The sequence below is a fragment of the Nostoc sp. DedQUE12b genome (genome assembly GCF_034530835.1).
Lineage (GTDB): Bacteria > Cyanobacteriota > Cyanobacteriia > Cyanobacteriales > Nostocaceae > Nostoc.
Genome location: NZ_JAVRCI010000041.1, coordinates 1 through 57,039 on the forward strand (window position 1 = coordinate 1; position 57,039 = coordinate 57,039).

Annotated in this window: 58 protein-coding genes, 1 tRNA gene, 2 pseudogenes and 1 riboswitch (1 of these 62 only partly in view); of the genes and pseudogenes, 29 read left to right on the forward strand and 32 right to left on the reverse strand. The window is 42.3% G+C overall.

The window, feature by feature from the left end:
* Positions 1-131 precede the first annotated feature (131 nt).
* Positions 132-440: a cupin domain-containing protein gene (locus RMY16_RS19595; protein WP_322737813.1), complete on the reverse strand. Its 309-nt coding sequence runs from the start codon at positions 438-440 to the stop codon at positions 132-134.
* Positions 441-851: 411 nt separating this feature from the next.
* Positions 852-1,082: pseudogene (locus RMY16_RS19600) on the reverse strand (protein kinase domain-containing protein); the annotation flags it as partial.
* Between the two features lie 83 nt (positions 1,083-1,165).
* On the opposite strand from RMY16_RS19600, the gene RMY16_RS19605 reads away from it, so the two are divergent.
* Complete coding sequence (locus RMY16_RS19605) at positions 1,166-2,350, forward strand: AbrB family transcriptional regulator (protein WP_322737815.1); 1,185 nt, start codon at positions 1,166-1,168, stop codon at positions 2,348-2,350.
* Positions 2,351-2,516: 166 nt separating this feature from the next.
* Here the strand turns inward: RMY16_RS19605 and RMY16_RS19610 are convergent, their stop codons facing one another.
* Both RMY16_RS19610 and RMY16_RS19615 read right to left on the reverse strand, forming a co-directional pair.
* Positions 2,517-3,011 (reverse strand): DUF3598 family protein, encoded by a 495-nt coding sequence (locus tag RMY16_RS19610; protein WP_322737816.1) that lies wholly within the window; start codon positions 3,009-3,011, stop codon positions 2,517-2,519.
* 43 nt (positions 3,012-3,054) lie between these two features.
* Positions 3,055-4,125, reverse strand: a complete 1,071-nt coding sequence (locus RMY16_RS19615) for an FAD-dependent monooxygenase (protein ID WP_322737817.1) — start codon at positions 4,123-4,125, stop codon at positions 3,055-3,057.
* Between the two features lie 232 nt (positions 4,126-4,357).
* Between RMY16_RS19615 and RMY16_RS19620 the strand changes: the two genes are divergently transcribed.
* Positions 4,358-5,167 (forward strand): nucleotidyltransferase domain-containing protein, encoded by an 810-nt coding sequence (locus tag RMY16_RS19620; protein WP_322737818.1) that lies wholly within the window; start codon positions 4,358-4,360, stop codon positions 5,165-5,167.
* A gap of 449 nt (positions 5,168-5,616) precedes the next feature.
* Here RMY16_RS19620 and glsA read toward each other — a convergent pair whose 3' ends face one another.
* Positions 5,617-6,600: a glutaminase A gene (gene glsA, locus RMY16_RS19625; RefSeq protein ID WP_322737819.1), complete on the reverse strand. Its 984-nt coding sequence runs from the start codon at positions 6,598-6,600 to the stop codon at positions 5,617-5,619.
* An 899-nt stretch (positions 6,601-7,499) separates the two neighbouring features.
* Between glsA and RMY16_RS19630 the strand changes: the two genes are divergently transcribed.
* The 6 genes from RMY16_RS19630 to RMY16_RS19655 all read left to right on the forward strand — a co-directional run bounded on the left by RMY16_RS19630 (position 7,500) and on the right by RMY16_RS19655 (position 14,523).
* A complete protein-coding gene (locus RMY16_RS19630) occupies positions 7,500-8,603 on the forward strand; it encodes a septal ring lytic transglycosylase RlpA family protein (protein ID WP_322737820.1) in 1,104 nt (367 codons plus the stop codon).
* A gap of 178 nt (positions 8,604-8,781) precedes the next feature.
* Entirely contained in the window at positions 8,782-10,389 is a 1,608-nt protein-coding gene (locus tag RMY16_RS19635) for a bifunctional pantoate--beta-alanine ligase/(d)CMP kinase (RefSeq protein ID WP_322737821.1), read from the forward strand.
* A gap of 512 nt (positions 10,390-10,901) precedes the next feature.
* Positions 10,902-11,504: a superoxide dismutase gene (locus tag RMY16_RS19640; RefSeq protein WP_094350617.1), complete on the forward strand. Its 603-nt coding sequence runs from the start codon at positions 10,902-10,904 to the stop codon at positions 11,502-11,504.
* Positions 11,505-11,930: 426 nt separating this feature from the next.
* Positions 11,931-12,137, forward strand: a complete 207-nt coding sequence (locus RMY16_RS19645; RefSeq protein ID WP_099099470.1) for a hypothetical protein — start codon at positions 11,931-11,933, stop codon at positions 12,135-12,137.
* Positions 12,138-12,223: 86 nt separating this feature from the next.
* Positions 12,224-13,360: an AIR synthase related protein gene (locus RMY16_RS19650; RefSeq protein WP_322662131.1), complete on the forward strand. Its 1,137-nt coding sequence runs from the start codon at positions 12,224-12,226 to the stop codon at positions 13,358-13,360.
* A 476-nt stretch (positions 13,361-13,836) separates the two neighbouring features.
* The gene (locus RMY16_RS19655; RefSeq protein ID WP_322662133.1) at positions 13,837-14,523 is read left to right on the forward strand and encodes a PHP domain-containing protein; all 687 of its coding nucleotides are present in this window, start codon (positions 13,837-13,839) and stop codon (positions 14,521-14,523) included.
* A gap of 71 nt (positions 14,524-14,594) precedes the next feature.
* Here RMY16_RS19655 and arsH read toward each other — a convergent pair whose 3' ends face one another.
* The 11 genes from arsH to RMY16_RS19710 all read right to left on the reverse strand — a co-directional run bounded on the left by arsH (position 14,595) and on the right by RMY16_RS19710 (position 25,963).
* Complete coding sequence (arsH, locus tag RMY16_RS19660) at positions 14,595-15,260, reverse strand: arsenical resistance protein ArsH (RefSeq protein ID WP_322737822.1); 666 nt, start codon at positions 15,258-15,260, stop codon at positions 14,595-14,597.
* Between the two features lie 125 nt (positions 15,261-15,385).
* On the reverse strand, positions 15,386-15,799 hold the full coding sequence (arsC, locus tag RMY16_RS19665) for an arsenate reductase, glutathione/glutaredoxin type (protein WP_322662136.1): 414 nt from the start codon (positions 15,797-15,799) through the stop codon (positions 15,386-15,388).
* Positions 15,800-15,830: 31 nt separating this feature from the next.
* On the reverse strand, positions 15,831-16,895 hold the full coding sequence (arsB, locus tag RMY16_RS19670) for an ACR3 family arsenite efflux transporter (protein ID WP_322737823.1): 1,065 nt from the start codon (positions 16,893-16,895) through the stop codon (positions 15,831-15,833).
* Between the two features lie 195 nt (positions 16,896-17,090).
* Entirely contained in the window at positions 17,091-17,417 is a 327-nt protein-coding gene (locus tag RMY16_RS19675) for a metalloregulator ArsR/SmtB family transcription factor (RefSeq protein ID WP_322737824.1), read from the reverse strand.
* Between the two features lie 273 nt (positions 17,418-17,690).
* On the reverse strand, positions 17,691-18,395 hold the full coding sequence (locus tag RMY16_RS19680) for a precorrin-2 C(20)-methyltransferase (protein WP_322737825.1): 705 nt from the start codon (positions 18,393-18,395) through the stop codon (positions 17,691-17,693).
* Between the two features lie 2 nt (positions 18,396-18,397).
* On the reverse strand, positions 18,398-19,024 hold the full coding sequence (locus tag RMY16_RS19685; protein WP_322737826.1) for a precorrin-8X methylmutase: 627 nt from the start codon (positions 19,022-19,024) through the stop codon (positions 18,398-18,400).
* Between the two features lie 48 nt (positions 19,025-19,072).
* The gene (gene cobG / locus RMY16_RS19690; protein ID WP_322737827.1) at positions 19,073-20,848 is read right to left on the reverse strand and encodes a precorrin-3B synthase; all 1,776 of its coding nucleotides are present in this window, start codon (positions 20,846-20,848) and stop codon (positions 19,073-19,075) included.
* Positions 20,807-20,916: riboswitch (cobalamin riboswitch) on the reverse strand. (Overlaps the previous gene by 42 nt.)
* 199 nt (positions 20,917-21,115) lie before the next feature.
* The gene (locus tag RMY16_RS19695; protein WP_322737828.1) at positions 21,116-22,483 is read right to left on the reverse strand and encodes an LLM class flavin-dependent oxidoreductase; all 1,368 of its coding nucleotides are present in this window, start codon (positions 22,481-22,483) and stop codon (positions 21,116-21,118) included.
* A 189-nt stretch (positions 22,484-22,672) separates the two neighbouring features.
* Positions 22,673-23,809: an FMNH2-dependent alkanesulfonate monooxygenase gene (gene ssuD / locus RMY16_RS19700; RefSeq protein WP_322737829.1), complete on the reverse strand. Its 1,137-nt coding sequence runs from the start codon at positions 23,807-23,809 to the stop codon at positions 22,673-22,675.
* Positions 23,810-23,826: 17 nt separating this feature from the next.
* Complete coding sequence (locus tag RMY16_RS19705; RefSeq protein WP_322737830.1) at positions 23,827-24,873, reverse strand: sulfonate ABC transporter substrate-binding protein; 1,047 nt, start codon at positions 24,871-24,873, stop codon at positions 23,827-23,829.
* Positions 24,874-25,207: 334 nt separating this feature from the next.
* Complete coding sequence (locus RMY16_RS19710; protein ID WP_322662152.1) at positions 25,208-25,963, reverse strand: dienelactone hydrolase family protein; 756 nt, start codon at positions 25,961-25,963, stop codon at positions 25,208-25,210.
* Positions 25,964-26,112: 149 nt separating this feature from the next.
* Between RMY16_RS19710 and RMY16_RS19715 the strand changes: the two genes are divergently transcribed.
* Both RMY16_RS19715 and RMY16_RS19720 read left to right on the forward strand, forming a co-directional pair.
* Complete coding sequence (locus RMY16_RS19715) at positions 26,113-26,541, forward strand: GNAT family acetyltransferase (protein ID WP_322662154.1); 429 nt, start codon at positions 26,113-26,115, stop codon at positions 26,539-26,541.
* Between the two features lie 71 nt (positions 26,542-26,612).
* On the forward strand, positions 26,613-27,053 hold the full coding sequence (locus RMY16_RS19720) for a VOC family protein (RefSeq protein ID WP_322662156.1): 441 nt from the start codon (positions 26,613-26,615) through the stop codon (positions 27,051-27,053).
* Here RMY16_RS19720 and RMY16_RS33080 read toward each other — a convergent pair.
* Positions 27,040-27,210: a transposase DNA-binding-containing protein gene (locus tag RMY16_RS33080; protein WP_416211686.1), complete on the reverse strand. Its 171-nt coding sequence runs from the start codon at positions 27,208-27,210 to the stop codon at positions 27,040-27,042. The two genes, RMY16_RS19720 and RMY16_RS33080, sit on opposite strands and share 14 nt — an antisense overlap.
* 956 nt (positions 27,211-28,166) lie before the next feature.
* Here RMY16_RS33080 and RMY16_RS19725 point away from each other — a divergent pair.
* Complete coding sequence (locus RMY16_RS19725) at positions 28,167-28,472, forward strand: hypothetical protein (RefSeq protein ID WP_322737831.1); 306 nt, start codon at positions 28,167-28,169, stop codon at positions 28,470-28,472.
* Positions 28,473-28,525: 53 nt separating this feature from the next.
* Here RMY16_RS19725 and RMY16_RS19730 read toward each other — a convergent pair whose 3' ends face one another.
* Positions 28,526-29,113, reverse strand: coding sequence for a Uma2 family endonuclease (locus tag RMY16_RS19730; protein ID WP_322737832.1), 588 nt, complete (start codon positions 29,111-29,113; stop codon positions 28,526-28,528).
* A gap of 152 nt (positions 29,114-29,265) precedes the next feature.
* On the opposite strand from RMY16_RS19730, the gene fni reads away from it, so the two are divergent.
* The 6 genes from fni to RMY16_RS19760 all read left to right on the forward strand — a co-directional run bounded on the left by fni (position 29,266) and on the right by RMY16_RS19760 (position 34,753).
* Complete coding sequence (gene fni / locus RMY16_RS19735; RefSeq protein ID WP_322737833.1) at positions 29,266-30,315, forward strand: type 2 isopentenyl-diphosphate Delta-isomerase; 1,050 nt, start codon at positions 29,266-29,268, stop codon at positions 30,313-30,315.
* A gap of 173 nt (positions 30,316-30,488) precedes the next feature.
* Positions 30,489-32,324, forward strand: coding sequence for a signal peptide peptidase SppA (sppA, locus tag RMY16_RS19740; RefSeq protein ID WP_322737834.1), 1,836 nt, complete (start codon positions 30,489-30,491; stop codon positions 32,322-32,324).
* 538 nt (positions 32,325-32,862) lie between these two features.
* The gene (locus RMY16_RS19745) at positions 32,863-33,102 is read left to right on the forward strand and encodes a hypothetical protein (RefSeq protein ID WP_190940497.1); all 240 of its coding nucleotides are present in this window, start codon (positions 32,863-32,865) and stop codon (positions 33,100-33,102) included.
* Between the two features lie 483 nt (positions 33,103-33,585).
* Positions 33,586-33,813 (forward strand): hypothetical protein, encoded by a 228-nt coding sequence (locus RMY16_RS19750; RefSeq protein ID WP_322669137.1) that lies wholly within the window; start codon positions 33,586-33,588, stop codon positions 33,811-33,813.
* 50 nt (positions 33,814-33,863) lie between these two features.
* Positions 33,864-34,010, forward strand: a complete 147-nt coding sequence (locus RMY16_RS19755) for a hypothetical protein (protein ID WP_322669138.1) — start codon at positions 33,864-33,866, stop codon at positions 34,008-34,010.
* 545 nt (positions 34,011-34,555) lie between these two features.
* A complete protein-coding gene (locus RMY16_RS19760; protein ID WP_100898318.1) occupies positions 34,556-34,753 on the forward strand; it encodes a hypothetical protein in 198 nt (65 codons plus the stop codon).
* Between the two features lie 260 nt (positions 34,754-35,013).
* Here the strand turns inward: RMY16_RS19760 and RMY16_RS19765 are convergent, their stop codons facing one another.
* The 3 genes and pseudogenes from RMY16_RS19765 to RMY16_RS19775 form a co-directional block, all read right to left on the reverse strand.
* Positions 35,014-35,559 carry a universal stress protein gene (locus RMY16_RS19765; RefSeq protein ID WP_322737835.1) on the reverse strand — a complete coding sequence of 182 codons (546 nt, stop codon included), beginning with the start codon at positions 35,557-35,559 and terminating at the stop codon, positions 35,014-35,016.
* Positions 35,560-35,617: 58 nt separating this feature from the next.
* The gene (locus tag RMY16_RS19770) at positions 35,618-35,770 is read right to left on the reverse strand and encodes a hypothetical protein (RefSeq protein WP_322737836.1); all 153 of its coding nucleotides are present in this window, start codon (positions 35,768-35,770) and stop codon (positions 35,618-35,620) included.
* A gap of 120 nt (positions 35,771-35,890) precedes the next feature.
* Positions 35,891-36,246, reverse strand: a pseudogene (locus tag RMY16_RS19775) (IS701 family transposase); the annotation flags it as partial.
* Positions 36,247-36,437: 191 nt separating this feature from the next.
* Here RMY16_RS19775 and RMY16_RS19780 point away from each other — a divergent pair.
* Positions 36,438-37,883, forward strand: coding sequence for an MFS transporter (locus tag RMY16_RS19780; protein WP_322669142.1), 1,446 nt, complete (start codon positions 36,438-36,440; stop codon positions 37,881-37,883).
* A 234-nt stretch (positions 37,884-38,117) separates the two neighbouring features.
* A complete protein-coding gene (locus RMY16_RS19785) occupies positions 38,118-39,716 on the forward strand; it encodes an Hsp70 family protein (protein WP_322737837.1) in 1,599 nt (532 codons plus the stop codon).
* Here the strand turns inward: RMY16_RS19785 and RMY16_RS19790 are convergent, their stop codons facing one another.
* From RMY16_RS19790 to RMY16_RS19820, 7 genes are all read right to left on the reverse strand, one after another.
* Positions 39,717-40,112 carry a type II toxin-antitoxin system VapC family toxin gene (locus tag RMY16_RS19790; RefSeq protein ID WP_322737838.1) on the reverse strand — a complete coding sequence of 132 codons (396 nt, stop codon included), beginning with the start codon at positions 40,110-40,112 and terminating at the stop codon, positions 39,717-39,719.
* On the reverse strand, positions 40,096-40,386 hold the full coding sequence (locus RMY16_RS19795) for a type II toxin-antitoxin system prevent-host-death family antitoxin (protein WP_322737839.1): 291 nt from the start codon (positions 40,384-40,386) through the stop codon (positions 40,096-40,098). The genes RMY16_RS19790 and RMY16_RS19795 overlap by 17 nt, the downstream gene beginning before the upstream one ends.
* A gap of 120 nt (positions 40,387-40,506) precedes the next feature.
* Positions 40,507-41,070, reverse strand: coding sequence for a Uma2 family endonuclease (locus tag RMY16_RS19800; protein ID WP_322737840.1), 564 nt, complete (start codon positions 41,068-41,070; stop codon positions 40,507-40,509).
* A gap of 81 nt (positions 41,071-41,151) precedes the next feature.
* Positions 41,152-41,718: a Uma2 family endonuclease gene (locus RMY16_RS19805; RefSeq protein ID WP_322737841.1), complete on the reverse strand. Its 567-nt coding sequence runs from the start codon at positions 41,716-41,718 to the stop codon at positions 41,152-41,154.
* A gap of 184 nt (positions 41,719-41,902) precedes the next feature.
* On the reverse strand, positions 41,903-42,442 hold the full coding sequence (locus tag RMY16_RS19810; RefSeq protein WP_322737842.1) for a L,D-transpeptidase: 540 nt from the start codon (positions 42,440-42,442) through the stop codon (positions 41,903-41,905).
* 510 nt (positions 42,443-42,952) lie between these two features.
* A complete protein-coding gene (locus RMY16_RS19815; RefSeq protein ID WP_322667733.1) occupies positions 42,953-43,468 on the reverse strand; it encodes a L,D-transpeptidase in 516 nt (171 codons plus the stop codon).
* Positions 43,469-43,580: 112 nt separating this feature from the next.
* The gene (locus RMY16_RS19820) at positions 43,581-44,213 is read right to left on the reverse strand and encodes a bifunctional 4-hydroxy-2-oxoglutarate aldolase/2-dehydro-3-deoxy-phosphogluconate aldolase (RefSeq protein ID WP_322737843.1); all 633 of its coding nucleotides are present in this window, start codon (positions 44,211-44,213) and stop codon (positions 43,581-43,583) included.
* A 266-nt stretch (positions 44,214-44,479) separates the two neighbouring features.
* On the opposite strand from RMY16_RS19820, the gene RMY16_RS19825 reads away from it, so the two are divergent.
* Both RMY16_RS19825 and RMY16_RS19830 read left to right on the forward strand, forming a co-directional pair.
* Positions 44,480-44,749 (forward strand): hypothetical protein, encoded by a 270-nt coding sequence (locus RMY16_RS19825; RefSeq protein WP_322737844.1) that lies wholly within the window; start codon positions 44,480-44,482, stop codon positions 44,747-44,749.
* Between the two features lie 472 nt (positions 44,750-45,221).
* The gene (locus tag RMY16_RS19830) at positions 45,222-45,494 is read left to right on the forward strand and encodes a GlsB/YeaQ/YmgE family stress response membrane protein (protein WP_185584679.1); all 273 of its coding nucleotides are present in this window, start codon (positions 45,222-45,224) and stop codon (positions 45,492-45,494) included.
* A gap of 322 nt (positions 45,495-45,816) precedes the next feature.
* Here RMY16_RS19830 and RMY16_RS19835 read toward each other — a convergent pair whose 3' ends face one another.
* The gene (locus RMY16_RS19835) at positions 45,817-46,962 is read right to left on the reverse strand and encodes an AAA family ATPase (protein ID WP_322737846.1); all 1,146 of its coding nucleotides are present in this window, start codon (positions 46,960-46,962) and stop codon (positions 45,817-45,819) included.
* 304 nt (positions 46,963-47,266) lie between these two features.
* Between RMY16_RS19835 and RMY16_RS19840 the strand changes: the two genes are divergently transcribed.
* The 3 genes from RMY16_RS19840 to RMY16_RS19850 all read left to right on the forward strand — a co-directional run bounded on the left by RMY16_RS19840 (position 47,267) and on the right by RMY16_RS19850 (position 49,565).
* Complete coding sequence (locus RMY16_RS19840; protein ID WP_322737847.1) at positions 47,267-48,094, forward strand: metallophosphoesterase; 828 nt, start codon at positions 47,267-47,269, stop codon at positions 48,092-48,094.
* A gap of 218 nt (positions 48,095-48,312) precedes the next feature.
* On the forward strand, positions 48,313-49,146 hold the full coding sequence (locus RMY16_RS19845; protein WP_322737848.1) for a metallophosphoesterase: 834 nt from the start codon (positions 48,313-48,315) through the stop codon (positions 49,144-49,146).
* Positions 49,147-49,322: 176 nt separating this feature from the next.
* Positions 49,323-49,565 carry a hypothetical protein gene (locus RMY16_RS19850; protein ID WP_322737849.1) on the forward strand — a complete coding sequence of 81 codons (243 nt, stop codon included), beginning with the start codon at positions 49,323-49,325 and terminating at the stop codon, positions 49,563-49,565.
* A 186-nt stretch (positions 49,566-49,751) separates the two neighbouring features.
* Here RMY16_RS19850 and RMY16_RS19855 read toward each other — a convergent pair whose 3' ends face one another.
* The 3 genes from RMY16_RS19855 to RMY16_RS19865 all read right to left on the reverse strand — a co-directional run bounded on the left by RMY16_RS19855 (position 49,752) and on the right by RMY16_RS19865 (position 53,057).
* Entirely contained in the window at positions 49,752-50,501 is a 750-nt protein-coding gene (locus RMY16_RS19855; protein ID WP_322667739.1) for a hypothetical protein, read from the reverse strand.
* A gap of 311 nt (positions 50,502-50,812) precedes the next feature.
* Entirely contained in the window at positions 50,813-52,342 is a 1,530-nt protein-coding gene (locus tag RMY16_RS19860) for a DnaJ domain-containing protein (RefSeq protein WP_322737850.1), read from the reverse strand.
* Between the two features lie 103 nt (positions 52,343-52,445).
* Positions 52,446-53,057: a J domain-containing protein gene (locus RMY16_RS19865; RefSeq protein ID WP_322737851.1), complete on the reverse strand. Its 612-nt coding sequence runs from the start codon at positions 53,055-53,057 to the stop codon at positions 52,446-52,448.
* A 29-nt stretch (positions 53,058-53,086) separates the two neighbouring features.
* Here RMY16_RS19865 and RMY16_RS19870 point away from each other — a divergent pair, with 29 nt between their 5' ends.
* The 5 genes from RMY16_RS19870 to trxA all read left to right on the forward strand — a co-directional run.
* On the forward strand, positions 53,087-54,184 hold the full coding sequence (locus RMY16_RS19870; RefSeq protein ID WP_322737852.1) for a tocopherol cyclase family protein: 1,098 nt from the start codon (positions 53,087-53,089) through the stop codon (positions 54,182-54,184).
* Between the two features lie 33 nt (positions 54,185-54,217).
* A tRNA-Arg gene (locus RMY16_RS19875) sits at positions 54,218-54,291 on the forward strand.
* A gap of 409 nt (positions 54,292-54,700) precedes the next feature.
* The gene (locus RMY16_RS19880) at positions 54,701-55,231 is read left to right on the forward strand and encodes a YdcF family protein (RefSeq protein WP_099101842.1); all 531 of its coding nucleotides are present in this window, start codon (positions 54,701-54,703) and stop codon (positions 55,229-55,231) included.
* 149 nt (positions 55,232-55,380) lie between these two features.
* A complete protein-coding gene (locus RMY16_RS19885) occupies positions 55,381-56,544 on the forward strand; it encodes a GuaB3 family IMP dehydrogenase-related protein (protein WP_322667742.1) in 1,164 nt (387 codons plus the stop codon).
* A gap of 312 nt (positions 56,545-56,856) precedes the next feature.
* Positions 56,857-57,039 carry the 5' portion of a thioredoxin gene (gene trxA / locus RMY16_RS19890; RefSeq protein WP_104909616.1) on the forward strand. Its footprint extends 141 nt past the window's final position, so the window shows 183 of its 324 coding nt (coding positions 1-183); it begins with the start codon at positions 56,857-56,859; its stop codon lies beyond the right edge, outside the window.

The following is a 57,039-nucleotide window of genomic DNA, read 5'->3' on the forward strand; positions in this document are numbered from 1 at the left end:
CTCCGTTAATGAGGCTTTGAACTCCATTAATGAGTCTTTGAACTCCGTTAATGAGGCTTTGAACTCCATTAATGAGTCTTTGAACTCCGTTAATGAGTCTTTGAACTCCGCTCCTCTGCTCCCCTGCCTCTCTACTGCTCTTGATTAGTAAATCGATGAAGCTGACCTTTGGGCGAATGGAGGAAGGTTCCAGCTGTTGCAACAAGGGTGCGATCGTCAAGCTGGAATTCAATTTCTCCATCTTGAACATAAAATGATTCATTTTCTCTAGTGTGCCGATGGGGAGGCGTACCACCACCAGGTGCAACGATTACCTCACAAAGCGCATAGGCTTCTCCTATCTCTTCACCAATTGCTTTGAAAGTATAAAGGTCTTGACCAAAGTAATAAGAACGACCTTGATTTGGTTGAACAAAAAGTCCGTTTTGATGAATTGTCATTGCAACTACTCTCCTTTTTTAGTTAGGTTTCATGCCTTAAGCAATCTACACAAGCCTTACATTTAATTCTATTTACCTACTTCCCGCAAAAAATAGTCACGTCAACTTTGGAGTAAGGTTTCAAGTTGAGCAGCGCAGTAAAGTAACCTTCGCTTTCACTCGCGGATCGAATGCAGCCAGATGCAGCGCATCTTGATTAATGCGAGCAATATGTACTTTACCGGATATATCTTGCAGAAATTGGGGCTAGTTCCAGAATATCCCTTGTTTTAAACGGCAGGTGTCCGGTTAGAAGTTCGTACGTCACACCTAGTAGTCTGCCAACCCAAAAATGCTAAGTGAGGACTGGGGAAAGGGAAAAGGGTAAGGGATTTAAACCCTTTACCCATTCCCCCTTCCCCTTTACCCCGCCAAGTCACGAAAGCGAACTACTAGCGAGTAGAAATCGGTGCGGTAATCGAGCAAACGGTTCATTCGTCCTGTTTGCTCTGGAGATAAATATGCGAGTGTCCCTTCTAAAACATGAGGACTTTTGAAGGTTGGATTCGTGCGGTTAAATTCACTAGCAATCCCAAAATCAATAATTTTGACAACGCCAGTATCCAGATTAAGGACTATGTTTCCAGGGTTGATATCTTTTTGCTTGTTGCTGGTAATGTGCGATCGCATCACCGGAGATCCACTTTTGCACCTATAGCTTAGACTTAAAAAAAAGCTTAGTATCGATGAATCAAAGTCTAAGTGCTACTCCCAGCCTGGAAGAACACACTCATCAAAATCCTGTTGCTACCAAACAGCAGCTATTTAGGAAGCAACTAATTGTCCTTGTCTTGGAGATGCTTCTGGCATTACCTCTGGGTTTACTGCTCACAAAGTTCCAAATTGGCAGGATTGCCTGGATATTTGGCGGGATTGCCGCAGGTACAGTGATTCTCCAAGGGTGTCGAATTTTTTATCAATATTCCCCGCCACCTAATCGCACTGCTAGAAAAGTGGGAATGGCACTTGTCGGCTTAACTGTCGGCGCTTCCAATGCCCACGCTAATCTAGCTAGTGTTGCTTCCGGTATTCCCATATTTATTTTTCTTACCTTATTTCTGCTACTAAGTGGAACCTGTATCGGTTACATTTACTCCCGCGTCAGCAAAACCAACCTATTTACAGCAATGCTGGCTACAGTTCCTGGTGGTGTAGGAATTATGGCAGCGATCGCTGCCGATTACAATAAAAATGTTAGCTTGGTTGCCTTAGTTCAGGCGATTCGCGTCACCTGTGTAGTTGTTCTAATTCCCCTCGTCGCGAAAACATCAACTGGTAATTACTATCCGCAAACACTTCCAATCAACGCTGCTTGGCTCAATCTCGATCCATCTCAATTAGAATTACTCTTGTTAGTACTCCTAATCACTGGATTAGTAGTTTATCCAGCTATATTATTTAAAATACCTGCTGGCGATTTCTTTGGTGCATTGCTGATTGGTATTGGGTTTAATCCTTTGCTACATTGGCTGCCTTTTATGGGTGATATTAGCTTTAGTCCGCCGCCTTTAATTAACTTATTGGGCCAAATGCTGTTGGGAATTACGATTGGTGAATATTGGGGAGACAAACCCAACTTTAGAAAGCGGACTGTCGCCTATGCCTTGATGTCTGTAGGAATGACTCTTATAGCTGGAGCGATCGCTGCTGTACTTGCGATGCAATTAACCTCTTGGGACTGGTTAACCTGTCTTTTAGTCACAGCGCCAGGAGGATCAGCAGAAATGATCCTGGTTTCCCTGGCATTGAATCATAACGTTGAAATTGTCACAACTGGTCATTTAGTACGACTAATTGCGATTAATAGTTCTCTACCGCTTTGGCTGTTTTTGTTTCGCCGTCTGGATAAGCAACTTTCTGAACCAGTTTAATTTTCTTAAAAATAAAGGTCATAACCGAGCGATCGCACGGAGTTTGATCCAGATCGCGCGCCAGGGTTCGGAGGGTTCCACCACCTATCACATAGAGCCAAACAAGATCGCACAATTTCGCTCGATGCCAAACTTCCTTGCTCAAATTTAGGACTATTTAATCTATTTAGGAAAGACGAATTTCTTCAATAAAAGAGATACTATCAAAAATACCATCTTTCAAAGCTTGCGCACTACGAACTCGGCGGTTTTCATCAAGTAAAGTCACTGTTTCTATAAATGTAATCAGCGTGTTATCTTGAGCTTTCGTCATCCGAAAGTGAATTGTGTCTTGGCCTGCATCCAAAGCGATCCCAGAAAAATGAGAATAATTGCTAGAAAACAATTTTAGATTCCTATCTTCAAAGTATCCTTCAAAATTAAGCTGGAGATGAGAGCCATCTGGGTATTCATAATTGTTAACCTGTCGGTACTGACTCCCTTCAATCAAGATGGTAATAGTAGCGAAAAAGCTGCCAGAAAAATGTCCGCGTTTATCAGTTTTGATAAACTCACCTTTCCAAGTGCCAATATGACGTGCAAAAACTTCTGGAACTTTCTCCAGATCAACAGATATCGCCGAGGTGATGGTATTTTGGCTAATTACAGGATCGTTACTCATTAATTTTAGATAAAAACTAATTTTACTTTAAGTTTCGCGTTCGCTAACGGCGACCAATTTTCTGGCTCATTTCCCGACTCGTGCGTTGATATTCGTGAACAATGGGTAATCTTTCTGTCTGATAATTTTCGAGAGCTTCAGAAATACTACCACTAGACGCGAGATGTTGCCTTAAAGCCAAACCATCTTCCCAACCCGAAGTCATACCTCTAGCGCGAGTCGGACTTTTTGCGTGAGCCGCATCACCAATTAAAATAACGCGACCATTATACAGTTGAGGCAGGGGATCGATGTCATAGGAATAACGACAGATAATATTTTCCGCAGGAGTTGACTCAATTACATTTCGTGCATCCTCTGGGAGTTTGGCTAATTCTTCGGGAGGAATAGATATATCAGTTGGTTGTAGTGCGCCTATTTCAGAATCCGTCTGCTCTTTTTCTATAAAGAAACCCCAATGAGTCAGATTCCCACCAATATGAAAGAAATTTGCATAAATTCCCCGACCGCGTACATAAACAAAAAAGTTTCCTTCTGGACAGAAGCTATTATCTGTCACAATGCCTCGCCAAACTAGATCGCCTAAATAGCATAGTTTTACATTCGGAACTACAAACTGCCGAACCTTAGAAAGAATGCCATCAGCACCCACTATCAGATCCCCTTCCCAGTGACTTCCATCTTTAAAGTGTGCGATCGCACTATTCTCAGTCTGCGTTATCGAAGCTAATTGAGCATTAAAATGAATACTATTAGGAGGTAAAGTATCGAGGATTGCTTCTAAAATCGCCTTACGGTGTACAAGCATTCCTGGTAGTTCATCTTCAGCATAGGTGACGGTTTCTGAGTTGATGAATCCACCTTTAAGGTTGCGAAACTCGAATAATTTTACAGGATCGCCTGAGTTAATAATTTTTTGGCTGATTTGAGGGTTTCCTTGATGAAGTGCTTCCATACCTGATTGGACAATAAGAATGCCACATCCATCGGTACGGACTACAGGTGCTTTTTCAAACAAGTCAACTTGAAACCCTTCTTGAATAAGTAAAGTTGCAAGATAAGCCCCTGATGTCCCTGCGCCGATAATACCTATCTTGCTGTTGGAAGAAACCATCTGTGACTCTCTTGATTTAATCTTGTTTAGACGATACTTGATTGAGATATTATCTTAAATTGTAAGATTAAGCCAAAAAGTTTTTTATCAAGGGCGATGCCTCTGGCGGATATAGCTCCTAATTGAGGTTGCATACGGTTGGACGGACACGCGAAAAGGGATAATTTAAAATTTGGCAACTATATATAGTGTTATTTGGTATTTTGCGATCGCTGCTGTAATTTGAGATAGTATGCCTGTTCCTGAACCACAACAAGAGCTTTTAGAACAAATTCTGGCAAAGTTGAAGACGGATGACCGTTTACTGGGTGTAGCGGTCGGTGGTTCCTATTTGAGTGGAGAAATGGATGAGTATTCTGACCTCGACTTGATTATTGTTGTGGATGATGTTCACTATGAGCAAGTTTTAAACGAGCGTCAGCTTCTAGCCAGCAAACTAGGGAAACTGCTAGCAGCTTTTACCGGTGAACACGTCGGTGAACCTAGATTGTTAATCTGTCTCTATGACAGTCCTCTTGTACACGTCGATTTGAAGTTTTTGCTTTTACAAAATTTTCAAACAGACCGCGTAGAAAATCCGATTATTCTATGGGAGCGAGAAAATCTACTAACTTTAGCTGTCTCAGAGAACCCACAGAACTATCCACCCTTTGACCCGCAGTGGATTGAAGACCGCTTCTGGGTTTGGGTACATTATGGTGCAACTAAATTAGGAAGAGGTGAACTTTTTGAAGTCATTGATTTTCTTTCTTTTCTGCGTGGGCAAGTTTTGGCTCCATTAGCCAAAGTGCAGGCTGGACTACTTCCACGCGGCGTGAGAAATTTGGAAAGGGAAATTCCGTCTTATTTGAGCGATTTTCGCCAGACTATTCCCGCTAAACACGATCAAGAAGAAATTGCGCGATCGCTTCAACATACCATTCACTTGTACCGCCAACTTCGCTCTAAATTAACAATGCCAGAGTTAATTATCCGTTCTCAAACAGAAACTGCCTCCACAAAGTATTTGGAAAAAGTAATAGATGGTTTTAAACAGAGCTAATAGACCTCTTGCAAAACTAGTTTTGCAAGAGGAGGAAAGGGTAAAGGTTAAAGGGAAAGGATAATTCTATCGCTGCTTTCCCCTTTGCCCCTTACCCCTTACCCCACTTCTGCAAGAAGTCTAATAAATAGGAGTCAGAATTCAGAATACTCTACCCATGAAAGGTTTTTCTCTCTCTTCCTTGGTGTCCTTATCTGCGAGACGCTGCGCGATGACACTAGCCTACGGCAGACGCTTTGCGCCTACGTCAAAAAATTTAGGTATGCTGCTGGCGGGAAGGGAGTAATTTTTTCTGACTTCTGACTTCTGAATTCTTATTTAGGGCTTGCATATTTGCGGGATGATTTTACTATTTTTGTGGGATGGGCATCTTGCCCGTCCCTTGTATTTCCGGGCGGGCAGGATGCCCACCCCACAATAATCATCCCTTAATTGAGCAACGCCCTTATTTATTGAAATTTCGCTTCTTCGCCTGAACAATCAAATAGATGTAAACCTAACCGTTGGGAAAGTTCTTCACACACCTTTACCCCCCGCACACTATTACCACGCACATCCAACAACGGCGAAAAAACTCCAATGCCTATTTTATTGGGTACAACGGCAATAATCCCACCACAAATCCCACTTTTCGCCGGAATCCCAATTTTATAAGCCCATTCACCTGCAAAGTTGTACATCCCACAGGTATACATAACACTCAGAATATCTTTGATGTAACGCTTATCTATCGCCCGTTCTTTGGTGATGGGGTTAATACCTCTGTTCGCAAGAGTAGCCGCCATCACCGCCAAGTCTTGACAATTCACCATCACGGCACACTGCTGGAAATAAAGATCCAGCGCCTCTTCAATGTTCCGGTCAATCATGCCAAAGTTGAGCATCAAATGCGCCATTGCGCGGTTACGATGCCCTGTACTGCGTTCTGAAGTAAAAACTGAAATGTCAACGAATACGTCGCGCCCAATATATCGCCGAAACATATCCAGCATTCGGTTCAGGCGTTCGGTAGGGCCGGAACCTTTAATTAAGCTAGTGGTGGCGATCGCTCCAGCGTTTACCATTGGATTATAAGGTCGTTTCGATTGCTCATCCAAAACAATCGCGTTGAATGCATCTCCTGTGGGTTCCACGCCAACTCTAGTTAAAACATAATCCAGTCCATGATCTTCTAAGGCAAGTCCATAAGCAAACACCTTAGAAATTGACTGAATGGTAAAAAGTTGCTCGTAGTCCCCAACTTTGTAAATCTGACCATCTACTGTCACAATGCAAATGCTGAACCAATCCGGGTTTGCCTTTGCTAGTTCGGGAATGTATTTCGCTACAGTACCCTCCCGCAGTGACTTGTACTGGGAATGTAACTCGTAGAGAAAAGCTTTTAATGGCGATGGTTCTATTTCTAAATCTCCTGGATGCACTTGGTTTGTCATTAGGCTGATGGCATTTTCCAAAATACCTACTATATATAGAAGAGGTACAGCTGTACATCCCTACTGTTACAAAGATTTTGTCAAAAATAGCTTGCTCTAAAAAATCATACTTGAGCAATTACTGAAATTAGACGAAATAAGATGTATTTTTTATTACAAGCTATATCTGTTATTTAAGCGATCGCAAAGTTTTCTTAATTTTTAAGTCATTAATCCTGAAAAATATTAGTTTGAGTATTGTCCTTTTTTTTATACTCAGCAATACGGTGAGGCAAAGTTTTATTTGTTACTAATATCAGTCTAGTTGTGGAGACTAAAAGTAATGATTGATGTAAGTAGAAAAAACTTTCAAAAAAGATATTAAACTCAAACTAATTTGCATAATTATTTAAGATGTAACTCATATCACCACTTATTCATAGTTAAATCTAAAGATTTCATTAAATAAATGATTTTAAGCATTTATGCCGTTGCTATTTAATTAAAGTTATATTACCTTCTTAGAGGAAATAGCCAAAAAGTATGTGATCTAGAATACACGGGTAGTTGCGAGCCTTTAGAAGTGATGTGAATAAGGTATCGCTACTTTAGTGTGAAATAAGCGTAAAGTTTTTTTAAGAATTTTTTGACTTACGGAAAAAAGTGTTACATAGCCAAAGTCCGCTTTTGAGAAAGGTTTCGACCTTCAAATTGGAATGGGAATTTGAGAAAGTGGACGAGAGTTACGCTAAAACCCTGATCCCCAAGCCAAAAGGTTCGTGTTAGTCTGTTGCAGTTATAAAGAACAAAGTGAAAACGGAACGAGTTCGAGTTTTTCAAAAGGGAAATCACTTTCATTAGTGATAAATCCCGCAAGTTATAAAACTTTAAGTTCTACAGTCGCTTTCAAAAACGGACGCATGAATCAAAGACATTTGTGGACTATTGTTGCCCTGTTTATGGCTGTTTTGGGAATACCCTCAGTCGGTTGCACTCAAACCACCAAAGGAAATGCGCTAGCATCCCAAAAATCACCCACCCCTGATGTGGTTAAGGTGGGAGAGTACCAATCAACAGCAGGGAAACAAACCTTGGATGCTGTGATTACAGAAATTCATCCTCACGAAATTAGAGGACGTAAGGCGGCAACCCTTTTTATCAAAAATATACCTGTTCTCACCTTTTTGAGTTCTGTATCAAATACAAATCTTGAGACTAAAAAAGTTGGTGCAATTGGCAATACTGGGGGCGTACAAGGGTACGCCCTTATTGCTAGCAATTCATCAAATGCATTGAATACTGGGAACCTAACAGATGCGAGTAACCAGATTAGCTCCGCTGAGAATGACCCGGTTCAGATAGCTGGTGTAATAGCAGCTAAGATCAACCAGTTGAATCGAGAAAACGTGGACGGGAGTAAAATTACCGTCAGTTGGAAAGCGGGCGAAAAGTCTACTGCCAATCAAGCGCAAAACAAAAGCGTCCCTGCGCAACAAGATGGCGATCGCTATGTAATCAAAATTAATGGCGAAGAACTGGTCGAAATCAACGAAGGTACGCGACTAGCAGATAGTACTAACAATTTGGCGCAAGATGCATTGCAAGCAACTAATCGCTTGCGGAGACTACTAGGCAATGCATCTCCTATAAAAGAAATTGCGAATTTACCAGTCCGTCAACAAATATCAATACCAAAGCTGCCTCAACAGGTTGCCGTTGGAGTAGTGCGATCCACTTTGAGAGGTGTAGCTTCTTTTTATGGCTATGACTTTGCTGGTAATCGCACTGCTAGCGGCCAGAGATTCAACCCTGAAGGCATGACTGCTGCTCATCGCAGCTTACCCTTTGGTACAAAAGTTCGTGTAACCAACACCCGCAATGGTCGTTCCGTAGTGCTGCGGATTAATGACCGAGGCCCATTCATTCGAGGTCGAGTCATTGACGTATCTACCGGCGCGGCTCGGGTTTTGGGAATGATGGGCAGTGGCATAGCACCAGTACAGATTGAAGTCTTAGGGAAATAATCCAGTAGGTTACAGGTTACAGGGGAAAGATTATTTCCTATCACCTGTCACCTATAACCTTTACCCTAAGCCCAATCCCAGTTCCGTATCACTTAATTCCCCTAGTTCAATCATCTCTTCCCTCTATTTCAGATATAAACTAACGGGGGAGGGATCGATAAGAACTAGGGGTATTTTTGTGCGCCTGCTGACAACAGTCGCAGCTTTACGCTGCTATTTAACTAAACGCTGCTCAGAAAACAAGCTAATTGCGGTCGCTGAGGATCTCAGACTAGATGAAATGACTGGCTGGTATCAGACGGCAGTCGGTCTGGTGCCAACGATGGGAAATTTGCATCAAGGTCATTTAAGCTTGATCCAACGGGCGCGGCACGAAAATTCTACGGTGATTGTGAGTATTTTCGTCAATCCCCTGCAATTTGCTCCTAACGAGGATTATCAACGCTATCCTCGCACTTTAGAGCAAGACCAACAACTTTGCGAACAAGCTGGCGTAGATGCCATTTTTGCACCGACTCCGGAAGAAATGGCAGTTCCCCAGAAGAGTATACAAGAATCAAAGGTTACACAAGTTATCCCTCCATCTGCTATGATGACAGGCTTGTGTGGTCGTACTCGGCAAGGTCACTTTCAGGGTGTCGCTACGATTGTTACCAAACTTTTCAATTTGGTACAGCCTGACCGTGCCTACTTTGGTCAAAAGGATGGTCAGCAACTAGCAATTATTAAACGCTTAGTGGCTGACTTGAATTTGCCAGTAGAAATTGTTGCTTGTCCAACAGTACGGGAAGCGTCGGGTCTGGCGTTCAGTTCTCGCAATCAATATTTGACTGCAACGGCAAAAGAGCAAGCAGCAGTCTTATATCGTGGCTTGCAACGAGCGGAAGCTGCATTCATTGCAGGCGATCGCAATAGCAACAAGTTGATAGCAGTGGTACAGCAAGAAGTGGCAATGGTCAGCACGGTCTCAGTGGAATATATTGAATTGGTTGAACCGACTACGTTGATGTCTTTAGAAAAAGTTGAGGAGGAAGGAATGTTGGCGATCGCAGCTCGTTTTGGTACTACACGTTTGATTGACAATACGATATTGCGCGATCGTCAACCTATTATCGCCATTGATGGCCCAGCTGGTGCTGGAAAATCTACAGTGGCGCGGCAAGTGGCAGCAAACCTGAATTTAGTGTATTTAGATACAGGAGCAATGTACCGTGCTGTCACTTGGTTAGTACTGCAAAAGGGAATTGCTATTGACGATGAGTGTGCGATCGCGGAATTAACTAATCAGTGCAAAATTGAACTGACTCCCACCCAGGATTTACAATCGTCCGTGCAGGTTTGGATTGATGGTACTGATGTTACCCAGGTAATTCGCACCATTGAAGTAACATCTCTTGTATCTGCGATCGCTGCACAAGGCGCTGTCCGTCAAGCACTAGTTAAACAACAGCAAAGCTGGGGTAAAAGAGGTGGTTTAGTTGCTGAAGGTCGGGATATTGGTACTCACGTATTTCCCGATGCCGAAGTTAAAATCTTCTTAACCGCTTCTGTCAGTGAACGTGCCCGTCGCCGCCAGCAAGACTTTAACACCCAAGGTCAACCCGAAGTGAGTTTAGAGCAGCTGGAACACGACATCGCCGAACGTGACTGGAAAGATAGTACACGCAAGGTTTCTCCTTTGCAGAAAGCAGCAGATGCAATCGAACTTCAAACTGATGGTTTGGAAGTGTCTGAAGTCACTGCACAAATCGTTAACTATTACCAACAGCGTTTATCTCAGTATTAATTGCTGCTATTTGCTATTAGTTTTTTAGTTTCAAAGGGTGGTGGGTGAGTGATTATTCACTTACCATCCCCAAAACTGTATTTAAAAATCAAATAGATAATTTGAATATTGGCTATCTTCTTGAAAAATTAACACTTACTAAGTGTTAATAAATATTACTATTTATTTAAAATTAAATCATCTGGCTTTCGACTGATTTTTTAGCTCGTAATTAATCTTACTAAAGATAGAAGTATGAAAGCTTTAATTGCTAAATGCTAATTAGTTATTGACCCTTCGCTATGAAATATTAGTCATTTTTATTTATAGTCAAGAATAGCTGGTGATTTGACTTATCACCGAAGTACTTTGTTTCCGTCTTCACTTTATCTTCACTTTGGTAGTAGAATGACGATGTTAAGTTTTATGTTCCATGATTAAAGACATAAAACCCCTACAAATAAAAGCTATTAATTTCCCCAACTTTTGCAATAGCTTAAAACTGGAAACCGGTAAAGAGAGGATTTGACACAATGGCATTTGTACAGCCCCCACTACCCTTTGAAAAAGATGCTCTAGAGCCTTTTGGCATGAAAGCTGAAACTTTTGAGTATCACTACGGCAAGCATCACAAAGCTTATGTAGACAACCTCAACAAGCTCACTGAAGGTACAGAACTTGCTGATAAGTCCCTAGAAGAAGTGATCAAAATTTCCTTCCAAGACTCCTCTAAGGTGGGAATCTTCAACAATGCTGCCCAAGTTTGGAACCACACTTTCTTCTGGAATTCTTTGAAACCACAAGGTGGTGGCACACCCACAGGTGAACTCGCAGCCAAAATCGATAAAGATTTTGGTAGCTTTGACAAATTCAAGGAAGAGTTCTCTAACGCGGCTGCAACTCAATTCGGCAGCGGGTGGTCTTGGCTGATCGATGATGGTGGTACGTTAAAGGTGATCAAAACACCAAATGCAGAAAATCCCCTAGCTCATGGTAAGAAGGCACTCCTAACCTTGGATGTTTGGGAACATGCCTACTACATTGACTATAAAAACGCTCGTCCAGCGTTCATCAAGAATTTCTTAGAAAACTTGGTCAACTGGGACTTTGCTGCTGAAAACTTGGCTAAAGCTTAATTACTTGGCAGTTTTGAACTGGCTGCGATGTCTTTTAGCCAGCTACTTTGCAGCTATGTAGCTTGTGCCAGATATGTAAAGTAGAAATAATTCATTTAACACCCTTATCAGCAGTCACGACAGTAGTCAGTTAAGTTTAAATTGATGGGTAAGCGAGTTCGTAGTAAGGACTTTAGTCCTTATTGTCTAAGCACTAAAGTGCTTACTACAAACCCTGAAAACTAGCTTAGACATTGTACTAGTAGTCTGCCAACCCAAAAATGCTGGGTGGGGGCTGGGGAAAGGGGAAAGGGGAAAAGGTAACGGATTTAAAACCTTTCCCCCTTCCCCCTTACCCTTTACCCCGCCAAGTGAACTTGGCGACCTACTAGTATCGTGACTGTTTTTGGTTAGGCCTTGAGGGGGATGGTGTGTAAATCAAAATATATGGATAGCAAAGAACTAGCGCAATACATCGAAGCAACGAATAGCATATCCAAACCTTGGGTATTGGTACAACTGCGCCTCAAAAAATTGCAAGAGCGTCGAGCCACCCTGACAAACGATGTTTATACCAAAGAATTAGAAGATATTTACCAAGACTTGATGAAATTGGGTGAATGGTGGCGTGGTATTGAAGATGAGGTATTTTGAGGTATTTTAAAGTGAGGAGTTATGAGTTATGAGTTTTGCTAACTTTTAACTCCTAACTCCTAACTTCTAACTTAAAACGCAACCTGATGGCTCAAGCTCTCGATCAAGTCGATTACGATACTCTCGATGCAGCAAAACGACGTTTCATCGATGCTGCAAAACGCACACTTGGCTTTGCAAGCGCTTATGGCATCGTCCCCGCGTCAGGTCTGGGAGCAAGTGCTAACGCTTTCAGCTTCAACCTCGCTCCGTTTCTAGAGGCGGGGGCTAGAGAACTTTCGATGACACTTGTCCCCGAAGGACTGGGCACCGCAGACGATACCCGCCCTGATGACCTTTCTGAAGAAGAACTTCGACGATTCTGGTGGAATATTGGTATCAAGATCATCTCCTGTCTGACTAACGATGCTGCAACTTCAGGTATGCAGACTATACTTCTGGGTCTTTATCTGCCGTCGAGTACTCCTGAAACAATCTTTACCCCTGCTTTCCTTGATGGGTTTCTTGATGGAGTAGTTGAGGGGTGCAAACGAGTCGGGTGTGTCTATCTCTCAGGGGAAACTCCTCAACTAAAAACTAAGATGATTCCAGGGCGGCTCGATATCGCCGGCTCGGTTTTTGGGGTTATGCCGGCTGGTGTCGCTCCCATTGATAGCTCGCGTCTGGATGCCGGAAATACTATTGTTCTGGTCGAAAGTTCGGGCCCCCATGAGAACGGTTTTACCCCACTGCGAAAGCTTGCTGAGTCGCTTCCTGATGGCTACAGAACAAAACTTCCGAGTGGGCAGGAGTTCTGGGAAGCGATGAATGCTGCGTCGTATCTCTACACGCCCCTTGTACAGGCGGTGCTTGGCGAAGGAATTCGTCCCACAGCGATGGAGAATATCACTGGTCATGGCTGGCAAAAGCTGATGCGGTCGGTGAAGCCGCTTCGGTACGTTATCAAAACAATGCTCCCAGTACCAGAAATATTTACATTTGTTGAGAGTCATCTTGAGGGCGGAGCCGAGACGATGCTTTCGGTGTTCAATTACGGTGCAGGATTCGCATTTTATACAGAGTCGGAACAGGATGCAGAAAGAATTGTCCTGCTTGCAAGAGAACATCAACTTTCGGCTGTGATTGCTGGAAGAGTTGAAACGTCTGTTTCCCGCGAGGTAGTGATAGAACCCTTGGGAGTCACCTTGAAAGGAGATTCTTTTGGAATTGCGCGAGGAGTATAATGCAACCCAAGCGTAGGCATAGCCCGCACTTCGGCTGCGCTCAGTGACCATCGTAGACATCGCTAGTTTTCTCGAAGCTATTTTAGACTCACTTATGCGGTCGCTAAAGTCATTATTGGTTAGAAAAAAGCTGTAATTACTGATAAAAATAATCTTTTTTACACACAAAATCAATTTGCATTCCAGGCTTATTAGAGATAATTATTCTACTAAACCTTTATTTTTTAAGCCATTTAACACAGATGTTATAGGCGCATTTATGAAAGTTTAGATGTAATATTTACTACTACTTGATAATAAGGTGGTGCAAATTACCCATGACTACTGAGATTAAGATTTGCTAACGTAGTCTTAACATATTGAAAAATTTGCTGAGAAAGTAGCAGCTGATACTAATTTTTAGTATTGGTTCTTTCTCATCCAGAGATGTGGCATTTTAGTGTGTTAAGGATAGATATTTTTCTTCAGAGGGGGTTATGGCTGTAAATTTGGCCCGTACTACAACTTCGGCAGAACTTTTAAAGCAAGTATTCCGTAACATTGATGCACATAGTTGTCCAAGGTTATTCAACTTTCACATGCACACTGTCTACTCAGATGGTAGATTGCAGCCTAGTGCATTGATGGAGCAGGCGATCGCTATTGGGTTAAAAGGGTTAGCCATCACCGATCATCATGGTATTGTCGGCTATCAAGCGGCGCTTGCTTGGTTAGAAGATTGGAAGTGGAATAATCCTCATGCAATAACTCCTCACCTGTGGAGTGGCGTAGAAATCAATGCCAACCTTTTGAATATAGAAGTTCACATTTTGGCTTATGCTTTTGCGACAGAACACCCTAGTATGAAACCCTATCTGCAAAGAAGGGCGACTACAGGGCAAGAATATCAGGCAAGTAACGTGATTGCCGCTATTCATGAAGCTGGGGGATTGGCAGTTTTGGCTCATCCAGCTCGTTACAAGCGATCGCTTTTTGACTTAATTCCAGCTGCGTCCGAAAAGGGCATCGATGGTGTGGAAACTTTCTACGCCTACAATAACCCTAACCCTTGGAAACCCAGCGTATTGGAATCAGAACAAGTGCAAAAGTTGGCTGATGAATACTTTCTTTTCAATACCTGTGGTACTGATAGCCACGGTTTGAGCCTGCTACAACGCTTGTAAACATGAATCAATTTTTTTCAATCTCCTGGTTCAATCTGCCAGGAGGTTATCTTTTTTTGGATACTCAATAGTCAATTTGTTTTAGAGTTAACTTCAAGAGATTGAGAGGCTATCTTGATTGTCTCTTTGGCAGCTTTTTCTTTACGTTCACTATAGCGGTCTGTGAGATAATCAACTTTGTCACGCAATAGCAAGGTAAATTTGTAAAGTTCTTCCATCACATCGACCACGCGATCGCGGTAGAGCGAATCCTTCATAGTCCCGTCTTCGTTAAACTCCTGATATGCTTTAGCCACTGAAGATTGATTCGGGATCGTAAACATCCGCATCCAGCGTCCAAGAATTCTTAATGTGTTGACAGCGTTAAAAGACTGAGATCCGCCACTCACTTGCATTACAGCCAAAGTTCTCCCTTGAGTCGGGCGAACGGCTCCAATACTAAGCGGAATCCAGTCAATTTGGTTTTTCATAATGCCAGAAATCTGACCGTGCAACTCTGGGCTAGACCAAACCTGCCCTTCTGACCACAAGCTTAATTGACGCAACTCCTGCACCTTTGGGTGGCTGTCAAGTACGCTGCCGTAAATCGGCAGTTCGCGGGGATCGAAAAACTTTACCTCTGCCCCAAATTCTTCAATGATGCGTGCGGCTTCTTCTGCCAAGAGGCGGCTATAGGAACGCTCACGCAGGGAGCCATACAAAAATAAAATTCTGGGGGGATGGTCAAATGTCGTCATGGTAATTGCTTATTCTTTTCCAACTCTTGCAAAAATCACCCACCAGAGGTTCTCTGAAATTGGTTGAATTGTTTCTTGCTCCATTGGTTTGAGCCTTAGTTTAATTCCAGTACTACAAGTAATATTTATCGAGCAGTTGTAAATTCTTTATTCACAGACTCAATTAATTGAGTCACCCGTTCTTTGATTTCATCGCGGACTCTCGGAAAAATTTCTGGTTGTTCTGCTGGATCATCTAACTGCCAGTCTTCAAATACTTCCCGCACAACCCATTCAGGTGGCAAATTCACCCCACAGCCACACAAAGAAATCACTACATCAAAGTCTTGTGCTTGGAAATCACTCAGGGGTTTGGAGTGTTGATCGGTAATGTCGATACCAATTTCTTTCATGGTTGCGATCGCTTCTGGTCTAACCTGACTTGCTTCTAATCCAGAGCTAATCACTGCAATCTTTCCCTTACCAAGAGTTTTAGCAAAACCTTCCGCCATTTGGGAACGGGCAGAATTCTTTTTGCAGACAAACATCACACGTTTCATGGTTCAAATCCTCTGAATAATTTGACTAAATTTAAAAGGTTTTCGATTCAGATGGCAAAAAATAACGTTTCTCAAACCAGAAAGCAACGTTCACAAGACCAATTAATACAGGCACTTCCACCAAAGGCCCGACGACGGCGGCAAAAGCAACACCCGAATTAATGCCAAATACTGCGATCGCCACTGCGATCGCTAATTCAAAATTATTTCCTGCCGATGTAAACGCTACACTTGCGGCTCTAGAATAGTCTGTTTTAACCCGCCAAGCCATGTAAAAGCTGACCAGAAACATGATGATGAAGTAGACGAGCAACGGAATTGCAATCTTCACCACATCGAAGGGGATCTGAACAATCAAATTCCCTTTCAAGCTGAACATAACGACGATTGTAAATAATAAAGCAATCAGTGTAATGGGGCTGATTTTAGGCACAAATTCCTCGTGATACCACAGCTTGCTTTTCACCTTTACTAAGAAGTAACGAGTGAAAAATCCAGCCAAAAAGGGAATACCGAGATAGATAAACACACTTTCAGCAATCTCAGCAATGCTGACATTAACAACACTGCCTTGTAACCCGAATAGTGGCGGCAGTACAGTGATGAAAAACCAGGCATAAGGGCTATAAAAGATGACTTGAAAGATACTATTAAAAGCAACCAATCCAGCCGTATATTCTGTATTGCCTCGTGCCAAGTCGCTCCACACAACTACCATTGCAATACACCGGGCTAATCCAATCAAAATCAATCCCGTCATGTATTCTGGGTAATTATGTAAGAAGATAGCTGCCAGAGCAAACATCAAAATTGGCCCAATGATCCAATTTTGAATTAGTGAAACACCAAGAATTTTTCCGTTGCGAAATACATCTCCTAATTCTTCGTATCGCACCTTGGCTAGGGGCGGGTACATCATCAGAATTAACCCAATGGCAATCGGTATATTCGTTGTTCCTACTTGGAACTGATTGATAAACGCTTCTACTCCAGGAAAGAAATAGCCTAGACCAACACCGATCGCCATTGCTAAAAAAATCCATAAAGTTAGGAAGCGGTCAATAAAGGAGAGGCGTTTTGAAGTTTTTTTGTTCATTACAATTAACCCCATACATGAATGCAGGAGCTTCGAGCAGGAATTTCAAATTATTCAATCCAAAATCCAAAATTGAAAATCTAAAATTCGTGAGTTATATCAAGAGTATATCTCCATCATTTCAAAAAAAATTGATTTGTCAATCCGTAAACAAGTAGAAGGAAACAAATTATTACAAAAAAAATTGATGTATTTTTAACTCTCGCACGGGGGACGAATAGGTAATATTGGGCTAAAGCGGCGGAATTCTGCTAGATACTGCTCTAAGGCAACAAACTGCGGCAGATTGAGGCTGTAGTAAATCCAGCGCCCTTCTTGACGAGCGCGAACTAAACCCGCTTCTTTTAGGGTTTTGAGGTGAAAAGACAGTTTAGACTGAGTGGTTCCCAGGTGGTCACACAGGTCACACACGCATAGTTCTTGAGAACGCAGAAGTTCTAATACCTTAATCCGTAGGGGGTCAGACAGGGCATGAAAACCCGCAGCGATCGTCTCAGGAGTGAAGGTGCTATTAGAAGCCATCAACTTTTCTTGAAGTATTTCTTTATGGTAAAGTCTAAATTATAGGTTAAGGTGATTTCTGATGAAAAAATACCTATGTTGACGAGTTTCGACAACTCTTGGAGACGCTACGCGTAGCTTGCTTCCCCGCAGGGGTACGCTCAACTCTCGACTACTCAGTTGGTTGAGCGAACTTGTACTGAGCGAAGTCGAAGTAGTCGAAACCAACGGCTATGGTAAATTTATTACTAGAATTCACCTAAACAATACCTTTACCGAAAAGAAAAGGTCAGTCTATAGTCGATTCTTGGTGGGAATCACAATCATTGAAAAATAGGGTACTTCGGCTGGATCGACTTCATCTAGGGGGATGATGCGTTGCTGTGATGTTGATGCCCGCTCAATATATCTTGCTCGTGACGCTAGCCCCAATTTATGCAGGATATCTCGTACTTTGGTAAAGTGACGGCCTAGTTTCATAATTGCAGCTGCGTCGGTCATCAGCAGATGTGTAGTCAGTTCTTCTGCTGGCAACGGGGCAGGTAAGACGGTGAGGATATCGGTGTAGTAGGTGAAAGGTACACCCAAGGCTACCGGACAAGCCATTAGCGAGGAAACTCCGGGGACAACTTCTGTTTCGTATTGGTCACATAACCGCGTGAACAGGTACATAAATGAGCCATAGAAAAATGGATCGCCCTCACATAACACCACGACATCTCGACCGGCTGCTAAATGGTCAGCGATTGGTTCAATTTCCTTGTCATAAATAGACTTGGCCTTTTCTGGTTCCAAAGCGCGGGGGAGGTGAAATAATACCTCAATTTGATTGCCAGGAAGATGTTGCGCCACGATCGCTCTAGCGATACTTTCTTTATCTGTGGCTGATTGATAAGCTACCACAGGAGCCGCACGTAATAGCCGCAGTGCTTTCAGAGTCAATAGTTCGGGATCGCCTGGGCCGACACCAATTCCATAAAGACGGCCTTTGGGTTGCATATTCATTCTTCCTCCGTTGCCAGGGCGTTAACTGCTGCTGCCGCGATCGCACTTCCACCGCGCCGACCGTGTAAGGTTAAAAATGGTACATTTCTGCTATCTGCTGCCAGTGCGGCTTTTGATTCTGCTGCACCGACAAACCCCACTGGAAAGCCCAAGATAATTGCAGGTTTAGTAGCTCCTTCATCGAGCATTTCTAACAGTCTGAACAGGGCTGTGGGCGCATTCCCAATTGCGATTACTGAGCCTTCTAGGCGCGATCGCCATAATTCTAGGGCCGCTGCCGACCTTGTAGTACCCATACGCTGGGCAAGTTCTGGCACTTCCGGCTCGTTAAGAGTACAGATAACTTGATTGTTTGCAGACAACCGCCGTCTAGTAACGCCATCGGCAACCATTCGACAATCGCACAGAATTGGCGCTCCTGCTGCCAGTGCTGCCCTTGCGGATTGTACTGCTGTTGGTGAATATCCTAAGTCAGTAACAATATCCGTCATCCCACAGGCATGAATGAGACGTACAGCAACTTTTGCTACATCTGGTGGCAAGACATCTAAGTTCGCTTCTGACCGGATGATTGCAAAAGAATTACGGTAAATTTCGTTGGCATCTCGGATATAGTCGGGCATTAAATTTGGGATTTTAAATTTGGGATTGACATATAAAAATCAACAGGCTCAGATTGCCGACTTCTCTAAAAAGGTGGCAATTTTGTTGTTCGCAATTGATTGAGGGATTATATTAAATAATTGCTGTAATTGTTCCAGTGCAAATCGATTAGCAAATTCTCCAAAGGACTCATCAGAATTTAAGCGTTGAATTTTATATACATATAGCATCCGCTCTATTAATGCAGGTAATTCAGCAAAAGTTACATATTGATATAGTTCGCGTCCGAATTTCTGATTGCTGTCACCAACATAAACGTGATAGCCTTCCACAGTTCTATTTTCAGCCTCAATCCTGACGCCAAGGAGAGTAATATCACTTTTGCTATGCTGGGCACAAGATTTTTCGCAGCCAGTAAAGTGGATATTAACTGGATAATCGAGAGTAACGCGAGTTTCAAGATACTCTGCCAATGCCAACGCATGACTTTTAGTGTCTGTGGCAGAAGCGGCGCAACCTTTTTTTCCAGAACAGGCAACTAATCCGCCCTTGATATTGGTTGCAGAGCAATCTAATCCTAATAAAGCAATTTCACTTTGGACATCAGCAACCCATTGCTGAGGAATATCTGTAAGGAGCAAATTTTGCCAAGGGGTTAGCCTGAGAGTTCCACTGCCGTATTTTGCTGCTAAATCTGCTAAACCCCGCATCTGTCTACTTTGCAATCGGCCCAAGGGCAAGACAACACCAATGTAAAATAAGCCTTGCTGACGTTGGGGATGGATGCCAATATGCTGATATTTTTCCCCTTTGCCTTCCTCTACAGTGTACACACACATCGAATTACCCCCCTTAATCCCCCCTTGGAAAGGGGGGAAACTAGAAATACAGTTCCCTCCCCTTTCCAAGGGGAGGGTTAGGGAGGGGTAAAACTTACGCTTAAACTCTGATGAGTGAACTGTTTCAGACTTGTGTGTACACCGTAGCTTGCCTTGCTGGGGGAATAAATCTTTTCTTATTTCACTGTACAAAAAAGAAAAAGGTAAACGCTGCTCAACTTCTTGGAGATAATTTTCACAACCCAAAGTATTCAATAGCTCTCTCAGACGTAGCCGCCGCTTACTCGTAGTATGACTATAAGCTAGATAGACATCCGCCAAAGCTGCTAAGACGGGCAAACAGTCCTCTGGTGGTAACAAAATTCCCGTATCGCTGGGGGGTTGACCCTTCTCACCAACACTGAGATAGAGACGAAAGTAAACATTATCGTTAAGTAAGACAGCTGCAAAGGCGATATCATTCAAGCGATCGCACACCTGAATTATCCCACCACCATCAAAGCAAACGCTAAATTTTGCCGACAGTCCCGAAAGCGCCGGATGTGCAGCAATATAATCATCCCAACCTTGGACAAAAGGGCGAGTGTCGATTAATTCTTGGGGATCGATACCAGCAGTTGGACTGGTCATAATATTGCGGATTTGGTCTACAACAGTATTGTCAGAACCCAATCCCATATTTTGGAGGTACTTCAGAACCTCAGCATTTATCCCCGTGCGGATTTCACGAACTTGCAGGTTAGCTCGGTTAGTCACATCTATATAACCGCCACCGTGCTGTTCTGCTATATCTGCGATCGCACGGCACTGCTGACTACTAATAATTCCACCTGGTATTCTAACGCGAGATAATATCCCATCTGCGGCGGGAGTAGCATAAAACAAGCCAGGACAAGTGGCAAATCCAGAAACCAATTTTAGAACTCCTTCCCCGTGCAACGCAGGGATTAGACGGTGAGTGTGTCTTGAGGACATCCTGAGAGTTGGCATTCTGACTTGGGTCATCCCATCACAGCTGCGGCACAGTCCCGGAATTTCACCGGAGTTTCCCAACTCCCAGCTTTAGTAATTTAGATTTTGTTTAGGCTATAAATTTAAACCAGACATCATCCAAATAATTATTTTACATTACTATTGCGATAAATTTTACCTGAGCTTATCCACTGCCGATCAAAAGATATAGCTCTTGAAGCTAATCTATAAATTGAATTTAGTTATGGCTCAGGCAGGAATGCTTGAGCCTTTTTGCTGCAAAACTTGCTTTAGAAAAAGTTAGGCGATCGCTGCTTCACGAGTAGCAACTTTGCTAAACTGATTTACTGGACGAGGTAAACCAAGATTTTCGCGCAGGGTTCCTGCTTCATACTCTGTACGGAACAGACCGCGACGTTGCAATTCAGGAATTACCAACTCTACAAACTCATCCAATCCTCCAGGCAACCAGGGCGGCATAATATTAAAGCCATCTGCCCCACCATTGACAAACCAATCTTCTAGCTGATCGGCAATTTGTTCTGGTGTGCCTAAAATCTGACGATGCCCACGCGCTCCAGCTATCGACAAATATAGCTGTCGAATCGTTAAATTCTCTCTGTTAGCTAGGTCAATCAGAAGTTGCTGACGGCTTTTACCCCCGTTAGTCTCTGGTAGCTCCGGCAACGGCCCGTCCAATGGATAGCCGGATAGGTCAAATCCACCGATCATTGAGCCAAGCAAATTTAAGCCGACTACCGGATCGATCAACTCCTGAATCTGATCGAATCTGTCTTTAGCTTCTTGCTCGGTTTTGCCGATAACTGGGAATACACCAGGCATAATCTTGAGATGGTCAGGTGAGCGCCCGTATTGAGCCAGTCTCCCCTTCACATCTGTATAGAATGCCTGAGCTTCTGCCAAGGTCTGCTGGGCAGTAAAAATTACCTCCGCCGTTTGTGCAGCCAGATCCTTACCATCCTCGGAAGAGCCAGCTTGAATAATCACCGGATAACCCTGGATGGGACGCGCCACATTTAGCGGTCCACGCACTGAAAAATGTTCGCCTTTGTGGTTGGGAACGTGCAGTTTATTTGGATCGAAGTAAATACCCGATTCCTTATCATGTAAGAAGGCGTCGTCCTCCCAACTATCCCAGAGTTTCGTGACTACATCTACAAACTCTTTGGCACGCTGATAACGTAGGGTATGCTCCATGTGCTTTTCCCGATTGAAGTTCAACGCTTCAGCTTCGGTAGCAGAAGTTACGAGATTCCAACCGGCACGGCCACCGCTAAGATAATCTAATGATGCAAATTTGCGGGCGAGGTGATAAGGCTCGTTGTAGGTGGTTGATACTGTCGCCGTCAAACCGATGTTTTCCGTCACCACAGACAAAGCCGACAACAGGGTAAGAGGTTCAAAGTGGACGAGTTTACCATTCCGGCTCAAAAGTTCGGCGCTTTGATTGCGGTCGCGCACAGCCACACCATCTGCAAAGAAGATCATGTCAAATTTGCCGCGTTCTGCTGTCTGTGCCAGCTTTTTATAATGCTGAAAGTTCAAACCAGCATTAGCTTGCGCTTCGGGGTGTCGCCATGACGCTACGTGATGACCAGTGCTGGGCAAGAATGCACCTAATCTAAGTTGAGGTTTTTTCGTACTCATGCTTTTTTTTGTAAAATCGTTGTGTTTTTAAACGCAAAGGCACGCAAAGTTAAGCCAGTGCGTTGCGCGGATTCCCCGCGTTGTAGCAACTGGCGTAGCGCAGAGGAACGCAGAGTTTTGCCAAATTTATGCAATGTTGTACTAGGGTGTTATGAGTTAAATCACGTTAGTTTTTGGATTTTGAATTGCTTACACTGGCTGGGGTTTGAGTAAATCTGTTTTGGTAACAAATTCACTGAATGTACTTGCAACCTGCTGGGGTAATGCGATGCCTGGAGTTTGCACTGGTAAGCGAGGAAATAATAATTCTGCGACTCGATAGGCTTCTTCGAGATGGGGATACCCTGAGAAAACGAAGGTATCAATTCCTAAATCGGTATATTCCAGCATCCGCGCTGCAACTGTGTCTGGATCTCCAACTAAGGCAGTCCCAGCGCCGCCACGTACTAAGCCAACACCTGCCCATAAGTTGGGGTTAATTTCTAGGTTTTTGCGATTACCTTTATGCAGTTGGGCCATGCGGCGTTGTCCTTCTGATTCCGACTCAGCAAACCGCTGATGTGCAGTTGCTATGGTTTCATCATCGACATACTGAATCAGTTCATTAGCTGCATCCCAAGCTTTTTGCGTAGTTTCGCGGACTATAACGTGCATCCGAATCCCAAAACGTACCGTTCTACCTTGTTCTGCTGCTAATCGCCGTACTTTTGTAATCTTTTCGGCAACTCGATCTGGTGGTTCACCCCAAGTTAAATACACATCAATGTGTTTGGCAGCAACTTGGAGCGCCGCATCTGAAGAACCACCAAAATATAAGGTGGGATAAGGCTTTTGTACGGGAGGAAATTGGAGTTTAGCGCCTTGAACTTGCAAATGGCGACCACTATAGGTTACTTCTTCACCTTGCATGAGCGATCGCCAAATTGTCAAAAACTCATCTGTAAGTTCATAACGCTGATCGTGATCTAAGAAAATCCCATCTTTTGCAAGTTCTTTTGTGTCGCCACCAGTGACAACATTCAGAATAATTCGACCATTAGAAATCTGGTCAAAAGTAGCAGCCATTCTAACTGCCAAAGAAGGCGACATAATTGCCGGACGAAATGCTACAAGAAACCGCAAGCGTTCTGTAACTGAAATTAATGAAGTAGCGACAATCCAAGTATCTTGTTTTTGTCCGGTACCAATCAACATCCCGCCATAGCCCAATTTATCAACAGCTTGGGCGATTTGCTGCATATAGGGATAAGTGGCTGGTCGCCTGCCGATTGTACTACCTAAATAACGCTCATCTCCCTGTGTCGGCAAATACCAAAAAACTTCCATTTTCCTCTCTCCTGGCGCTATTTCTGGCTAATGGTTTCCGGTGTTATAGCTGCATATTGTTCGCTAGTCAGCATCGCTTCCTTAATATTGATGGGTTTAGGAATCACTTTTTCTTTGGTAAATAAATCTGCAATTTTCTGTTGTTTTTCCATAATTTCAGGCGTAATTGGTCTTATACCGTAAGTTCGCCTTCCAACCATTGTTGTTAAAATATCTCGATCAATTTTGAGATGAGGAATAGTCAGTTTTACAACTTCCGATCGGTTTTTCTCAGCCCATTGACCTGTGTTATCTATTTCCTCAAGAACTAATCGTACTAATTTCGGATTTTCTGTAGCAAATTTTCGCGCCGCCATATAATATCCGCCTTGAGTAGAAATGCCACTAGCATCTCGCAAAACACGAGCATTGGCCTTTTTTTGGGCCACGGCTAAATAAGGGTCCCAAGTTACCCAAGCATCTATTTTGCCTTGAATAAAAGCATCACGAGCTTCTGAAGGAGGGAGGCTAATAGCTTGAATATCATTATATTTTAAACCAGCCTCTTCTAAAGCTTTTATTAATAAATAATGGGAAGCAGAACCCTTTTGAAAAACTACTTTTTTCCCTTTGAGATCGGCTAAAGTGCGAATCTGTGAATTATTTTGAACGATAATTCCGCTTCCTTTACCAGTACTGGGTTTATTACTAGCAACATAAACTAAAGATGTGCCAGCCGCTTGGGCAAATATCGGCGGAGTCTCGCCTACAGAGCCAATATCAACCCTGCCCACATTCATCGCTTCCATCAGTTGTGGCCCGGCGGCAAATTGCGCCCATTCCACGGAAATACCTAAAGGCTTGAGACGTTTTTCGATCAATCCTTTAAGTCTGAAAATATCCCCAGAACTTTGATATCCCATTCGGACAACTTTGGTTTTCAAACCAGTGGTTTGATTTGCTGAATTTGGGGTTTGGACTGAGCAACTGATTAAGGTTGTTGAGATTGTTAATAATCCAGGTAAAAGGAATAGTGAAAAACGTTGGAAAATCTTAACTTGTGGCTGTTTGAAGGCGGAAATCATGGACGTGATACTTTGTTTTTTATTTGCTTTTGGATTTATTTGGCTATGCCTATGCTCAGTCGTAGAGGCACATATCTCATAGGTGTCAACTTAAGTTAAAAGCTTTGTCAAATCTCGTTTCCAGCCTCTGGGCTGGAAATGCACTTTAATTGGGCTGCTGCCGCCAGCAAGGGAGGCGGAGCCTCATTGACAGCATTCCCAGTCAAAGCAGGGGAACGAGACAAACGAGACAATATCTAAAAGCTTTTTCTCGGTTGGCTTTCACGTTAAGTTAACACCAATGCACACAGATAGATGTGCGCCTCTAGTGTTGTATTGCTTCTAACTTAAAAATTTAAACTTTTTGAAGCTGAAGGTTCTTTTGGAACAGTTCTTGAACATTTTTCCAAGCATCGGCGGCAGCTTCGGCATTGTAGCTGGCGCGATGATTGCAGAAAAAGCCATGCCCTGCACCGGGATAACGGAATATAGCATGAGTAATCTGATTTTTCTTCAATTCAGCCTCAATCTGTTCTGTATGTTCTAAGGGGATTCCCTGATCGTCAAGACCAAAGAAGGCGTAAATGGGCCCTTTAATCTCTGGAGTGCGGGTGATGGTTGGTTCTCCACCGCCGGGAGTTGAGTTGGGAATACCGCCACCATAGAAGGAAGCTGTAACTTTAATATCTGGTAAGGTGGCAGCTAGATAAACAACATGACCACCAAAGCAAAAACCAATAGAGCCGATCGCATCTCCTTGCACATTTGGTAAGGTTCTTAGATAAGCGATCGCAGCTTTAATATCACTCAATATTTCCTCTGCTGTTGTCTGCTCCTTATAACCCCTCCCTTGCTGGACATCTTCAGGGGTGTAGCCACCTTCAAAACCTGGGGCGGTGCGTTGAAATAACGTCGGCGCGATCGCCACATACCCCTCTTTGGCAAATTTCTCAGCAACTTCCCGAATGTGAATATTAACCCCAAAAATTTCCTGAATCACGATCACGGCTGGGAAGGTTCCCTTTTTTGCTGGTTCAGCTAAGTAAGCATCAATTTGCAAATCTCCGTTAGGGACTTTAACTTGAGCAGTGCGAATTTCTGTGTTTGTCATCTTGGGGTTAGCCTGTAATTGCTTTCAGGACACGATGTTTTATCGTAATTTTTGTGAAATACTACTTAAAATATATCAGTTTGCCGTAGTTTAAAAGTAGTATTTCACAAAGAATGTGCAAAGGCAAGTCCTTTGATTTAGAGATGTAGATGAATATAAGACCATACCAAGAATCTGATGCTGAATTAGTCAGTGCTTTGTGGGATGAGGTGTTTCCTAATAACCCATCGCACAGCAGCCCAAACTTGGTAATCAGTCAGAAGCTTGCTGTACAGCCAGAGTTGTTTTTCGTTACTGAGATGAACTCTGTAATTGTAGGCACTATCATGGCAGGATATGACGGGCATCGCGGTTGGCTATACACAGTTGCGGTCAGTCCTCAGTATCAACGGCAGGGTATTGGTAGCAAGCTAGTGCAGCACGCAGAGAGGGTATTGATAGCGATGGGATGCCTCAAAATCAATCTCCAAGTTCGTGTCTCCAACGCAGAAGTAGTTGAGTTTTATAGAAAACTTGGCTATCTCATTGAAGAACGCATCAGTATGGGAAAGCTTGTCGTTGGAACAGAAAAACTTTAGAAATACGCCAGTATTACGGCAAAAGGTGATTGTAGCGTTACTAAATTTAACCCAAATTAGGAGAAAAATTTATGAAGCTTAATGCAGTTCATCATATTCAAGTAACCTATCCTCTTGAAGTGGAGGAAGCAATGCTATCTTTCTACAGCAAAGTTTTGGGACTGACTGAAATTGTCAGACCTGATGTCATGAAAAATGATTCAGGAGCGTGGTACAAGTTGGGAGACATTGAACTGCACGTAAGTAGTGAGAAAAACGCCAATAACCAAGCATCTAGACGGCATTTTTGTTTCCAAGTCGATAACTTGAACGCCTTTGAAGAACACCTAAAAGAGCATGGAATAGAAATTATTCCCGATCAACGACCACTTCCAGGATGCGTGCGGTTTTTTCTCCGAGATCCCGGTGGGAATCGTATAGAGATTGCAGAGTTTGTTAAGAGTACTTTTGCACAGCGACAAAATCGACACCACTTTTCAAATTCTCAACAACTATCAATCAATTCTCAATAAGCAGTTGATTTTGTAGTCTGAAACCCTTAGAGGTTGTTTGAAAAGTCCTCTTCTTGATAACAAAAAGTTTTAGATCCCCTATTTTGATTAACCGTTTGGTTCTTCTGCTGTCACCTAATTTGGTTCTTTCTAGTTCCTGTGTGATCCATTGTTCCATTTGCTGACTTTGCGATGCTTCCGGGTCTTCCTCTAGACAACACACAATCTCTGGCTTTTGTCAAACTTTCTGTTAAGAAAGATGTTTATAATGGATAGGTTTATAAGGGGGGAAGCCGGAAAGAAATCTAGTTCCCTCCCCAATACATACCTACGGTGTACACACAAGTCGAAAAAAGCTTGATTTTCCATTGTTTTCTCGTTGATCTCGTTCCCATGAAGAGCATGGGAATGCCTGATTTAGAGGCTCTGCCTCCAGTCAGATATTGAGTCTCTGACTCAATGAATGCATTCCCAGTCTCCGACTGGGAACGAGGAAAAACAGGAAAGTCTTATCAAGCTAGGTTTTTAGGACTTGTGTGTACACCGTAGCCAATACATACGGGGAGGGTTAGCGTGGGGTAAAAACTTGGGTTTTTCAGCTATTTCAGACTTGTGTACACCACTGTAGCCTAGCAAGGGTGGGCTTCTTCAAGTTTAATAAGTAGTCAAGCGGATAAGTCCATTCGTTCAGAATACGAGCTTATTCGTTCAGAACACCAGCTTATTCGTCCAGAACACGAGCTTATTCGTCCAGAACACCAGCTTATTCGTCCAGAACACGAGCTTATTCGTCCAGAACACGAGCTTATTCGTTCAGAACACCAGCTTATTCGTTCAGAACACCAGCTTATTCGTCCAGAACACCAGCTTATTTGTTCAGAACACGAGCTTATTCGTCCAGAACCCAAGTTTATTATCGTGTAATTACTGAACTAGTATTCCAATCTTATTACAAAAAACACCTTTTTTTGCAAGTTTTACTGAACCACTACATTGCTCCATTGAGACACTCTAGAAAGAGAAAGTTTAGTAAAAAGTCTGCATTGATGCCACGCCAAAAAAGAAGCTCTACCGTGCTAGAAAAAACCGAACAGAGAGTAATCGGATTTAAATCGATTAATTCCACCCTTGATTTTGGTGATTCTGATCAGCTTAAACAATTTAACCCAGTTAACCGGGGAACTCCGCAACCAGATTGACCAGTATAATATGATGCTAACTGCCATTGACTCAGCAAAGGAACAAATAGAAACCCTTGAAAAGACCATTCGGGAAACTTCAGAGCGCTTGGTTAGTGGTGTAGTGTTGAAGTATGGCAAAGATAGCCGGGAATACGAGATGATAGGCGGGGTACGCAAGAGCGATCGCATTCGTAAAGCCACTATCGCCCGGTTAAAAGCCAGCGCAGACTCAAAAGCGGCTGCTACACAGACGGCGTAATGAGCAACAAGTAGGCATCATTCACAGTGAATGATGCCCATGTTATCGCAGTTTTATTCCTCAATCAACTCAAAATCAACTCGCTCGTAAATATCACGCAAGGCAATTTGAAAATCGATAGAATTTAAGACTAAAACTGCATCTTCACCTTCATATTCCTTAAAAATCCATTGACCTTCTGCTTGCTTGGCAAATTGTTCCACAGCAAAACTATACTGGTCAATCATAATATATTCCTCAAAACCAGGAATTGAACGATAATATTTAAACTTATCTGTTTTATCATAATTTTTAGTTGAATTTGATAAAACTTCAATAATTAATAAGGGATTAGTGATAATTGTTTTACCTGTTCCCTCATAAATAGGCTTACCTTTGATGACTATAATATCAGGATAAGTATAAAGGCGATAACGAGGGATTGATAATTTCACATCCCCTATGTAAATCTCATAATCTTGTCCTTGCACTGTCAGGGGAAACTTTTTATAAAAATTACCTGCAATTTTGTTGTGGTTAGTTGTTCCTCCTGTCATGGGTATAATTTCTCCATCCCTGTATTCATTTTTATATTCAGCGTTCTCTTCTAATTCCAAATATTCTTCTGGGGTGTAGTAGCGCTTTTCTGTTTGTAAAACCATATTAATTAACTCATAAGATGAGGGAATGGGTATGTTATCAATAGCGTAACGTACCCGAAAGATAGCGAAAATAAATATTTTTGTTATACAAATACGGTTGCAGACAATGTAACAATAGCGATCGCAAGCCAATACTTTAGCCATACCCACCAGTGAACGCCCCTACCAGTATCTCTGCACAAACTCAGAATCGCAAAGCCGATCACATTCGCATCTGTTTAGAAGAAGATGTTCAGTGCGATCAAATCACCAATGGACTGGAACGTTATCGTTTCACCCATTCTTGCTTACCTGAACTCAACCACGACGATATTGATATCAGTACAACTTTTCTGGAAAAAAACCTTGGCGCACCCTTGTTAATTTCTTCCATGACTGGCGGAACAGAACAAGCCGCAATCATTAACCAACGTTTGGCGCAAGTCGCACAACACTACAAAATTGCAATGGGTGTAGGTTCCCAGCGCGTAGCAGTAGAAAAACCACAGGTGGCTGATACTTTTGCTGTCCGCAAGTATGCGCCCGATGTTCTGCTATTTGCAAACTTGGGGGCTGTGCAACTTAACTACAAGTACGGCTTAGATGAATGTTTGCGCGTAGTTGATATTTTAGAAGCTGATGCTTTGATTTTACACATTAACCCTTTACAAGAGTGCATTCAACCCAAAGGTGATACTAATTTTCGCGGCTTGCTTGACAAGATTTCTACATTATGCTCAAAATTGCCAGTACCAGTAATTGCGAAGGAAGTAGGTAACGGCATTTCAGCAGCGATCGCCGAGAAACTAATCGCCGCTGGGGTAGCAGCAATTGATGTCGCGGGTGCGGGTGGTACTTCTTGGGCAAAAGTAGAAAGCGAACGGGCAGAAAATCCTTTACAACGTCGCTTAGGAAGGACGTTTGCCGATTGGGGTTTACCGACAGCAGAGTGCATTACAACTATTAGAGCGATCGCCAAAGATGTGCCCTTAATTGCTTCAGGAGGTTTGCGTCATGGATTGGATGTTGCAGCTGCGATCGCCTTGGGAGCAGATATAGCTGGTTTAGCAATGCCTTTCTTACAAGCAGCAGCAATATCAGAGACAGCAGTCGCGGAACTCGCTGAAGTATTAATCGCTGAAATCACCACAGTTTTATTTTGTACTGGCAATGCCAGCTTGTATCAGTTAAAGCACTCTGGCAGTTTACAGCGCATAGAATAAGTAGATAGGTCATTTGTCATTTGTAAATGCCCAATGCTCCTCAAGAGTGTTGAGTAATGAGTAATGAGTAATGAGTAATGAGTGGGGAATCTCACTTTTTTACTCAGAACTGGCTCAATGCCGCGCTACCGCTAACGAAACTGTTTTGCCCAATGACTAATAACTAATAACTAATGCGTAATTTTATCAAACAAACTTTTGCTAGTTTAGTTGGCACTTTACTAGGACTAATTATTTTCGCTGGTCTGGGAACCACTGGACTGTTCTTGCTGATATTGGCTGCTAGCTCGTCTAAAGATACTGGGCCAAATGTGAAAAATAAGTCAGTGTTGGTTTTTGACTTGTCAATGAAAATTACTGATGGCGAGCCTAGTTCAGGCCAACTGTTTCAAAACACAATATCAGGTGTCGATGAAGATAGAATGGCACTCCGCAAAGTTGTGGAAACTTTGGAAAAGGCGCGGCGCGATCCGCGCATTGTTGGCATCTATCTGGATGCAACCAACACAAGCCAAACTGGTAACGTCGGCTATGCCTCTTTAAAAGAAATTCGGAAAGCGCTGGAGGAGTTTCGCGCTGCGGGGAAAAAGATTGTGGCATACGGCAGTGATTGGAGTGAAAAGGAATATTACGTTAGTTCAGTAGCAGATTCCATTGTCCTTAATCCTCTGGGAATGATGGAAGTCAACGGTTTGAGTTCACAACCAATGTTCTTAACGGGAGCATTACAGAAATATGGTATTGGTGTTCAAGTCGTGCGAGTAGGGAAATTTAAGGGAGCCGTTGAACCATTTATTCTCAACAAGTTGAGTCCAGAAAACCGCGAACAAACTCAGAAATTGTTGGATGATGTTTGGGGAGAGTGGCGCACTGCTGTCGGCGCAAGTCGGAAAATTGAACCCAATAAGTTGCAAGCGATCGCAGATAATCAGTCCTTACTAGAAGCTACACAAGCCAAAACTAGCGGTTTAGTCGATCGAGTACAATACCCCGATGAAGTTGTCGCTGACTTGAAAAAGTTGACAAATAGCGATAAAGAAGACAAAACATTCCGACAAATTAGCCTGAATAGCTACGCACAAGTTTCTGGTAAATCTTTGGGTGTAGAACGTAACTCCAAAAATCAAATTGCCGTTGTTTATGCTGAGGGCGAGATTGTTGATGGTAAAGGAGAAGATGGACAAGTAGGAGGCGAGCGCTTTGCGAAAATCTTCAACAGGCTACGACAAGATAAAGATGTGAAGGCTGTTGTGTTACGAATTAATAGTCCTGGTGGTAGCGCTACCGCATCTGAAGTCATGCAGCGAGAAGTGAAATTAACTCGTGAGGTAAAACCAGTTGTGGTATCAATGGGTGATGTCGCCGCCTCTGGTGGTTATTGGATTGCTAGCGACTCTAACCGCATTTTTGCCGAACCAAATACGATTACAGGCTCAATAGGTGTGTTTGGGGTGCTATTCAATGGGCAAAAGCTGGCTAATGATAATGGCATTACCTGGGATTCGGTGAAAACCGCACGCTATGCTGATAGTCAAACAGTTTCGCGTCCGAAATCGCCTCAAGAATTAGAAATTTATCAGCGCAGTGTTAACCGTATTTATAATATGTTTCTGAATAAAGTTTCTCAAGGTCGGAAACTCCCTGAACAAAAAGTAGCAGAAATTGCCCAAGGAAGGGTTTGGTCGGGTGAAGCGGCCAAAGAAATTGGTTTGGTGGATGAAATTGGCGGTTTGAATACTGCGATCGCTTATGCTGTCAAAGAGGCAAAATTAGGAGAAGACTGGGAAGTGCAAGAATATCCTCGCACTAGCAGCTTTGGAGAACGCTTTTTTGGGCGTGCAACAGAAGAGGCACGGACTGCTTTCGGGATTGAGTCAGCACAACTTAAATCAGCTAATCCCCTCACCGCTGAATTCCAGAAATTACAACAAGAAGTAGAGGTTTTGCAAAAGATGAACGATCCACAGGGAGTTTACGCCCGCTTGCCTTTCAACCTGAAGATTGAGTAGATCCTTTTTTGAGCATCAGTGGGCAGCAACTCACCAACTACGCCGAGGCTAATGGATTGCAATACTTGTCGGGTTTTGGGGGAAGGGGAAAGAAAAAACCTTTAACCTTTACCCTTTAACCTTTTCCCCAAACCCAATGCCGAGTTGAAAATGCACAAAGCGTGCAGTATTGTAATGGATTGGACTCAAACACGCTTCGGTTAAGGTTGTGGGTGGAATCTTATGGTGTGTAGAGACTATGTAATGCTACGTCTCTACAAAGGTTATCGATAGGCAACTTATTTTATCCGAACCTCATTTAGGTTGCCCTCGTTAGCCTAAACTAGCTGACATTTGCTGTATAGATGTGTAAAGTAGTTAAAAGTAAATTAAAATCTCTAACTTTTGACAGAATTTTAGATTTGAAATTTTGCTGAAGCAGACCGATTAAACAGTGGCTTAACTATAGACAAATCTAAAATTCTTTATCCAGACCAATTTATTCACATACTGAGCCACTGTAAATTCTAAAATACAAAATTGAGTAAAACATCCATCTATGGCTAGAAAAACGCAACGCCTTTTGCTGCTAATTGTTTCCTGTAGTATAACTGGTGTAATTTTAGGAGGTACTGCTGGTTGGGCAGAAAGTAATCTCTGCTTGGGAGATAGTAAGGTTACAAGTGAGTGTCTAACCCAAGACCCAATCCAAAAAACTATCCAAGGAATGAGTACCGGATTGTTAGCTGGGGCTGGGGCCGCTTTTGGTGCAGTCTGGCAATTACGGCATGAAGATTGAGCATTATAGCCGTAGTCACATAGGTTAGGACAGTGTTGATTGCTCAAAGGCTTGAAACGACCGGGTTCTTACTCAGCACGGGCTAAACGCCCCGCTACCGCTAACAGCACTCAGCACTCAGCACTCAGCACTTTGCTATAACTACCACTAACTCGAAACTTCGGGTTAGATTAGATTTCTGGACTAGTTAGCCAGTGCCTTCACTTGACGGTCAATCATCCTGACTTATGTGGTTTTTAACTACAAAATTATCATGGCAGTTAGCTCTCTTTTATGACTCTCGCTAGAGCCAAATAAGGAAGAATTTCTAAGGCAATTCTATCTGCCCTAGTGTTTTGCCAAGCGATCGCCTTTCATCGAACAAGCGCGATAGATTCTATGTGCGAAATCGGACAGATGCTAATAATCAGATTTTTTATACTAATTAATTAAGAACCAAAATTATCTGGAATTCCAAGGTTAAGTTTTAACACCGCCTTATTTATGCAGCTTAAGCTTTTAATGTCTGTAGAGAATGAAGACTTATTTTATACACAACTAGTAAAGTACGGTGTGGAATCCGAAATAGCGATAAAAGTAGCTCAGATATTAGCATCTGGGTTCCCAAACGAGCTTTTGGCGCAAGAAGAGATACAACTCGTCACACAAGCTTGTAAAAAGTGGGCAACATTGCACAAGCCTGTCCAGTTCGGCGTTACAGAAGTCCTTTAGAGGATGTATTTACTTCCTGAGTGACACATAAGTAAAAATTTAATCAGCTAATGGTTGTCACACTGTTCAATCTTCAACAGCGATTTTTGGTCAACAAACTGTTGGTCTGTTTCATCGCAGTAGAAAAACGTCAGGCGTTTCGTTGCCAACTCAACCAGATGCACGAGTGTGAGTGTGACGACTATGTGCAAGAGTAGGATAAGTAAAACTCACAGCAAATCCACCTGCTACTACGCCTCATGGTTTATGGCATAATTCTGTATCTTGCCGTGCTTCTTAAATGTTCGCGTCCACCAATTGAGCAATTGTGGTAATTTTAGGTGAAAGTGATTGTCCGAGTTAATTTTATTTGATGAAAGTAGAGTCTTATTGTTACTCACTTATCTTCCAATCAACTTAAAATGAATGGCTTTAACTTTCGGCATACAGCGGTTCTCAGTTGAGTGAGGTACAAGAACCCCACCCCCAACCCCCTCCCCGCAAGCGAGGAGGGAAATATGATGTACCTCATGTGATTAGTAAACGCCATATACCAGAAGTTAAAGAACTTGTTTTGTTTTTCAAATGTTATTTATGACTTGAGTATAGCTGCCCTATTAATTCTCTATTTCGTAGGAATGATTTTAAGTTTATATGTACGAAATCGTACATATAAACGTTATTTATTACATTTAAACTTGATTAGAAGATGCATTTAAATGCACACTTCATCATCTTATTTCCAACTGGAAAGGTTGCTGTTATGTTCACCATTGATGAGTATGTATTAAATTCCCAAACTGGGCAGTTAGGAAAAGTCATTGGTTACGGACACCAAATAATCAACAATGTGTATACCGTAACGCTACAAGTTTTAATAACTGAAACTGCCAATTCTCAAAAGAGATTATTTGTGCTAGAAGATATAATTTCCGCATGGAGACCGATGTCGGTAGCTTAATACAAATTGTTACTGGGAATGAGTCTAAAACATATTCAGTACAATCACTAAGCTGCTTTAGTATCATTCCCATTTGAAATTTAAAAGCCTCAAATTCTTACTATCTGTGCCGTACAAAAATTTACAACGTGTCTTGTTTTGCGCGTATCCCGGCTGAACCCCATATCAGAGCGCTCTGATAAACATACAATGGTTTCACTTCCTGAATATCTCGCTGACTACTCCGACTCTATGGTAGTTTGAGTTTAGCTTTAATTATATTAATCCGATGCACTAACTCTGCTTGATTCGTCTTGAGCAGATTCAGTATTCATTTTTGATGATATGTGTTGCATAGTTAGGACTGAGCAGTGAGCATTGTGGAGTACGTAATTGCTGACACTACCCAAGGCTAACTCACTCCAACCAGATAGACCCTGACGTCCAACTACGATTAGGTCAGCACCCCAAGTGGAGGCTAATTTACAGATGGTTTGACCAGGATTGCCAGGGGATTGGATGAATTCTGTACTCACGCCTGTTAGAGTTGCTTCATTTGTACACGATTGTAGTAGCTCTAGACCTTGCTTTTCCAAAACCTCCCACTGCTGTTGATTGAACTCCAAAGTTTTTTTACTCATCACGGGATATGGATAGTAATCCTGCCTGGGAAGTATAGGTATATTTACTTTGTTCTGTTCTTCACCCGACAGAACATGCAACAGCATAAGGCTGCCCTTGCTCGCTTTTGCTAAGAACAAGGCTTTATCAAAGACATCCTTGGCAGATGCAGAGGTGTCGATTGCAACTAGAATCTTGTGAAACATATAGACTTTCTCCAAACTGTTGTGACTCCATATAAGAGCTGATTCATAAAGGTTCTCTTTAAGCAGCAAGGCGCTCCAACATCAAGCGCACCATTGCCCTTTCGCTCATCAACTCGCTCACGCCTGACAATAGTTCATAGTCCGTGGCTTGTGCGATGCAACCAGCGAAAGCACCCAAATGTACACTCGACAACCCAGGTTTTGGCAACACCTGAAATTATGCTTCGGTTCGCTTGATAATTTCAACTTTGGCACCACAAATCTGCAAAAATGCTTGGGTGAACTTCTCCTTACTGTAGCCCTAGTCTATCTAAATCACAACTAAACATAGATCAATCTTAGTTTCTTTCTTTCTATCTCCTGTCTCATTCATAATTAAAATGATTGGTCTACCTTTTAGTATCTATAAAATTAGTTCTAAACCCAAAGCTCTTAACTTCTCTACATCTCAAGCAAGATGAGATTGTTAAGAAATGATGTAGCCCTTAATACTTATCTAATCCAATAATCTTTGCTATTTCTGGGAGGCTTTTCGTTTTAAATCAGAAATACATCCTATATTCCTATATGTAGATACTTAAATGTTTCAAAAAGCCTAATATCTGAAAACAGCTTTTTATTTTTATACAACAGACAATATTCGTCCACAAAGTTGATGGTTTGTACGGGTGAGCAAGGCTCTGCCATACTCTGTATTTTAATTATATTTTCGTATTTTATTATACTAAAGATGAGGTGACACAACAGGGCTAATAACCCCTCATTCCCTAACGTATCTTTCAAAAAGATTGTTCCAGTAGGCTGATGCGCCTACGGCTCTCTACATTAAACCAGCAATTAAGGTCGCGTTAACTCTTTTTAAATTTTGGCTATTCAGTATGTTCCAGGAAGTAGAAGACGAAAGCTTACTAAAAAAGATCCCTCTCCCCATTCAGGAAATCCCAGAGAATAAAGAATTAATAGAAACGGTAATTCTTCCCACAAATCTGCCTATTAAACTTTCTAAACCGCAAATTCGCACAAGTCTCAGGGCATTAACTCTTGAGAGTCTTTTTGCTGCGGTTTTTTACAGTATCATCGGTTCAGCGTTGCTCAGTAATTTCTTGCTAGAGCTGGGTGCCGGGCCAGTAGAAATTGGTCTGCTTGCCTCTATTCCTCAGCTGGTGAATCTGCTCCAACCTCTGGGAGCTTATTTGGTAGAACGAAGTAGCAGCTTCAACTGGTATTGCATGAGCGTTTTTATCCCGGCGCGGCTACTGTGGATAATTCTCGTGCCAGCGATTTGGTTGGTCAGCTCTTCTAACCATATCACTAAGCACCAAGTGGTGCTGTTGACATTGGGAATTATGTTAGTGGCTAATATCATTGAAGCTTTCGCCCGTGCTCCTTGGATGAGCTGGACGGCTGTGTTAGTACCTGGGCGGTTGCGGGGGCGGTATTTTGGCTTTCGCAATAGTATTCTCAGTTTGATGAATCTCATCGGTGTGCCGTTGCTGGGTCTAGCAGTATCGATCTGGCCTAGTGGAACGCTCCAAGGCTACGGTGCAATCTTGGTTCTAGGAATTGTAGTTGGGCTGCTTAGTCAGGGCTGTCAGTTCTGGATGAGCGATGTGAACCCGCAGCTTTTAAAAGTCGTGGGGTCAGATATACCCCAACCATACCGCAGCGGGATACATCTTCGCTTCCTGAATGACCCCAATTTTTTGAAGTTGCTGCTTTACCTTGCCATCTGGTGCTTTGCCGTTAACGTCAGCGCTCCCTTCTTTAACCTCTATATGCTAGATAACCTAAATATAGATGTCAGCTTAGTAACAATCTATAACGGTTTAGGATCTGGTGCTAACATGCTACTACTAGTTTTCTGGGGTAAACTGTCTGACCGGATTGGGAATCGTCCCATCATGTTATTAGTAGGAATCTTGGTGGCAGTGACGCCTCTATTATGGTTAGTAGCTGGCAATGATTCAATTTCCCTTTGGATATGGTTGCCCTTTTTACACGTGCTGGGATCTGGGACGTGGGCAGCCATAGACCTGTGTACCAACAATCTGATGATGGGAGTGGCACCGGTGACTAATCAATCCACTTATTTTGCGATCGCCGGAGCGGTAGCTGGTGTCACTGGAGCAATGGGAATCATAGCTGGTAGCTTTCTCGCTACTCTGCCTGGTGCCGGTGGCTTACTGGGACTGTTTGTTCTTTCAGCCGTCCTACGGACAGCTGCTCTCTTGCCCTTGGTTTTTGTTCAGGAGCAAGGCTCTGTATCTCTGGGTCAGCTTTGGCGAGTCCTATTCTCAGTCAAGCAGCAAAGAGTACCGATTTAACAATTATGTGGCTTAGTCCGTTGATGGGAGGCTACAAATGGTCAAAACCCAGGATAATTGTCTAACTGTACTATCCATTACAGCTAACACTTTGCTGCAACAGGCTGAATCGATATCTGGGTTGGGATGCAAAGAAGTAAGCATGTCGGTGCATTTGCTTTCTTGGTAGCTTATAGAGAATAATCACAAATAAAGCAGCTTTGGCATCTTCGTGCGAGAGAATAAATATAAAATATGGCGATCGCAATCGATTTTGGTACTAGCAACACAGTCATTGCTCGTTGGAACCCTGTAACCCAGCAGCCAGAAACCCTGACTCTACCAGGTTTATCAATTAAACAAAGTCTCAATCCGCCACTGATTCCTAGCTTGGTTTATGTTGAAGACGCAGCTCAAAATAAAGTCTTAGTCGGGCAACAAGTACGCGATCGCGGTCTTGACCTCAAAGGCGAAACTCGATTTTTCCGCAGCTTCAAACGCGGTATTGGTGCAGATATTCAAGGTTTCTTACCCGAACTAGATGGGCAAATTGTCACCTTTGAGCAAGTAGGGCAATGGTTCCTCACCCAAGTAATTGAACAATTAGCGCCTCTGGAAGGTGGCTTAGATTCTCTAGTCTTAACCGTACCCGTAGACAGTTTTGAAGCCTATCGTCACTGGTTGGGGACAGTTTGTCAAGCCCTCCCTGTGGAACAAGTGCGGATGCTGGATGAACCCACAGCCGCCGCCTTGGGTTATGGTTTAGCAAATCAAGAAATTCTCTTAGTGATTGACTTTGGTGGCGGCACTTTGGATTTATCCCTTGTCCGGTTGGATCAAGGCGTGCAAGCAAGCACAAAGCCCTTGGGATTTCTCCTCAAATGGGGTAATAAATCTTTGGCTGAAGATTCAAAACAAAAAGTCAAAACTGCCCGTGTTCTGGCGAAAGCTGGTCAAAATTTGGGCGGTACTGATATTGATAATTGGTTAGTAGATTACTTTGCCAAAACTCAAGAGTTGGTGATAAGTCCGTTGACAACGAGATTGGCAGAACGGGTAAAAATTCAGCTATCAACTCAAAACCAAGCTAGTGAAGTTTATTTTGACGATGAGACATTTGAAAGTTATGAACTGGAACTAAACCGGGACACTTTTGAAAATATCCTCAAAGAACACGCATTTTTTGAGTTACTCGATGAGTCGATGACCACACTGTTGCAGCAAGCTAGACGGCAAGGGATAGAACTTCCAGATATTAATGCAGTTTTGTTAGTTGGTGGCACGGTGCAATTGCCAGCAGTGCAGACATGGATTAAACAGTATTTTGAGCCAGAAAAAATCCGTTGCGAACGTCCCTTTGAAGCGATCGCTCAAGGTGCATTACAGTTAACTCAAGGGATACAAATTAAAGACTTTCTCTACCATAGTTATGGTATCCGCTACTGGGATCGTCGCAATCAGCGCCACAAATGGCATTCTTTAATTAAAGCTGGACAAGCATACCCGATGACTCAGCCAGTGGAATTAGTCTTAGGTGCTTCAGTGGAAAATCAGCCTAGTATTGAACTAATTATGGGAGAATTGGGAGCAGATACGGGTAGTACCGAAGTTTATTTTGATGGCGATCGCTTAATTACGCGCCGTATGGACAATAATGAAACTAGCGTCAAACCTCTCAACGATCAAGAAGGTGCGAGGACAATTGCCCAACTGACACCAGCCGGATATCCTGGAAGCGATCGTATTAAAATCCTCTTTCAAGTTGATGATCAACGCTTTTTGCGAATCACCGTTGAAGATTTGTTAACGAATGATACGTTGTTGGAAAATCAACTTGTGGCACAGTTGAGTTAATTAATTAAAAGGATTTAAAAGTGGGATACCGCAGCCGTCGAAATCCCGGATGTTGCGCGTTACTAGAGTCAATTGATGAATTTGAGCAGTAGCAGCAATCATCATATCTGCTTGGGTGTGTGTTTTCCCACTTAATCTTAGTTGACCTCGCAATTCCCCAGAGCGCTTGGCAATTTCAATGGTGATGGGCAATACTTGAGAGTTATTTTCCAAAAAGCTTTCAAACCATATTTGAATTCTAGGATTAGGCTTGGATGTCAATCCGTAAAATATTTCTTCAACGGTGATTGCACTCAGAACTATTGAGGAAACTTTTTCTGCCCATTTCACTACACCAGAGTTAGGTTGCAGTTTTACTAATTCGCTGATAATGTTAGTGTCACACAGAAAATTCATCAATGGTATCAGCGAAAGGGTTAAGACGGTCTTGGCGGCAGGGTACTTCGAGAATATAATCTTCTTCAGCAGCTATCTGACGTAGTTCTTTGAAGGCATCAGCTAAAGAAAACTTTTCGCGTTGCTTGCGCCACGTCAAGAATTCTTCAAACATTTCAGCTTCGACAACAACAGCCACCAGTTCATTTCGGTTGTAGATGAGTTGCGGTTCTTTAGTTACAGCATGAATTAGTTCGGAGAACCTCTGTTTCGCTTCTGCAATTCTCCAGTTCATTCTCCTACCTCTTTTATTCATAATCATGTCTATTATAGACATGATTTATATCTATAATTTGTTTTTCGCCAGAGAGCAATGTCTACGACGGGCTACACCTACGCACTGTATAAGTTATTTCTAAGCACCCATTTTTAACCATCCAAAAACTTGATTGACGGTTAGTGCAAGTTGAATTTCTGGTAATACAGGCAAAAAATCTTCTCCTTGGAGTAATACTGGTTGTTGCTCTGGTAGAAATACCAAAATACTGAAATCATCAGGATCAAGAAACCATCCCAGGCGGCTACCATACTTTAGACAGTGGAGAATGTTCCCAATTACTTTGTTGGGTTTTTGTTCTGGCGAAAGAATCTCAATCGTCCAGTCTGGTGGAAGTTCAAAATTATCAGGTACTTCATTATTAACGGTGAACGGTATGCGTCCCCATTGAAATACAGCTACATCAGGTATAATCGAGCGATCACCAAAACTACAACGTAATTCGGGAAATGCATAAGCAATCTTCTGATTTTCTGTGACTTCATTAATAACAGCACCAAGTTTGCCTTGCAAGCGGCTGTGTCTCCCTTTTGGCATTGGCTTAGGAATAATCTCACCGTTAATATATTCACTCGCAGGCTTTGTTTCTGGAAGCTTCAGAAATTCCTCTAGGGTTAGAGGTTGAGTAGTTGTAGCGCTCATAGCTCCTAAATCCTAATGGAATGTGCTCTCACTTTAGCAAAACGATCGCTTTTATTGCCGCAGACTAAACTAATTCTTTTGCTAGCTATTTTCCATCTTCAGCCAACTAAAAACTTGCTCTACTGTTATTTCTAGGTTAATTTCTTCTAAAACTTCTAAGCGATCGCTCTTTTGTAATAACTCTGGTTGTTGGCCCGGACGGAAAACCAAAATTGAGCGATCCGTTGGATCAATTAACCATCCTAATCGGCAACCATGCTGTAAGCAGTAAAGAATGTTACCAATTACTCGGTTTGAACTCTGTTCTGGGGAGAGAATTTCAATTGTCCAATCTGGCCAGAGCAAAAAATTGTTGGGGACTTCTCCATCAGCATCAAAGGGAATTCGTGACCAGTTAAAAACCGATACATCAGGGACAATTGAGCGGATACCAAAGCTACAGCGCAACTCTGGGAATGCATAAGCAATTTTTTGGCTTTCTGCTACTTCGTTGATGCTATTGCAGAGTCTTAGCTGCAATCGACTATGCTTCCCTTTTGGCATTGGCTTAGGAATAATCTCACCGTTAATATATTCACTCGCAGGCTTTGTTTCTGGAAGCTTCAGAAATTCCTCCAGGGTCAGTAGTTGAGTAGTTGAGTAGCTCATAGCTCCTAAATCCCTCGAAGATGTGTTTTTAGTCTAGCAGTATGTATAGACAGGTGCTTAACTCTGTGAACGCACCTGTCCATACATCAAAGACAGAATTGCAACCCTTAATTACGTTAGCGCAGCGTTAGCGAGTCAGACGCTCCTACGTCGCTAACGCTACGCTATCGAGCGTCATTACGAATTATTTCCGCACCACTACTAAAGTTCCATTCCTAGCCCAGTTGTAAAGATTGCGAGCTTGTTTAACAGGTAAATTTACGCAACCGTGGCTGACTGGAGTACCAAAACGATTATGCCAGTAAGCGCCGTGGATGGCGTAGCCTCTGTAGAAATACATTGTGTAAGGAACATCAGGAATATTGTAGCCTCTGCCTCGCATCCGGTGAATGCGATACTTAGAATTAATCCGAAATCTACCTATGGGTGTGGGAGTTGATCGCTTGCCTCCAGAAATGCGGTATAAATAAACAAGCCTTTTACCTTCCCATGCACGTAAGCGTTGCTCTGACAAGTCAATTTCAATCCAGCGAGGTTGAGATGTTTGCCTGATATTAGATGCAGTGAAGCTCTTTTCATTCGCTGACGCGGCTGTTGCTGTAGTAAAGTTGGGTGTACCAGCTAAAGGTGATGAACAAGAGAATAAAGTTGTCATCATCAGCGCCACGCCTGTACAAAAAGTTCCTGAAGAACGAATCCTACCACTGCGAATCCAAGATTGCATTATGCCTTGCCTTATAAACTACGCAAAAATTATGAAGTGAAGTAACTTTCTGGAAAACTACAAATTTCCAGATCGACTACTCGCTTCCTGTTGAGGATTTACGCAATTCATCCGCTAATACTTTTTAAAACAAGTCCTAAGCTGATCTGCATCTAATTTGCACATTTGTCATTTGTCCTTGATTAAATGATGAGTTCTAACTAATGATCAATGACTAATGACTAATGACTAATTACAAAGGACATTTTTACAAAAAAACTGTTATTTAAATGCCTAAATACAAACTTTCCCCAAAGTTATATTTGCATTTTTAATTTCACACAGCGATTGTCAGGATTTTCGCTTATTTTTCAGGTAAATCGCTAAATACCCTCTTCTATATTTTATTTCAAATTTGGTAATTCCGACTCCGAAGATTCCCAGCATCAAATATTGCTGGGAATCACTCAATTGTCTTGATTCGTTGTTATTAATGATTTTACCTAAATTGCTTTTTGGTTGCTTCACCTACTATTTCTGGATAACTACTGGTGTTCCTACCGATGCCCACTCAAATAGCCATTTAGCATGTTTAGGTGCGAGATTCACACAGCCGTGGCTGACTGGCGTGCCAAACCTTTTATGCCAGTAAGCGCCGTGAATACCGTAGTTGCCTTGGTAAAACATCGCATGAGGAACGTTGGGAACGTCGTAGCCGCTTCCCCGCATCCGTGTAGTTTTGAACTTGGATTGAATATTAAAAGTACCAATAAGAGTGGGAGTGGATTTTTTGCCAGAGGAAATAGCACTTCCATAAACCACTCTGTCACCTTCCCAAGCTATTAACCGTTGCTTTGAAAGATCAATTTGAATCCAGCGCTTATCCGATTTTTGTAATGTCTGGATTCTTTGCGCAATCACTTGATTTTTGGAATTAGCCCAAACTTCACTAGTTCCAGTAGTAGTAAAAACACTTACGGACAGTGCTGTACCAGTGAGGAGTATTTGTAAACGACGCACCCAGTCAGGATTAATTAGTTTTTTCATTTTAGATACACTCACACTCAAATCATGGGGTCTTGAGAAACTTATCAGCTTTCACCTTTATTTCCCTATCTATTACTTTAATAGACGTGAATTTTGATGATTTGATTCTAAGTTAACCTAACTGTTGTATCAGCTTTCTTGCCCCAGATGCGATCGCTGACCAATTTCTCTCTATGACAAGCTTTTTGGGAAATAATTCCCCGCTCAAACCGACAGCGATCGCTCCGGCTTGCAAAAATTCTTTGGCATTTTCGAGAGTCACACCACCAGTAGGAATTAAGGGAATATGACCTAGTGGCCCTTGCAAACTTTTGATATAATCAGCCCCTCCCATTGCCTGTACGGGAAACACTTTTACACAACTAGCGCCCTGACTCCAGGCGGTAACAATTTCTGTAGGAGTCAGTGCTCCTGGTATGATCGGCACATTTTTTTCTTGTGCTGCTTGAATCATTGCCGAATCAACATGGGGGGTGAAGAGGAATTGCGCCCCAGATGCGATCGCATCTTGTAACTGCTGCACATTAAATAGCGTACCAGTGCCAATAATACAGGCTGGTAATTCCGAACGTAGTTGACTGATTAATTCCCCAGCGCGATCGCTATTCCAGGTAATCTCAATTAGCTGCATTCCCCCAGATGCTACAGCCATTGCCATTTGTTGTCCCAGTTCCATTTGAGCAGCGCGGATGACTGCGATCGCTCGGTGTTTTTCCAACTGTGAGAACCAAATTTGATTAGGCATTTTGACTAGAGATTCTGGACTGGGAGTAGGGATTGAGACTAAAGAATAGTTTTCAATCTAATAAATACTAATTTTTAATACTAATGCCCAATGCCCCTCAAGAGTGCTAGTAATGTTAGCCCAACTGTTTTGCCCTATACCCAATGCCCTTAAAACTTGCTTATTGCATCAAGCTATGAGATATTACATATAAATAACATAAAACCTATAGTGTTACCGTAGTTTAAGCTAGTATCTCGGCATTTGGGTCTAAAGGAGTAATTAAAATGACAATTGCACGACAAAACACAGTAGCATCCTTACCAATCAACATTCACGCTTCTGAAAGCGCTGATATAGCTAACTTAGGGAAGCTTGTGCGACTAGGTGCAAATGACTTTTGGTGGCGCACTAAGTCATATACAACGATTCTGGGCGTTATGCTGCTAACCTTAGTAAGTCTGATTTTTCTAAGTATGCATTGGTCTTACCGCAGACTGTTGCCATTTATCAGCCATCAAGTCATTGGCAGCGAGCGTGCAGCAATTAAAAATTAAAAACTAGACATAAACTTGCAAAGGGATAGGCGATCGTCTCAATCGCCTGATTTTGCTTCCTTTACATTACTTTAGAGGCAGTCTCTAAAAACTCAGCTTAATTCTTCTAGTAGAGGAGAGAGCTAATTGAAAATGCATATACTGCAATTACCAAGCAATAGTTTATATAAGCTCCTAGTTAAAGACCTACTAGGAGCTTTTTTTTAATTGACTATCTACCTCAAATTGGTGATATAGAAGCGATCAGACAGCTTAGGACATTGGCAAATCCTAAGAGAGCGGCTGTCTCTGTCCACCTATCCTTAGCCGACTTGTCTTAACCAGGATAGTAGCCGCAATATATTAAAAAATCTAGTAGCAATTAAACTATTCCTAATGGATATTCATAATTAATTCTGATGGTAGATTAAGTTAGAAATGAAGATCGTTAATATGTTCTTGTAAGTCAAAAACGTTTACCAACTTAACAACAATGAATATTCTTGCTTGGATTGTTTTAGGTCTAATTGCTGGTGCGATCGCAAAAGCTATCTACCCTGGTCATCAAGGTGGCGGAATTCTAGGAACCATATTGTTAGGAATCATCGGTGCTTTTGTTGGCGGTAGTTTAGGTGTATTTTTCAGTACGGGAACTTTATCTCTAGCAGCTCCTAGTCTCAGCATTCCAGGTATTGCAGTAGCAGTTCTTGGTGCAATTGTCGCAGTTTTCTTGTGGAATTTATTAACCAACCGCAGTGCTGTATAAAAAAATGCGGTGAATGAATGACAAAGATTTAGCAAATTCTTTTAACTATTTTTAACTGTGAATTAAATTAAAAAAATAGCGCCAGTCTGTGATAAGTCTGGCGCTGTTTTGTAATCATAGAGGTTCTCATATCAGTAGAGTCCAATACAGACCGAACCCCAGGCTCCCTCCATTGTTAAGTGCATTAGGACGTTCCTTCTAACCTCTCTACACCGTCAGGTTAGAGGGGAATTTCTGTATTAGGCTCGATTTTGGGACAGATATTGGTAAAAATTTTATAAGAAGATTAGCGATCGCTAAGTGTAAAATTATCTTAACAGTTTTAACTAGCTCTAAGAATTCCTATACCAGCTTCTCTTTCAATGTAATCTGCTAAGTTGATAAAATCTTCACGCGGGTAGCATCTTCCACCAACTAGATCAAAAGCTAATCTACTGGCAGGATTTTCTGGATTTTCGAGTATATGTATACCCCAGTAGTAAAGTAGGTCGCTAGTCCGAATGCAAACTTCTTCTGGATCTATACAATGAAATTTTTTATCTATTTTACTAATTTCTTTATAAGCATTAGAATAGACTTCTTTAAGAAGCCTTAAGCGTTTAATACCAGGATCTTTAAAGTTGTTAACTAGTACAAATAAATGAGCTAAATTATTGATTTCACGTATTTCTCTAACAGTATCTTGAATAACTTTACCGTGCTTGCTTATTCCCAGTGGATTGAAGGTTGTTGGGATAATACAATAATCTAATCGCTTAACTAGCTCTGAGGGATTACGCTCTAATGCTGGCGAGCAATCGCAAATTACTATTTGACAGTCACGGGCAGCATCTTCATGCCAATCATTTCCATCAAAAACTTGAATAGTTGTACCTACCCCTTTAGGATTGGGAACAAAAACCCCATCACCTACTAATTTTTGCAGATTTTGTTCTGGGTCTAAATCCACAAGTGCTACATTAAATCCTTGCAGCGCTAATGCTCCTGCTAAATGACCTGCTACAGTTGTTTTTCCTACTCCGCCTTTACAGGTAAAAACTCCAAAATAAACTTTTTTTTGAGGTTCTCGCGGAGGCTCAGGAGGATTAGTGCCATTAATGGCAACCAGTTTATTTTCATCGGCAATCCCACAGCGAACTTTAGTATCTTTACCCCAGGTTCTCATTAATGCCAATGCTGGGCCGCCAAATCCTTTTGTAGTTATAAACCAACCAAAATTAAATTTTTTGCCTTCGTCAGAATCTAAAAAGTCAGCAAACTTTAAAAGCTGTGGCGCTGTTACGTTACTTTTTAGCCATTTAACCTGAACAACACCAACTAGGTTTCCTTTTTTAACTACTAGATCGTAGCCAGGTTGATTGGTCTTTGCAGTTTCAACTGTCCAATCTGCTTTATGGATTAGTTTTGCTACGTGCTGCTCAAAGTGGGTAAAATCCTGGATGAATTGTGGCTCTAATGATGATGACATAAACAACTTTAGGTGTTTTGCTTCAATGCAATAGTACGTAACATAGTATACCCAAATAAATAAACTTTGACCGTATAGTTGATTTATATACGTAACATGAATTACTATCCCCCTGATTTTCACAGAAATGCACTATACTCTGACATAAATTAACACCAAACTTACGTCTGATTTAAATAAGTATAAATAAGCTAAAATCCACAGGTTTCATAAAATTTTCAACAACTTGCACTGGTCGCTGTACACGAACTGACAATGTTTCGTTAAGCTGTAAGCGCTATGATTGAAGTTTATTGAACGTCTTATGCATTGGTTGTTATCTGGGCCGTTGAGTACAGAAGCATTGACGGTTAACATTGCAGGATTGCCTGCATCGTTACAAGGTAAAAAGCTGGTGCAGTTGTCAGATTTTCATTACGATGGTTTGCGGCTGTCGGAAGAGATGTTAGAAAAAGCGATCGCACTTACTAACGAAGCTAAACCAGATTTAATTTTATTAACTGGGGACTACGTAACTGACGATCCGACACCAATTCACCAACTGGTACTTCGACTCAAACATTTGCAAAGTCGCAGTGGTATCTATGCTATCCTTGGCAATCACGATATATATAAACAGGCAAAAGCAGAAGTAACAGAAGCCCTTACTAGCATTGGCATTCACGTACTTTGGAACGAAATTGCCTATCCACTAGGAAAAGAATTCCCACTCGTTGGACTGGCTGATTATTGGTCACGGGAGTTTCACCCCGCACCAATTATGAACCAGCTAAACCCCGATACACCCTGCATTGTTTTATCCCACAACCCAGATACTGCGGAGATATTACAAACATGGCGAGTTGATTTACAATTATCTGGTCATACTCACGGTGGTCAAATCGTGATTCCCGGAATTGGCCCTGCGGCGTTGCTTTACGAAAAGCTTGTAAAAAAAATACCCAGAAAAGTGAGGCGTCGATTCCCATTTCTAGAAGTAAATGTTTCTGTAGTCAACCATTGGGAATGGGCCCAGGGTTTGCATCGGCTAGGTAAAAATCAGCTATATATCAATCGTGGTTTGGGAACTTACCTCCCAGGACGCTTATTTTGCCGCCCAGAAGTTACTATAATCACCCTACAAGGTGAGTAAGTAATTTCAAATTTAACAAAAAAGAACGCAATTTCAGCAGGTACTTTGGCTAATGAGTGTCTGCAAATTCAGGCAGAACCTGCTACTTTCATCGCCAAAATTTAAATCAATGAATTAATTGTATCTGAAGTAGATGACATAAATTATTGCATTTTATCAAGTTACATTTTTATTTTTGGTAAGCTGTAAACGCTGGTATGAGGAGTATCGGTTAACTTATGCATTGGTTGTTTACGGGACATTTAAGAGTAGATAAAATAACGGTTAAGATTGCGGAACTTCCTGCATCTTTACAAGGTACAACATTAGTACAGTTGTCAGATTTTCACTACGATGGTTTGCGACTGTCGGAAGAGATGTTAGAAAAAGCGATCGCACTTACCAATGAAACTGAACCAGATTTAATTCTATTAACTGGTGACTACGTAACTGACGATCCCACACCAATTCATCAATTGGTGCTTCGACTCAAGCATCTGCAAAGTCGCTGTGGTATCTACGCAGTACTTGGGAACCACGATATCTATTACAGCCACTCCAAAGCAGAAGTTACACAAGCGCTAACCAGCATTGGGGTGCATGTGCTTTGGAATGAAATTGCCTATCCATTAGGAAAAGAATTACCATTGGTAGGACTAGCTGATTATTGGTCACGGGAATTTTACCCCGCACCAGTGATGAATCAACTAGATTCGCTTACACCGCGCATCGTTTTATCTCATAACCCAGATACAGCTAAGATATTGCAACAATGGCGCGTAGATTTGCAACTATCTGGTCATACCCACGGTGGTCATATCGTCATTCCGGGCATTGGCCCTCTAGTACTCTATTACAAAAAGCTCCTCAAACAAATTCCCAAAAAATTACGGCGTTGGGTAACATTTTTCTTAGGAGACTGCTCGAAAGTAGTCCGATATTGGGAGTGGGCGCAAGGGTTTCATCAGGTGGAAGAAAATCAACTATATGTCAATCGTGGTTTAGGAACTTATAAACCAGGACGCTTATTTTGTCCGCCTGAAGTAACTGTAATTACTTTAATTGGTCATTAGTCATTGGTCATTGGTCTAAATAAAGGACAAAGGACAAAGGACAAAGGACAAAAGACAAAAGACAAATGACAAACCTAACCGATCAGAGTGTAATTTCAAATGCATAAAACTCAAAGCAGAAACCGCCTGAAGCTACGATGGATAAATATCAGCAGCTTAGGGCGGTTCCTTGAAGATTGGAAAATTCAGAAGTAAGTAACTCAACTAAGGTGGACAGTATTCGCGATCGCTTTACTCAGAATTGCACATCCTTAATATTCCAACTAGGCAGGCATTTTCTGGCTGTGCGTCTTAAAACCTCCAAAACGAACTCATTGAACTTAAGGCAAAAACACATTCAATGGATGTCACAACTTCAGAGCGATCGCGATAAGATTAGAGCAGGAGGCACAGGCTCTAACTTGAAAGTTTTTGTTTAACTTTTAACCTGTTTGTACCTTGGTCTTAATCTAGCATTGTGTTTGTTTAGCTACAAGACACGTTTACTAAACTTGAATACCATTAATTTATCGCAACAATTCCGAAATATTGCTTAAAATTTGTTCCACTTGGTAATGTTGGCATTCACGCCAACATTACCAAGTGGGCTGAAAGTTCAGAAGCCTTTATTGACCAGAAGCGCCTGCGGTAGAAGAATCGCTATTAGATGTACTGTTTGACTGGTCTACTCCTTGAGGTGTAGTACTTTTAGAGGTGTCACTTTTTGTACCAGGAGCAACAGTATTAGTAGAACTATCGTTCTGCGAAGCCGGAGTATTAGTAGTTGGACTCGTCGCCGGACTTTGTGCCGCTTTAGGAGCTGGCTGGGTTACAGAAGGTGCTTTTTCTGCCGCAGGCTGCTGGGGTGGAATAGTAATGTTAATATCCGGTTGGCGAGGTGGAGATGGAGGTGTAACTTGCTGTTGAGGAACAGGAACAGCAAAAGGTACAGGGACTTCCTTAATGCTTTCGATTATCTTCGTTTGTGGTTGAGGAGATGCACTGGGAGTTGGATCACTCTTACTCGGTACAGGAACCACAACCGGCACAGCATTGTTAACTGCTGCGTTATTCTGCTGGTTGAAGTACCAAACCCCACCTATAACCAAACCAAGCAGGGAAGTAATAATAATACCCAACAACAAACCACCACTAGCATTGTTTTCATCACGCTGGGCTAAATCTGCTTGCTGGTAGCTACGCTCAACATTTCGACCATGTACGTAACCGTTAGTGTAAGAGTTGGGATTAGTTGTATTGTTCTTAACTGTTTCAGTGGTTTGTGTGAAATGGGTCTGAGTATTGCCATTAATATCAGTGTAAGATTCTTGCCTAACTTCACTGTTTTTGCTTTCGCGTTCATTAGGAATAGACATTGATTTCACTCCTCAAATAGGAAATTGACAAACTAAAGCTTTCTAAAAACAAGAGGTTTTAATGAACTGAAAATATATGTTGCTGATAAATATTGAGTTTTATTTGCTACTCAACTGTTGGTAATCTCAGAATAACTTTTGCTCTCAAACAAGTGGCTCTATCTCCAGGGAGTTAATACTTAATCTTTAGAGAGTTAATACTTAATCAAGAGAAAGAGTATCCCAAAGATGGATGTTATCAAACTGTCAATTAATGCATCGATCAAAAAATCTAGCAATTTGCTTCAATTCTCTAAATTTTTAATTTGTTGTTAGATATCGCAGCGCCAAAGCTTGATGGTCATATCTCGACTACCACTAACCAAAGTTTTGCCATCAGGACTGAAAGCGACAGAGTTAACCCAATCTGAATGGTTGCCCAGCGTGTAGAGTTGTTGTCCAGTGCTAATGTGCCATAACTTTATGGTGTAGTCTGCGCTAGCACTGGCAAGATTTTGACCATCGGGGCTAAAAGCAACAGACCAAACATAACTGTGATGTCCAGCAAGTGTGTTAATTAGCTTACCTGTATTGATATTCCATAACTTGATAGTCTGGTCATAACTGCCACTAGCTAAAATTTGTCCATCAGGGCTAATGGCGACACAAGTCACGTAACCTGAATGCCCATTGATAGTTCGCAGCAGTTTGTTACTCTTCAAATTCCACAGTTTAATGCTATTGTCTGCACTACCACTGACTAAAATTTGCTGCTTTGGGCAAATGGCAAGGGAGTAAACCAAGTAAGAATAACCTTTGAGGACGTGCAGCAATTGTCCCATGTCTATATGGGAAATCTTGATAGTGGTGTCTCTACCGCCACTCAGGACAGTCTGACCATCTGGACTAATGATTACACAAAAAACTGAGGTTGAATGTACTTTGAGCGTGTTGAGTAATTTACCTGTAGACACTTGCCAAATCATCATACTACTGTCATCGCTGCCACTAACCAGAGTTTGGCTATCTGGGCTAAAGGCTAGGCATCTTACCCATTTTCTATGTCCAGTGAGAGTATGTAGTAATTTACCTGTGTCGAGATGCCAAATTTTGATAGTATTATCACTACTTCCACTAGCCAAAGTTTGCCCATCTGGACTGATTGCAGTTGCAAAAACCCAGTTTAGATGAGTCAGGGTGTGTACACATTTCCACGGTGAAGTTTGAGACTGTGATACAGGTGTTGGTGGTGGGGGTGTTGCTTGCTTTGGCGGTGGCGGCGGTGGTGATGTAGGTTTGGGTGGTGGTGGGGGTGTTGCTTGCTTTGGCGGTGGCGGCGGTGGTGATGTAGGTTTGGGTGGCGGTGGCGATGTAGGTTTAGGTGGTGCTTTTTCCTGTTTCAGTTCCAGTTCTTTAGCATTTTTGAAATCTGACCAAGCCCTATTTTCATATCCTAATTTTGAGCAAGCAAGCCCTCGGTATTTGTAGGCTTCAAAGTAGTTGGGGTTGAGACGGATCGCTTGGGTAAAGTATTCTATTGCTTCAGTATATTTTCCTCTTTGAGCTTTCTCCATGCCCAGTTTGTAGAAACTTTCAGCATTAGATGCAGTGAAATCAATTTTGGTAGAAGTGGAAGCAGATTGATTTGTCTCATTTGGCTGATAAGATTTTAACCTTGCATAAGCTTGATTGATTTCTTTGATTTTTTCTTCCGCTTCTAGCTTTTGCTGCGGTTCAATAAAACAATCTGGATGCCAAGTCTTAGCCATCTGGCGGTAAGCTTGCTTGACCTCATCAACAGATGCACCTGGTTTCAACCCCAGGATATTGTAAACATGATTTATGTCAACGCGATCGCTCATACGATGAATACTAAGAAATTAGCAGCAAGTCTTACTACACTTAGTATTCCCAAGTACAAGTATTATCTAACTCCATCTCTAGGTCTTCAACTATATTCGCTGCTTATCTCCAACGCCGATTTAGCCGCAGTAAACTTTTTATCCTCTGACAAAATCTTTCTACCAGAGGTTTAGGTTTTGATACATATCTAGGCGATCGCGATCTACGTGCAGCGCCCGGATTTCTTAACTCTTCTTCTATTTGTGCAGCTTTATTTAAATCTGAAGCGGCTCTATATTCGTATCCCAATTGTGAGCAAACTAGCCCACGATATTTATATGCCTCAATATAATGAGGATTGAGACGAATTGCGTGAGTAAAATCTGCGATCGCATCCTCATATCTTCCTTGTGTAGCATTTTCTACTCCTAAAGTATAGAAAGTTTCTGCATCCCAACGATTGACGGATATTTTTGGGGGATTTTTAGGCGAAGATGAAGATGGATTTTCAGGAATAGGAGGCTCAGATGGAATTTCAGATTTGAGCCTGTTGTAAGCTGCGTTGATTAATTTGATTTTTTCCTCAGCTTCCTGTTTTTGTCTTTGCTCGACAAAGCGATCAGGATGCCAAATTTTCACCAGTTTACGGTAAGTTCGCTTCACCTGTGCTTGAGACGCACCGGGTTTCAGCCCAAGAATTTCATAAGCATCATTGATATCGAAGCGATCGCGCATACTGAAAAAATCGGCAGTTAGATAAATCTATGTTAACTATTCCCAAAAATCCTCTCCAATCAACCCAAACGCCCCATTCTGGTTATCACTGGGATGGCAGTAGCCGTCGCTTCTTTGAAGGCTGGTATTACCGCGTCACGTTGCCGGAAATTGGGCAAACATTCGCTTTTATGTACTCCATTGAAGATCCCATCGGCGGTAAACCTCACAGCGGCGGTGCAGCCCAAATCCTTGGCCCAGATGATGAATACCTCTGCCGTACTTTTCCTGATGTCAACAAATTTTGGGGTAGTCGGGATGTTTTAGGTTTAGGTCATTGGGGTAAAAATAATTTGCAAGTTTCTCCCCTATACCTCCTGCCAGCAGAGTTTGAGTATCACGTTCAAGAGGGATATCAAGCCACAGCCACTTTGAATCAGGGAATAATTCGCGAACGCGCCACCAATAATTATTGCCGTTGGCAGTATGAAATTCAACCAGTATACGGTTGGGGCAATCAAAATGGCATTCAGCAATCAACCGCAGGCTGGCTGTCATTCTTGCAGATTTTTGAACCTGGATGGCAAATTTTGATGGCTCACGGTCTAGCCAGTGGGAAGATTGACTGGAATGGCAAAATCTACGAATTCACTAACGCCCCAGCCTACGGAGAGAAAAATTGGGGTGGTGCTTTTCCCCAAAAATGGTTTTGGATAAACTGTAATTGCTTCGAGGGCGAACCCGACTTAGCATTAACTGCTGGCGGTGGACGGCGGGGTGTGCTGTGGTGGATGGAATCTGTAGCAATGATTGGACTGCATTATCAAGGCAAGTTTTATGAATTCGTTCCCTGGAATTCACAAGTAGAGTGGGAAATTCAGCCTTGGGGCAGATGGCAAATGAAAGCTAGCAACTCTAGTTATGAAATTGAATTGACAGGAACCACGGATTTACCTGGTACACCTCTACGTGCGCCCACAGCAGAAGGTTTAAGATACTGTTGCCGGGACACCATGCAAGGAAAACTAAATTTAGAGTTACGAGAACTAAATGGGAGAAAATCTAAAATAATTCTAAAAGCTGAAAGTTTTCTTTGTGGTTTAGAAGTAGGCGGCGGCTCATGGGATAATTTTTGGCATTCTCCCTAAAACTACTGCTATAATTATATATGCTTCGCAGTTGGGGTTGTAGCTCAGTTGGATAGAGCGGACGCCTCCTAAGCGTCAGGTCGTGCGTTCAAGTCGCACCAGTCCCGTTATGTTCAAACAATTCATATATACAGCAATTAATATGGTAAGAGCATTGCTGTGCGCTTAATAGTGGTACGCCAGTTTGCCCAAGTCGGGATATCCGTCCACGCGACTGGCTGCTGATTCCGTGCAATTGAGAACTACTATATAAAGTGGTTAGAACCCTTTGATGAATCGTCCGATATCGGTTAGGATAATCCATCAATTAGAGGAAAAACTCCAGGCACGCTTAATCGCGCTGTTGCACGAAAAACAACCAAATTTATATTTGGGCAGAATTTGGGCAGATTCTTGGGAAGTTTGCTACTCTACTATCAATTGTTTTTTCTTATAGCCAGAGAAAATTGTGCATTAAGTAAATTAAGTTATTGAGCCTTGAATAAGCTACTTTTTACAAATAAATCTTTTCGCTTTATGGCTTTTGTCCTACCAATATTTATGTGGTGGGGATATAAAGAAGTACAAAACCAATTTGTGCAGCCGCAAGCAGTTGTAGTGTTAGGTGGTTCAACGAGACATTTAGAGCGCGAAAAATTTACAGCAAAATTCGTTCGCGAGCATCCAAATATACCAATTTGGATTACAGGCGGCAGCCCACGTACATTCACCCAAAGAGTGTTTACCAAAGCTGGTGTTGATCCTCAACGTTTACACTTGGATTATGAAGCAGTAGATACAGTTACTAATTTTACTACTTTGGTAGATGATTTGCAAGCTCGCGGCATTAAGAGCGTTTATTTGATTACTTCCGACTTCCACATGCGTCGGGCTTGTGTCATCGGCGAAATTATTTTGGGCAGTCGGGGTATTTATTTAAAACCAGTGCCAGTTCCTTCCGAAAAACCCCCTGAATCTATCGAAAAATCTGTTCGTGATGGAGCTAGAGCGATAATTTGGTTAGCAACTGGTTACACTGGTGTGGATGCCGCTAAAAATAAACGGTAATCAATCTAATTTTAGATTTTGGAATTGGTCAAAATCCAAATGACTAATGACAGCTGTCACTAGTTACTTGTATGGTTCGGGAAAAAAACGCCCCAAATTTCCCCACAATTTGATACCCTAGCTTAAACAGATTTGAGTAAAGTTAAAGCGTGGAAATTCAACTTGGGCGGGGAAAAACAGCTCGCAGAGCTTACGGAATAGATGAAATTGCTCTAGCCCCTGGTAATAGAACACTAGACCCCAGTTTGGCAGATACTAAGTGGCGTATTGGCAATATTGAGCGAGAAATCCCGATAATTGCTAGTGCTATGGATGGTGTAGTAGATGTTCGTATGGCTGTACGTTTGTCACAGCTAGGAGCATTAGGTGTCCTCAATTTAGAGGGTATTCAAACTCGCTATGCCGACCCTGAGCCAATATTAGATCGGATTGCCTCTGTGGGGAAAGATGAATTTGTTGCCCTCATGCAAGAACTCTATGCCGAACCAATAAAGCCGGAATTAATTGAACAACGTATTCAGGAAATTAAACAACAAGGTGGCATTGCAGCGGTGAGTGCAACTCCAGCCGGTGCAAGTAAATACGGTGAGGTAGTGGCAAAAGCTGGGGCAGATTTATTTTTTGTTCAAGCTACGGTAGTTTCTACTGCACATCTGTCACCAGAGTCTTTAGTACCACTCGATTTAGCAGAATTTTGTCGTTCCATGCCCATTCCCGTGGTGTTGGGGAATTGCGTGACTTACGAAGTCACGTTGAATTTGTTGAAAGCTGGGGCGGCTGGGGTATTGGTGGGAATTGGGCCGGGTGCTGCTTGTACTTCTCGTGGGGTATTGGGTGTGGGTGTGCCGCAGGCAACTGCGATCGCAGATTGTGCCGCAGCACGAGATGATTACTACAAGGAAACTGGCAACTATATTCCCATTATTGCTGATGGCGGTTTAATCACCGGTGGCGACATTTGCAAATGCATCGCCTGTGGTGCTGATGGTGTGATGATTGGCTCCCCCTTTGCCAGAGCCGCAGAAGCCCCTGGAAGAGGTTATCATTGGGGTATGGCGACTCCTAGCCCAGTTTTGCCCCGTGGCACTCGCATTCGCGTTGCCACCACTGGTAGCCTAGAGCAAATACTCATTGGCCCAGCAGGACTAGATGATGGCACTCACAATCTTTTAGGAGCCTTAAAGACCAGTATGGGTACTTTGGGAGCGAAAAATATTAAAGAAATGCAGCAAGTGGAAGTTGTGATTGCACCTTCTTTATTAACCGAGGGTAAAGTTTACCAAAAAGCTCAACAATTAGGTATGGGGAAATAAGGCAATAGGGAATGGGGACTGGGAAAGATTTATTTTAATCGTAATCCCTAATCCTTCAATAAATTTTTCTGGTCGCCTAAACAATTGCTGGAAAAATCCGATATGTCGCTTACAATAGATATAGCGGAGACGCATGTTTCCGTTCACTCCTCACACCACACTCCGCCCGGACTACTGTTCGGGCGGTTCCTTATGTTTGTAAATAAATTCTTGAGCTTCTTTGCAAATGTACATCCTCGCACTCCCAAGCTGAGGTTTTTGCTATGGTAGAATTTTCACCAAGTTCAGATATTATTGGCGAAGGTTTTAGGCATGTCAACAGCCGCACAAGTTACCGATTCTAGTTTCAAGCAAGAAGTACTCGACAGCGATGTACCTGTTTTAGTTGACTTTTGGGCACCCTGGTGCGGACCATGCCGTATGGTAGCTCCTGTTGTCGATGAAATCTCCGAACAGTACAAAGGTCAAATAAAGGTCGTAAAAGTCAACACAGAT

Bases quoted from the DNA above. Each gene is read 5' to 3' on its own strand.
- RMY16_RS19820 (WP_322737843.1), bottom strand. From the start codon at position 44,213: ATGCCTAATCAAATTTGGTTCTCACAGTTGGAAAAACACCGAGCGATC.
- RMY16_RS33080 (WP_416211686.1), bottom strand. From the start codon at position 27,210: ATGGAACAATGGATCACACAGGAACTAGAAAGAACCAAATTAGGTGAC.
- RMY16_RS19595 (WP_322737813.1), bottom strand. From the start codon at position 440: ATGACAATTCATCAAAACGGACTTTTTGTTCAACCAAATCAAGGTCGT.
- RMY16_RS19790 (WP_322737838.1), bottom strand. From the start codon at position 40,112: ATGAATTTTCTGTGTGACACTAACATTATCAGCGAATTAGTAAAACTG.
- RMY16_RS19800 (WP_322737840.1), bottom strand. From the start codon at position 41,070: ATGAGCGCTACAACTACTCAACCTCTAACCCTAGAGGAATTTCTGAAG.
- RMY16_RS19695 (WP_322737828.1), bottom strand. From the start codon at position 22,483: ATGAGTACGAAAAAACCTCAACTTAGATTAGGTGCATTCTTGCCCAGC.
- RMY16_RS19810 (WP_322737842.1), bottom strand. From the start codon at position 42,442: ATGCAATCTTGGATTCGCAGTGGTAGGATTCGTTCTTCAGGAACTTTT.
- RMY16_RS19745 (WP_190940497.1), top strand. From the start codon at position 32,863: ATGGCTAGAAAAACGCAACGCCTTTTGCTGCTAATTGTTTCCTGTAGT.
- arsH (WP_322737822.1), bottom strand. From the start codon at position 15,260: ATGACGACATTTGACCATCCCCCCAGAATTTTATTTTTGTATGGCTCC.
- RMY16_RS19845 (WP_322737848.1), top strand. From the start codon at position 48,313: ATGCATTGGTTGTTTACGGGACATTTAAGAGTAGATAAAATAACGGTT.
- RMY16_RS19610 (WP_322737816.1), bottom strand. From the start codon at position 3,011: ATGAGTAACGATCCTGTAATTAGCCAAAATACCATCACCTCGGCGATA.
- RMY16_RS19630 (WP_322737820.1), top strand. From the start codon at position 7,500: ATGAATCAAAGACATTTGTGGACTATTGTTGCCCTGTTTATGGCTGTT.
- RMY16_RS19620 (WP_322737818.1), top strand. From the start codon at position 4,358: ATGCCTGTTCCTGAACCACAACAAGAGCTTTTAGAACAAATTCTGGCA.
- RMY16_RS19835 (WP_322737846.1), bottom strand. From the start codon at position 46,962: ATGTCATCATCATTAGAGCCACAATTCATCCAGGATTTTACCCACTTT.
- RMY16_RS19730 (WP_322737832.1), bottom strand. From the start codon at position 29,113: ATGGTTTTACAAACAGAAAAGCGCTACTACACCCCAGAAGAATATTTG.
- RMY16_RS19785 (WP_322737837.1), top strand. From the start codon at position 38,118: ATGGCGATCGCAATCGATTTTGGTACTAGCAACACAGTCATTGCTCGT.
- RMY16_RS19750 (WP_322669137.1), top strand. From the start codon at position 33,586: ATGCAGCTTAAGCTTTTAATGTCTGTAGAGAATGAAGACTTATTTTAT.
- RMY16_RS19615 (WP_322737817.1), bottom strand. From the start codon at position 4,125: ATGGTTTCTTCCAACAGCAAGATAGGTATTATCGGCGCAGGGACATCA.
- RMY16_RS19640 (WP_094350617.1), top strand. From the start codon at position 10,902: ATGGCATTTGTACAGCCCCCACTACCCTTTGAAAAAGATGCTCTAGAG.
- RMY16_RS19710 (WP_322662152.1), bottom strand. From the start codon at position 25,963: ATGACAAACACAGAAATTCGCACTGCTCAAGTTAAAGTCCCTAACGGA.
- arsB (WP_322737823.1), bottom strand. From the start codon at position 16,895: ATGAACAAAAAAACTTCAAAACGCCTCTCCTTTATTGACCGCTTCCTA.
- glsA (WP_322737819.1), bottom strand. From the start codon at position 6,600: ATGACAAACCAAGTGCATCCAGGAGATTTAGAAATAGAACCATCGCCA.
- RMY16_RS19780 (WP_322669142.1), top strand. From the start codon at position 36,438: ATGTTCCAGGAAGTAGAAGACGAAAGCTTACTAAAAAAGATCCCTCTC.
- RMY16_RS19650 (WP_322662131.1), top strand. From the start codon at position 12,224: ATGGCTCAAGCTCTCGATCAAGTCGATTACGATACTCTCGATGCAGCA.
- cobG (WP_322737827.1), bottom strand. From the start codon at position 20,848: ATGACCCAAGTCAGAATGCCAACTCTCAGGATGTCCTCAAGACACACT.
- RMY16_RS19720 (WP_322662156.1), top strand. From the start codon at position 26,613: ATGAAGCTTAATGCAGTTCATCATATTCAAGTAACCTATCCTCTTGAA.
- RMY16_RS19815 (WP_322667733.1), bottom strand. From the start codon at position 43,468: ATGAAAAAACTAATTAATCCTGACTGGGTGCGTCGTTTACAAATACTC.
- RMY16_RS19705 (WP_322737830.1), bottom strand. From the start codon at position 24,873: ATGATTTCCGCCTTCAAACAGCCACAAGTTAAGATTTTCCAACGTTTT.
- RMY16_RS19680 (WP_322737825.1), bottom strand. From the start codon at position 18,395: ATGCAACCCAAAGGCCGTCTTTATGGAATTGGTGTCGGCCCAGGCGAT.
- sppA (WP_322737834.1), top strand. From the start codon at position 30,489: ATGCGTAATTTTATCAAACAAACTTTTGCTAGTTTAGTTGGCACTTTA.
- RMY16_RS19865 (WP_322737851.1), bottom strand. From the start codon at position 53,057: ATGCGCGATCGCTTCGATATCAATGATGCTTATGAAATTCTTGGGCTG.
- RMY16_RS19870 (WP_322737852.1), top strand. From the start codon at position 53,087: ATGTTAACTATTCCCAAAAATCCTCTCCAATCAACCCAAACGCCCCAT.
- RMY16_RS19860 (WP_322737850.1), bottom strand. From the start codon at position 52,342: ATGAGCGATCGCGTTGACATAAATCATGTTTACAATATCCTGGGGTTG.
- arsC (WP_322662136.1), bottom strand. From the start codon at position 15,799: ATGAAACGTGTGATGTTTGTCTGCAAAAAGAATTCTGCCCGTTCCCAA.
- RMY16_RS19805 (WP_322737841.1), bottom strand. From the start codon at position 41,718: ATGAGCTACTCAACTACTCAACTACTGACCCTGGAGGAATTTCTGAAG.
- RMY16_RS19645 (WP_099099470.1), top strand. From the start codon at position 11,931: ATGGATAGCAAAGAACTAGCGCAATACATCGAAGCAACGAATAGCATA.
- RMY16_RS19675 (WP_322737824.1), bottom strand. From the start codon at position 17,417: ATGGCTTCTAATAGCACCTTCACTCCTGAGACGATCGCTGCGGGTTTT.
- RMY16_RS19685 (WP_322737826.1), bottom strand. From the start codon at position 19,024: ATGCCCGACTATATCCGAGATGCCAACGAAATTTACCGTAATTCTTTT.
- RMY16_RS19760 (WP_100898318.1), top strand. From the start codon at position 34,556: ATGTTCACCATTGATGAGTATGTATTAAATTCCCAAACTGGGCAGTTA.
- RMY16_RS19840 (WP_322737847.1), top strand. From the start codon at position 47,267: ATGCATTGGTTGTTATCTGGGCCGTTGAGTACAGAAGCATTGACGGTT.
- RMY16_RS19830 (WP_185584679.1), top strand. From the start codon at position 45,222: ATGAATATTCTTGCTTGGATTGTTTTAGGTCTAATTGCTGGTGCGATC.
- RMY16_RS19855 (WP_322667739.1), bottom strand. From the start codon at position 50,501: ATGTCTATTCCTAATGAACGCGAAAGCAAAAACAGTGAAGTTAGGCAA.
- RMY16_RS19605 (WP_322737815.1), top strand. From the start codon at position 1,166: ATGAATCAAAGTCTAAGTGCTACTCCCAGCCTGGAAGAACACACTCAT.
- RMY16_RS19755 (WP_322669138.1), top strand. From the start codon at position 33,864: ATGGTTGTCACACTGTTCAATCTTCAACAGCGATTTTTGGTCAACAAA.
- RMY16_RS19825 (WP_322737844.1), top strand. From the start codon at position 44,480: ATGACAATTGCACGACAAAACACAGTAGCATCCTTACCAATCAACATT.
- ssuD (WP_322737829.1), bottom strand. From the start codon at position 23,809: ATGGAAGTTTTTTGGTATTTGCCGACACAGGGAGATGAGCGTTATTTA.
- RMY16_RS19880 (WP_099101842.1), top strand. From the start codon at position 54,701: ATGGCTTTTGTCCTACCAATATTTATGTGGTGGGGATATAAAGAAGTA.
- RMY16_RS19655 (WP_322662133.1), top strand. From the start codon at position 13,837: ATGGCTGTAAATTTGGCCCGTACTACAACTTCGGCAGAACTTTTAAAG.
- RMY16_RS19765 (WP_322737835.1), bottom strand. From the start codon at position 35,559: ATGTTTCACAAGATTCTAGTTGCAATCGACACCTCTGCATCTGCCAAG.
- RMY16_RS19715 (WP_322662154.1), top strand. From the start codon at position 26,113: ATGAATATAAGACCATACCAAGAATCTGATGCTGAATTAGTCAGTGCT.
- RMY16_RS19795 (WP_322737839.1), bottom strand. From the start codon at position 40,386: ATGAACTGGAGAATTGCAGAAGCGAAACAGAGGTTCTCCGAACTAATT.